Genomic DNA, 57,671 nt, shown 5'->3' on the forward strand with positions numbered 1-57,671 from the left:
AATTACGACCAACTCCAAAACCTATGTCAATTAAAAAGCCACTGTCGCTCACCCATTTCCATCCTATACCAACACCAATAGCAGCCTCTGTATAAGACTCAGTCCTATAGCTTCCAGAGCCAAAAAAATCATTTTCATAGTACCCATCGTCAAAAGTGAAAACTTTTACAAATCCTTCGCCATAGAAGCCTTTAGCACCATAATCTTCTTTTGAAAAGAAGTATTGCCTGTAATATGGCGATAAACTAAATGTTTCTATGTATTCAAAATTATCATCGTTATCAAAAATCCCGATATTAAGATCGACACCTACACCAGAATATCGTCCTAATACGTATTCATATCTAGGATTAATACCTAGTCCACCTATGGCTGCGACGACATCTAGACTGACTTCATGTTTTTTAACAGAATTGAAATTTTCCATTCGTTCTTGTGAATCTGTCAGCTCTTCTTGTTGCCCCATAGCAATGCTCAATGTACAAAGTGCAATCGCTGTTAAAATTATTATTTTCATAGTTTAGTTTGTAGTCACTAGATGTAATTATTGAGATAACGTTGCGTCGATATCTAATTTAAAGTTAATCGTTTAACCGTTAGCGTCCATAGCGACTAACTCTGCTATTTTTACTATAACTTCTGTAGCCTTCATCATACTTTCAACAGGCACATACTCATAAGGGCCATGAAAATTATGACCACCTGCAAATATGTTAGGACATGGTAAACCCATATAACTCAATTGAGAGCCGTCTGTTCCACCACGTATAGGTTTTATTAAAGGTTCTATGCCTAATTCGCGCATAGCTTGTTCGGCTAGATCCACAATATGCATTACTGGCTCAACTTTCTCACGCATATTGAAATACTGATCTTTAATTTCAATGGTTACGGCCTCACGATCGTATTGGGCATTTAAATCTGCAACTAATTTATTCATCACCTCTTTACGAGCTTCAAAATGGCCGCGATCATGATCTCTGATAATATATTGTAGTTCTGTTTTTTCAACCGCACCTTTCATATTGTGCAAATGGAAAAACCCTTGGTAATCTTCAGTATGTTCTGGTGTTTCCATTCTAGGAAGAGATTCTATAAACTCTTGCGCGATATACATAGAGTTAATCATCTTTCCTTTAGCATATCCTGGATGTACAATCTTACCATGAAATGTGACTACAGCACCAGCAGCATTAAAGTTCTCATACTCTAATTCACCTATCTGACTTCCATCCATTGTATAAGCCCAATCTGCTCCAAATTTTTTTACATCAAATTTATGTGCGCCACGACCTATTTCTTCATCAGGTGTAAAACCTATTTTAATAGTACCATGTTTTATAGATGGGTTATCTATCATGACCTTCATGGCAGTCATTATTTCTGTAATACCGGCCTTATCATCTGCAGCGAGTAGGGTTGTACCGTCTGTGGTAATGATTGTTTGTCCCTTATATTGATTTAAAGATTCAAAATAGTCTGGTGTTAAAACTAGGTCGCTGCCTTTAAGTGGTATATCACCACCATCATAATCGTGTATGATTTGAGGTTTGATATCTTTTCCTGTAAAATCTGGTGTGCTATCAAAATGTGAAATAAAACCTATAACCGGAACATCATGGTCAACATTAGATGGAAGTGTGGCCATAACATAAGCATTTTCATCAATAGTTACATCACTCATTCCCATGTCAATTAATTCTTGATGAAGCTTACGTGCTAGATCCCATTGCTTTTCAGTACTAGGTGTTGTCTCGCTATTAGGGTCAGATTCTGTATCGATAGTGATGTAGCTGATAAATCTGTCTGTAATTTCTTGTTTATTGATCATTTAATATCTGTAAATAGGTCTGTATAATTGATTAAAGTAACTCTGTCGTCGCAGTTGTTGAAGCGTGTAGTTTGAATTACTGTAGTACGGATTTTGAATGGTAAGACTCGATGGTCTAGATAAAGTACTTTGTTGTTGTTCCTGTTGTTGCTGTCTTTTACGTTCAAAATGAGCAACTACATAGGGTGTGTATTCTTTCTCTTCTAGATCTTGTTTTTCTCTATAAATAGCCATCATGTCTATTCCTTCACGTCCTGGTGTTACAGAGAAAGCTCTAGGATCGTTGCGCAATATTCTACTGTCAAAACTTAGTTTTACCTCAATTTGTGCTTGTGGCAATACATATAAATTGAATTGTTCTAGGTTGCTGTCGTTGTCTATTTGTGAGTTAGCGTTCCAACTTATCAAATACAATATACTGATATATAAAACATTCCTTTTCATAGGTTAAAGATAGCAATTGTGTTCCGCTTTCGCGAAAGCGATACTCTTAAAGTTCTTCTACTTGTTTAAGGCCTAGTTTTATACCTTTTTCAATCATAAAAGCATAGGCTGCATCATGTTCATTAGGAATATCGCCATCGAGGATGGAGTTTTTAATCGCGCTTTTAATCATACCTATCTCTCGACATGGTTGTAAATTAAACGCTTTCATAATTTCTTCTCCACTAACTGGCGGCTGAAAGTTGCGCACATGATCACGTTCTTCAACTTCTATAATTTTATCTCTTACTTTTTGGAAGTTGTTATGGTACTTCTTAAAGCGATATGGATTTTTTGTAGTGATGTCTGCTTCGCATAAAGTCATTAAATCTTCTATGTGATCACCGGCGTCATGCACCAATCTACGTACGGCGCTATCTGTTGCACTTTCATCAATAACGGCTATAGGCCTAGAGGACATGCGCACCATTAACTGAACAAACTTCATTTTATCGTTAAGTGGCATTTTTAAACGTTTGAAAAGATGATATACCATCTTTGCACCTTTAAACTCGTGTCCGTGGAAAGTCCACCCTACTTTTTTACTAAATCTTTTAGTCGGCGCCTTACCTATATCATGTAATAAAGCAGCCCATCGCAACCATAAATTGTCTGTATTGCGAGAGATGTTATCGACTACTTCTAGTGTGTGGTAAAAGTTATCTTTATGCTTTTGACCTTCTACCTCTTCAATACCTTTAAGGGCTGTAAGTTCTGGTAAAAAGTAGGGCAAGAGGCCTGTCTTTTCTAATAAAATAAAGCCATGTGATGGTTCATCACACATCATAATTTTATTTAATTCTGTGATGATGCGTTCATTAGTGATAATTTTAATGCGGCTTGCATTATTCTTTATACTATGAAATGAATCATCGTTAATCCTAAAGTTTAATTGAGCAGCAAATCTAATGGCTCGCATCATGCGCAATGGGTCATCACTATAGGTGACGTCTGGTTCTAATGGAGTTTTAATAATCTTTTTTTCAAGATCTACCATACCGTTAAAAGGGTCTATTAATTCCCCATAGTTATCTGGGTTTAATGAGAACGCCATAGCGTTAATGGTAAAGTCTCTACGGTTTTGATCATCTTCTAGAGTGCCATCTTCTACAATCGGATTGCGACTATCTCTAGTGTAGCTTTCTTTGCGAGCACCTACAAATTCAAGTTCAAAATCATCGGTCTTTACCATGGCGGTACCGTAGGTTTTAAAAACAGATACCTTAGTGCTTTGCGGTAACAATTCTGCTACTTTTTGAGCTAGTTCAATACCGCTGCCTACTGCGACGATGTCTATATCTTGTTTTGCACCACGTTTGAGAAAATAGTCTCTTACAAATCCACCTATTACATATGCGTCAACTTCTATTGCTGCTGCAGCTTCACTTATGGTTTTAAATACTGGATGTGAGATTGCATCTTTAAATTGCAGTTGCTCCATGATATTACTTTCTCAATATTTTCATTGTTCCATCATTAGAGATTTTAATGATGGATGATGGTGGGACATTAGTTTTGGCAAGTGGTAAATCTAAGATGTGATCTATTCTACTTTTTAATTCTTCACTAATGTCTATAAATCCTACTGGAGTTTTTTCACCACTTAAGTTTGCGCTAGTTGAAACTATAGGTTTTCTTAAACCTCTTATAAGTGCACGACATACTGGATCGTTAGTCACTCTAATGGCAAGTGTATTGTCTGTCGCAATTAGATTCTCTGCAACAGCTTTAGGTCTGTCATAGATTATAGTAAGTGGCTTTTTGTTCAATTTTAAAACTTGCCATGCCATCTCTGGCACTTCTTCAATGTAGCGATCTAGCATGTCAAAACTATCTACTAAGATAATTAGTGATTTTGCAGGATCTCTTTCTTTAATTTTATAAAGTTCTTCTACAGCATCATAGTTAGTGGCATCACAGCCTATACCATAAATAGTGTCTGTAGGATAAAGAATGATTTTTCCTTTCTTTAAAGCAGTAACTGCTTCTCTTACATCTTCCATAGGTAAGTCAACTACTTCTTGCTTTTTCTTGCTAGGAGTGCGTCCTCTTACTTGATCTCTTCTATTTTTATCGCGTTCACTGCGTCGTGGCATAATCTACTGTATTATGAGACTTCTAGGTATTCAAAAGCTCTTTTTGCAAAATTACGATTAAGCTCACGACATTCCTCTAACAATCCGTCCTTTATCGTGGCATTCTTTACTTGATCTATCGCGTTATCAAAATCTGTGAATAGAGGATTATATTTAAAATCGTAAAATTTAGAAGAATTAGGAATGACCGCTACTTTTTTTCCTAATAGCATTGACCAGTACATCGCATGGTAACTATCTGTTATAATGTGCTCACTAGAACCTATAAAATTTATAAGTGCATCAAGGTCAACGGTATTGGAGGTGCTAGGGTATTCTTTAAATTTTGATGTTATACTAGGTTGCTGAATTGTCTTCTTATGAAAAATTACACCTATTTCTTGCGTTGTTTCATAAGAATTATCAAATAGTTGGTGTAAGCAACTCACACATGGTAGCCATTCACCAGGCATATTGTAGTCTCTGGTTCCTGCCATGCCAAATTTAGTTACATCAACGTCATAAGATTTTATTTTACCATAGAGACTAGACTTTTTTTCATTATGACCTACACCCCATAAAACTGTTTTTTTCCATGTAGAGCTAGTTCCTGATAAAATTTCATTTGATTAGTAAAGCTTCCTCTATTTAATAGACCACCACCGCCTATAATCAAAGAGTTATTGACCATGTCGTTTATTAACTTAGTTCTGTCTTTTTTATCTGTACGTTTGTACAAGAAAATATCAGAATATTTGTTTTCTAGCTCTTTAAAATATTGATGTGGAGCACAATATAGGTCGCCTACATTAGATGCGTCATAGCGATGTATATTGATGATACCATCGTTTTTCTGATCCATACCTAGAATCTTTTTAAACGTGGCCTTCTTATAATAACTAGATTTTAATTTTTCTATCATTGACGTTTATTGATGTACAAAAATCGGGATTTACTATTTTATGTAGGTCTAGATGTAAAGATAAATGAAAACAAAGGATGTGTATTTATTAACTTCTCGTAGTTTTGGCACATGAAAAGTGTATATCGAGATTCATATCAATATTTAAGACCTTCTATAGAGGACGCAATAACTCGTTTTAACCAGATAGGAAAATCATTACACGATGGGCGTAACGTGGTTAAAGTGATAGATGTAGAAGGTGAATCTCTTAATTTTAAGAGATTTAAAAAGCCTAATACAATCAATAAAATAGTCTATAAATTTTTCAGAAAATCTAAAGCACAACGCTCCTTTGAGTATGCAACTGTTCTTAAAGAAAAGGGCATAGGCACACCAGATCCTGTCGCTTATCTGGAAGAAGAGTCTTTGTTTAACTTTGGTACTAGTTTTTACATTTCAAAACAATTAAATTGTGATTTTACCTATCGCGAGCTTATCAATGATGACTCGATAGAAGATAAAGAACAGATTTTAAAAGAGTTTACTAGGTTTATCTATCATATGCACGAGGCAGGTGTTTACTTCCTAGATAATTCACCAGGAAACACATTAATCACTAAGGTAGATGATCATTATGAATTTGCTTTGGTCGATTTGAACCGCATGAAGTTTTATAACATTCCATGGGATGATCGTCTCAAAAATTTTGAAAGACTGTCGCCACATAAATGGATGTATGAAGTAATGGGGCTAGAGTATGCTACGCTTTCGCGAAAGCGTCCTGAGGACACCATCTCACAAATGTGGAACTACACACAGAATTTTCAAGACGCCTTTCATCGTAAGAAACGATTGAAAAAAAAGTTGAAATCTTTAATTAACGGAAAGAATTAATTATGAAGTTAAACGAAATACCTAAGTCTTTAATATCGTCATTAAAAATGAGGTTTAAAAGTCTTGAAGATTTAAGGAAAAGAGAAGCTGACCAAATACCCGTAATTATAACTCTAACCACTATACCTAGTAGAATAGGTACCTTACACTTAACCATACGTAGTTTATTACTGCAAGATGCGCAACCTGAGAAAATTGTGTTGTGGCTTAATGACGACTTTAAAAATCGGGTGCCTAAAAATTTAAGTAAACTGGTAGGTGATGTATTTGAAATTAGATTCTCTCCTTATCTATTTTCACATCGCAAATTAATCCATAGTCTAGATGCTTTTCCAGATAAAATACTTGTAACTTCTGACGATGATTTAATCTATCCTAGTGAGACATTAGGTAACTTATATCAATCACATTTAAAGCAACAAGGTCAGGTTGTAGCTCACAATTGCCGTGAAATTACTTATGAGAATGGTGTTGCACTACCATATTTAAAATGGCCTTTTACAAGAAAGCCATTAAGAAATGAGCTGTTGTTAATGCCAGTAGGTGCATTTCTAGTATTATATCCACCAGGTATTTTAAGTAAGGATGCGACAAATATTGAATTATTCACAAAAATATCGCCGCGCAGTGATGATTTATGGTTTAAAACGATGACCATTCTTAATCACAAGAAATCTGTAGCATCAATTATTCCTGCACCAGAGCCTATACCTATTTGGGGAACGCAAAAAGTCGCTTTAAAAAAGACTAATAATAATTTAGATCAAAAACGTGTTCAATGGGAACAGATTGAAGCGTATTATGGCAATGAGTTATTAGATATTATTAATCCAGACCGCGACGATAAAGCCATAACTTTACATAACGCATAAAAATACCATAGCTTCTTAAGTAGGCGATAGAGAACCCTACAAAGCCATCTAAAAACCCTAGTTGTACAAAATAATGTTTTGTAAAACCCCACATGGGCTTAATAACCATATGAAAAGCGGTAATCTTACCTACCTTTTTGTCAAAATCACGGGCTTGTAAACCAGCATATCGCTGCAGCTTATCCACGTGATGATCGATACTGATGTATTTGTAGTGTAATAGTTTATTTTCTAGCCAGCCTACTTTACCATCAGCTTCAATTTCTGAATGTACGTGCTTGTCTACATATTTACATTTAGATTTTTTGAAAAGACGTATAACACGATCATTTTTCCATCCACTATGGCGTATCTGTTTACCCATAAAGAAGTTGCGACGCTTCATCCAGTAGCCTACTTCTTCACGATCATCTATAGTTTCTAGTAGCGTCAGTATTTCTTCTCTTAATGCAGGTGTTACTCGCTCATCTGCATCTACTAATAGAATCCACTCATGCTTTGCCTGTGGTATAGCCCAGTTTTTTTGAGAAGCACTATGCACATACTCTCTAGTCAATAACTTTGTAATATAGGGTTGTGCTAGTTCTATAGTGTTATCAGTGCTATTACTGTCCACTAGAATGACTTCATCACAAAAGTCAACGCTTTTTAAAACTTCAACAATATTATGTGCCTCATTGTATGCAGGTACTATAGCAGATAATGAAACTTTAGACATATGGCAAGTAGATTCTGGGGTTTAATCTGAGCAAAAATAAACTTGTAATTCATATAACCGCTTATGAATCACTAAATTTGTCGAAATTTACAGTATTATTCTTTTTTATGATAGAAAATCCGTCTATATCTGTTGTCATTAGTACATATAACTCAGTAGAATGGTTAGAGAAGACCTTGTGGAGTTATGAGCATCAAATTTTTAGAGAATTTGAAATTGTAATTGCAGATGATGGAAGTGGTCAAGAGACAAAAGACTTTATTGATAATTATAGAACCATTTCTTCAAAACCTATTATACACGTCTGGCACGAGGATAATGGTTTTCAAAAAAGTGAGATTCTTAATAAGGCATTGATGGCCTGTACTTCTTCATATGTAGTTATGACTGATGGCGATTGTATTGCAAGAGAAGATTTTTTACAGATCCATTATGAGCGCCGTTCGCCAGGATATTTTTTATCGGGTGGATATTATAAATTACCATTAGACTTATCGCAATCCATTACTAAAGAAGATATTGCAACACAAAAATGTTTTGATTTGAAATGGTTGAAGAAGCACGGATTACCTTCTTCTTATAAAAATCAAAAGCTCACTTCTGGGTTTGTACAGGCAGGTGTTATGGAACGATTAACGCCTACTAATGCTAGCTGGAATGGTCATAACTCTAGCGGCTGGTTAAAGGATTTAAAAGCTGTTAATGGTTTTGATGAGCGTATGCAATATGGAGGACAAGATCGCGAGCTGGGAGAACGATTATTTAATCATGGTATTAAATCTAAACAGATTAGATATAGTGCTATATGTCTTCATTTAGATCATGCACGTGGTTATAAAAACCAAGAATCAATTGACAAAAATCTAGCAATAAGAAAAGCAACACGTAATGAAAAGAAAGACTTTACACCTTATGGAATTGTAAAAGATTCTTAAATGCTGTAGCTCTTTTAATAATTTTCTTCTACAAACGTTTTTAGTTGATCAGTCATTAATTCTGGTTGAAACTTTTGATATAGCTCTTGCGCGTGTTTTTTAAAAGCGCTCGCTTTTTTTGTACCATAAAGTTCTGGCTTTACTTCTTTAAGATGAACAGTGATATGTTTTTTCCCGTCTTCGCCAGCGTTCCATGAACGTTTGTTGATCCAAGGACTAAATATTGAAAAACTAGATATGTCCAGTGCTTTTCCCATATTGATAGCACCACCTTCATTACCTATAACAGTAGTACAATGGTAAAGAACTTTTATATAATCGCGTAAACTAGGAGTAATAGCCTTTATAAAAATGTGTTTTTGCGTTTCAGGTAGACAGGCATCATATATTTTATACGCTTCATCTTTTTGTGATGGTAGGTAGTTGAAAAGCATTTGACTACTCGTCATTTGTACTAAATGGTCTACTATCTGTGCCATATACGATAATGGTAAAGTCTTATCCTTACTAGAACCTAATGCACTCACCATAGTGATAGGTAAGTTCAAATCAAGTCCGTTTTCTGACAACCATTTTTTGCCATCCAGCTTTTCAGTATCGGTAAGATAGATTTTAGGTAGTAAATTCCATTTTACTTCATTTGTCAATGGTGTTGTAAGTAGCATACGACTACCTAGGGATAATCCTGTTTTATAAATTGCAGGATCAGGACTATTTTTGATAGCAGTTGTATAAGTCCATGGTGCAAACCACTTTTTATATCCTATTCTTTGAACAGCGCCTACTAGTCTAGATAGTAATGCACTGTTATTTTTTCCATAGGCATCAATGGAAATAGAATAGTTGTTTTTTTTGAGCTTCCGCGCAAGCGTGATAATACCTCTCCAGCTATCAAACTCATTGTTATCTACACAGATAAATTTATCAATAGCTGTGTTACCTTCTACAACAGCAAGAGCTGTTTTAGAAATAAGATAATGAATTTGAGCGTCTGGATAAATGATTTTTAACTGCTCTGCGATGATGGTACTGGTCAGTACATCACCTATCATTTTATATTGAATGAGCAGTATATTCACTATACTGCAACATTATACTCACGCAATGCGTCGTTCAAGGAAGTCTTTTTATTAGTACTTTCTTTGCGTTTACCTATGATTAAAGCACATGGTACATTATAAGTTCCAGAAGGAAACTCTTTTGCATAACTACCAGGAATCACTACAGATCTTTCAGGGACACGACCTTTCATTTCGACAGGCTCATCTCCGGTAACATCGATAATCTTTGTACTCATTGTAAGTACAACGTTTGCACCTAGTACGGCTTCTTTTTCTACATGCACTCCTTCTACAACGATGCATCTAGATCCTATAAACGCGCCATCTTCTATAATTACTGGTGCGGCTTGTAAAGGCTCTAAAACACCACCGATACCTACGCCACCACTTAAGTGCACGTTTTTACCTATTTGTGCACAGCTACCTACTGTTGCCCAAGTATCAACCATAGTGCCTTCATCAACATATGCACCTATATTGATATAACTAGGCATCATTATCACACCTTTTGAAATATAAGCACCATGTCTAGCAACGGCATGTGGTACAACACGTATTCCTTTATCTGCATATCCAGTTTTAAGCGGAATTTTATCGTGAAATTCTAATGGGCCACATTCAATAGTCTCCATTTTCTGTATAGGGAAATAAAGGACTACTGCTTTTTTAATCCATTCGTTTACGACCCATCCATCGTCAGTAGGTTCTGCTACTCGCAAGGTACCGCGATCTAGCATTTCTACTACTTCTCTAATAGCAGATTGTGTCACTGCATTTTCTAGCTGGGAACGATCATCCCATGCTGCTTCTATAACGTTTTGTAATTGATCCAAAGCTTATGATTTTTTACAAATATAAATGGAAACATTTATAGGTTTTCATGCCTTGGCTCGATTTTAGTAACTAGTTCACAAATAACCTTATTTTTGCAGTCCTTATGAGTAGAATACTGGCTATAGATTATGGTAAAAAACGAACTGGCATCGCGGTAACAGATCCTATGCAAATTATTGCCTCTGGTCTGACTACTGTTGCCACGCACGAGTTGTTTGCTTTTCTAGAAAGGTATTTAAAATCAGAGGATGTAGAGACCATCGTTATAGGTGAACCTAAACAGATGGATTATACAGATAGTGAGCTGGGCAGTGTTATTCACGCTTTCGCGAAAGCGTTACAAGAAAAATATCCTCATATAATTATTGAAAGAGTGGATGAACGGTTTACTTCAAAAATGGCATTTCAAACCATGATAGATAGTGGATTAAGTAAGTCTAAACGTAGAAATAAGGCGCTAGTAGATGAAATAGCAGCTACTATCATATTGCAAACATTTATGGACAAGAAAAGTCCTTTTAATTAAGAATAAAAATTAATCATTCAGAACACATGATTTATCCTATAGTCGCTTATGGCGATCCAGTATTAAGAAAAGTAGCAAAGGATATCACACCTGACTATCCTAATCTAGATAAGGTTCTAGAAAATATGTGGGAAACCATGTATGGTGCAAGTGGAGTAGGGCTAGCGGCGCCACAGGTAGGGATGCCTATTCGTATTTTTTTAGTAGATACATCACCTTTTGGCGATGATCCAGATCTTACTCCAGAAGAACAAAAGCAGTTAGGTTCTTTTAAAAAGGCTTTTATCAACGCACATATTGTCGAAGAAAATGGCGAAGAATGGGCTTTTAATGAAGGTTGTCTAAGTATTCCTAACGTTAGGGAAGATGTTTTTAGACCAGAAGAGGTGACCATTAGATATTGTGATGAGAATTTTAGGGAAGTGACAGAAACTTATACTGGATTAATGGCTAGAGTGATACAACATGAATATGATCATATTGAAGGGATTTTATTCACGGATAAAATATCTTCTCTAAAAAAGCGATTAATAAAAGGGAAACTTGCTAATATTTCTAAAGGAAAAGTGAGTATCGATTACCGCATGCGATTTCCAGAAGTGAAAGGAAGAAAATAATCACCATTTTAAAGTTGAGGTTTAATATATTTGCCGTCCTCAGAAAAAGAAGAATATGAGTTTAGAAAACATTTTATCAGTTACGGGTAAGCCAGGTTTATATCAATTAAAGACTAAGACACGTAATGGTTTTGTAGTCGAATCATTAATCGATAAAAAAACAGCTATTATAGGAATCAATCATAACGTGAGTGTTCTTAAAGATATCTCTATTTACACTTATGAGACTGAAGTGCCTCTTAAGGAAGTGTTTCAAAAGATTGCCGAAAAAGAAAATCAAGGTCCTTCTATTAACCATAAGGTAAGTAAGAATGAGCTGCAATCATATTTTAGTGAAGTATTACCAAATTATGATGAAGACCGTGTCTATGCTAGTGATATTAAAAAGGTAGTACAGTGGTATAACCTGCTTCAGTCTAATGATCTATTGTCTTCTTTAAGTCAGGAAGAAGAGTAGATTAGTAAAACTACAATAAAACTTAAAAAGCCTTTCTGGAAAGAAAGGCTTTTATATTTGTGATGGATTAAGTATCACTTCTTAAAAAACGGGATGCGATACATAATTCCATAGGTATAACCGACACCTATTTCACCAGTATCATAAGTTTTTCCAAATCCAGGAACGTATAAATTGTCAAAATTTTCAGGCGTTTTTTCTGTGATCATTCTCTTTAATTGCATATTTGCAACCATGTACAGATTAGGTAATACTTCAACTTTAATACCTAATTGAATTTCTAACCAAAGAGCTGTTAACCCTTTAAACTCTCTATTCACAGCATTAGTAAATACAGGGAAATAGCTATTATCTTGAGCATAATCATACCTTAACAAGTTCTGTGAGAAATTTGCCGCGCCCAGTCGCGCACCAAAGTAAATCATGTTATCCATATCTAACCAGTTTTGGTAAAGGTTATAATCGATACCAGCTTTAAAATAAGAACCACTAGTTTTAAAATCTATTCTATCAGAATTGCGATCTAGGTTTTCATTACCTATTTCGCCAGCGATATATAATCTGTCCTTAATTCTATAGTCTCCTAAGATTTGAAATCCATTATATTCTGGATCAATTCCAGTACGTATTAAACTGGCCGCATCTATTCCTACTCGCAATCCATAAGTGCGTTTATATTGTACACTATCAATGGCAGTTGATTCTTGCGTTTGCGATAACGCTATAAAACCTATGAGTAGAAATAATATATTAGTGACGTATCTCAATGTGTATATCATTATTTGATGTTACTTCTGGTGTAACTACTTGTATATTAATAATCCATTCCTCGCCTGCAGGCTCTGGTAGTTTAATAGCGCTTAATTCATTATAAACTACTTTAAAGCCGCATGCTCGATTGATATAAATTTCATCTAGGTTATAATTAAAATCTATGCTGTCTATATTAGTACCGTCATCATCGTCTAAGAAAAATTCATAGCTAGTATTATTACTATCAGTTCTTAAAGGTATGGCTATAGAGTCAACAGCGGTAAGTAATGTTGAGCCTTCACTATTTAAAGGGGCAAACCCTGTAAAACCTATCTCTCGTATTTGTAATTGCTCTACTGTCTTAGATTCGTCTGGATTACCTATGTCTGTAAATTTTATAATCAAACGTGGTGTCACGCTTAAAGAAGGATCACATAAATCATCTTTTTCACAGCTGGATGTACCAGCTATTAAAAGGATAATACTTAGTATAAAAGGATATTTATATTTCTTCATTAATTAGTCCTGTAAGAATCTCTGACGTTTTGGCATAACTAGGTCTGTGGATATAGTCTGATAAAACAATTTCTCCGTTTTTATTTATAATCGTGTAAGTAGGAAAACCTTCTAGATTTATTTGTTTAAAAATAGGTCTAGATTGATCTTCAGTTAAAAAGTAATGTTTACCAGCAATTTTAAATTTAGCTATGGATGGCACATATCCAGCCTCTTTACTTTGATGGCATAAATACACAAATTCAACGTCATCCTTAAATTTTTCATGTAGTTTTGGAGAGGCATTTTTAAACTCACTCTTACATGGTCCACACCATGTTGCCCAATTATCGATATAGATCACTTTACCATTAGCGTTTTCTATAATTTCATCTATGAATTGAGTAGCATCTTCAGATTTAAAAGTTAAAAGCTCTGCATCTGCAGGTATTTCTGGGTTATTAAGTAGTTTTTTTACGTCGTCATATTTCTTTGATACAGTGGTGTAAATAGGAGTGCCATTGAATACCTGATCAATTTTATTTCTATAGTTTTCATAAAAAGTGATTTTGTTATCTTCTAACATATTCATCACTTTACTTTGTAAAATTTTCTTTTTAAGATAATCATTGTTTTCTAGTAATAACAAGTGATTCATAAAAGCTTCTTCTCTTGACTCGGTTGTGTTTTCTAAGGCATCTACTTCCCATACATAACCTAGGTAATTAGCAACCATCGCTGGGTTATTGGTATTAAGGTCATATTCTTTCTTGTACTTAGGTAAGTTGTTAAAGGTAATTGTAAATGTACTATCCTTTAATGCAACAGCTCCTTGCGGACTGTAAAGAGCATAAGCGAGTTTTTTTGCGGGTACTAAAAATGCCTCTTCAGACTTTACATAATCTTGTAAAACTTGCTGATCATGGTTAGCTAGAAAATTCTTATTATAAGATTGTACCTCGGTAAATATACTGTCTAGTAATAAAGCATAATCTTGTGGAGATAAGATTTCTTCTGATTCTAGTAATTTCTCTGTCGGATTGTTGTCTTTATAAGCAGTAAGTGCTGTGTTAACATCGCCACCTTTTCCATTGTAAGTTACATTTTCAAACCTAGCATCTGTTGTAATGAATATAGAATCACCAGGACTAGTCAACAATTGCACTCCATAATCTCCATATATAGATATGCTCATTGTTCTATCCACTGGTAGTGTAGATGTAAAGCTACCATCTGGTGCTACCTCAATATCAATTTTATCATAGTCTGCTTTGGATTCATTATATAAATAAGCAATAAGTTTTTCTGGCACAGCTATAGATTCTACAGCAGTTATCCTACCAGATACTTGAGCTTCCTTAGTAGTAGAATCGTTTATCTGGTTGTCATTACAAGCCATTAAACCCACCATGATAAAAGCGATAAAGAGAATTTTATTCATGTGACTATTATTTGATTTTTTCTAAAAGTACAACACTTTCTACGTGATGCGTTTGTGGGAACATGTCTACTGGCTGATATTTTACAACCTTATACTGTTCTTTTAATAACGCTAGATCTCTAGCTTGTGTTGCGCTATTACAACTTACATAAACAATACGTGGTGCTGCAAGTGCTAGTAATTGTGCTACGACATCTTTATGCATTCCATCGCGTGGTGGATCTGTGATTACTACATCTGGTGAGCCATGTTCTGTAATGAAATCAGCGGTAAAAACATCTCTCATATCACCAGCAAAGAAGGTGGTATTATCAATATTATTATGTGCTGCATTTGCCTTTGCGTCTTCAATTGCGACAGGCACAGACTCAATTCCTACTACATGTTTGGCTTCTTTTGCCACAAACTGTGCAATAGTACCAGTACCGGTATATAAATCATACACTAATTCATCACCAGATAATCCTGCAAAATCGCGAGTGATTTTATACAGCTCATATGCCTGTTGTGAGTTAGTCTGGTAGAAAGATTTTGCATTAATCTTAAACTGTAATCCTTCCATCTCTTCAAATATATGATCACGTCCGTGATAGCATATCACATCTTGATCATAAATGGTATCGTTTGCCTTTTCGTTAATTATATATTGTAACGATTTGATCTGTGGGAAAGTAGTTTTCAAGTGTTCTAACAGACCGATTCTAGCTTTTTCATCTTCTTTAAAGAACTGTATGACAACCATGATTTCTCCTGTCGATGACATACGCAGCATTAAGGTTCTTAAAACTCCAGTTTTCTCTCTAGGGTTAAAGTATTCTATATGTTCCGCTTCCGCGAAAGCGTGAACACTCAATCTAATTTGCTCTCCTATGGCAGGATGTAAATGACATTCATCTAGGTGCAATATTTTATCCCACATTCCAGGTATATGAAAGCCAAGAGCTTTTTTATCCTCTATTTGAATATCACTCTGGATTTCTTCTAAGGTCAACCACCTGCTGGCTGAAAAGCTGAATTCCATTTTATTGCGATAGTAATACTGATTTACAGATCCTGCAATAGGAGTGACCTCGGGCAGGTCTAGATGGCCTATTCTCGTAAGGTTTTCAACAACTTCTTTTTGTTTAAAAAATAGCTGGCTATCATAACTCATGTGTTGCCACTTACAACCACCACAAGTTCCAAAATGTTTGCAAACTGGATTTGTACGTCGATCTGATAAGGTATGAAAAGCAGTGGCTTCTCCTTCATAAAAAGTTTTTCTCTTTTTAAAAGTTTTGATGTCTACAACATCTCCAGGTACTGCGTTTTTTAAAAATATAACGGCGCCATCCTCAGTTTTGGCTACGCTTTTACCTTTTGCTCCAGCGTCTACGACAGGAACATTTTCAAAGGTTTTATTGGCTCGATTTCTTCTTTTTGACATGTGTCCAAATTTAAGAGAATAGACTGAGGTGGAACTCATAATTTCTATAAAATTTAAGCATTAGCCTCATGTCTTGGACAGCTGTTTTTGTAAATTGCGACCTAGATAAAAAATACATTATGAGTACAGCGACTAAAAAAGGAAGTCAACATTATATAGATCTTGAAGATGCGCATGGAGCACACAACTATCATCCACTACCAGTAGTGCTTGAAAGAGGTGATGGTGTATATGTATGGGATGTAGAAGGTAAACGTTATTATGACTTTCTAAGTGCTTACTCTGCAGTAAATCAAGGACATTGTCATCCTTCTATTGTGAATGCTATGAGCCAGCAAGCACAAACACTAACCCTAACATCTCGTGCTTTTCATAACGATAAGCTAGGTGTTTATGAAAAATACATGACTGAGTATTTTGGCTTTGATAAAGTCCTGCCAATGAATACTGGAGCTGAAGCGGTTGAGACTGCTATTAAAATTGCTCGTAAATGGGCTTATGAGAAAAAAGGTGTTGCAGAGCATGAGGCTAAAATTATCGTTGCTGAGAATAATTTCCACGGTCGCACCACTACTATTATATCTTTTTCTAATGATGAAGTAGCTCGCAAAAACTTTGGTCCTTATACACCAGGTTTTATTAAGATTCCTTATGATGATACGGCTGCATTAGAAAAAGCGTTACAAGAAGATAATGTAGCAGGTTTTCTAGTAGAACCTATACAAGGTGAAGCTGGTGTTTACACTCCAGATGATGATTACATGAGAGCATCACAAGAGCTTTGTGAAAAGTATAATGCACTTTTTATTGCAGATGAGATCCAAACGGGTATAGCAAGAACTGGTGCTTTACTAGCTGTGTGTGGTAAATGTGATTGTGCTGGTCATTGTGAAAAGCAACAAGCTACTTATGCTCAACCTGATGTTTTAATTTTGGGTAAAGCGTTGTCTGGTGGAGCTTATCCAGTAAGTGCTGTATTAGCAAATAATGAAATAATGAACGTTATTAAACCTGGACAGCATGGAAGTACTTTTGGTGGTAATCCAGTTGCAGCGGTTGTTGGTATGGCTGCACTTGATGTAGTAAAGGATGAAAAGCTAGCTCAAAATGCTAGAGAACTAGGAAATTATTTTAGAGCTCGTATAAATGAGTATATAGAAACTACTGATACTGTGACATTAGTGAGAGGTCGTGGTTTGCTTAATGCAATTGTAATTAATGATACTGAAGAAGGTGATACGGCATGGAATATCTGTCTAAAATTGCGTGATAATGGTTTGCTGGCAAAACCTACACATGGTAACATTATTAGATTTGCACCACCACTAGTAATGACAAAAGAACAACTTGATGCATGTATTGATATCATCATCAAAACACTGAAGAGTTTTGAATAAAATATATTAGTTAAATAAAAAAGGCTCACAATTGCGAGCCTTTTTTATTTAAAAAGAAATTGGCCATAGTATTATCTACATCCTGCTTCTTCCATAGCATCATATAATGGAGCTAGTTGCTCTTCAGTCACGCCTGGATTATTTAAAGCAAATTCTAGATACCACTCATAAAATTCACACTGGTTGAAATAAAACCAAATGATAAATGCGAGTCCGATAAGTGAAATCACTAGTGATACTATCGCTAATGTTTTTGCTGTTTTCATAGCCTTTCCGTTACTATAAAGTTCAGGATCTGCGTTGTACTTAGCAAGTTCTTTATTTGCTAGAACTAGTGCTATGATAGCTGCAATGGTTCCTATTCCATAGAAACAACAACATAAGAAACCAACAACCGAAAGGATGTAAATGGCAGTGGTGTTTAATTTTTGCATGATTTGAATTTTGGTTAAAGCGTAAAAATAATAAAAAAGGGAACGCATTGCGTTCCCTTATAATATTTATAGAAAGATTGGATTAATATCCTGCATCTTCCATCATTTCTGGGTCCATACCAAATTGCTCTAGCATTTCACGTTGTTGTTGAGCTCTTTCTTCTGGAGTAGTAGAAACATAATTGTAGATACTGTATAGCGCCATAAGTCCAGCGATTACTGTTACTACTAGAGAAACAGTTTTAGCTGTTTTCATAGCTGGCCCATTAGAATATGCTTCTGGATTTGCTTCATATTCTTTAACACCTTTGTTTGCAAGGTAGAATGCTATTCCTGCTGGTATCACTCCGACACCACTGAAGCAACAGCATATAAAACCTACTACAGATAGTATGTAAACTAGGGTTGTGTTTAATTTTTGCATAATGATTGATTGGTTAAAAGATTAATTTAATGATATAGTTAATTAAAATAGTTCCTATGGTAAGTATGGCAAGCGTTAGCTTGATTTTCTCTCCATATTTTATTTTAAAGAACCAGTCAAATGTAAGAAAAACAAAAAGAAAAAACATCGGGTAAATTCCTGGATACATAAAGAATGCATCAACAACTTCGCCTTTCATTAAAAGAGAAATGGACCGCTGGATACCACATCCAGGACAGTCCATTCCAGTCATTTTTTTACTCATGCATGGTAGCATCCAGCTATCATCGGCATTTAGTATATTCATATTAGTTACTGATACTCACTTTTACAGCAGCTTCTCTTTGGTCAGCAGTAATTACTCTTACGATGTAGATTCCAGTGCTAAAGTTACTTGTTTCAAAAGAGTATGCGCTATTAGAAGTGCCTTCTTTACTAGAGATTAACTCTTTTCCAGAAAGGTCAAATAACGAGATGTTGCTTACCTCGATACCATTAGGATTGAAAATTGTTAATTCTTGACGACTATTGTTTTGAACGATATCAAATTCTTTTTCAGCGTTAACAATTTCGTCATTAGAAAGTGTTGTCGGGTCTTGGAAAATAATTTCAAAACGATCATCGATAGTTCCTGCGTTTAAAGATATAGTAGATGTACCATTCTTTAAGTCATATGTTGTGTTGGTATATTTATCATGTAAGATAATATATGGCGTGTCAAAGTTTTGTAACGCTTTGATATTGAATTCAAAAATGCTATTGTTAGCTAAATCAAAACTAAGAGGTACTTTTTTATCTGTTGAAAAAGGTATTGAGTTAATCACAAGGCCTTGATCCTCAACTTCCATATATACATCGTTGACTTGCTTATTATTAGCTATTGGGCCTTCCCATCCATAGTCTAAGTCCATAGTTGTACTTGGTTCAAATTGCAGTACTAGTTCTCTTACATACAGATCGTTAATAGCAACATTGAATCTGATTGCTGGTAGTACGTTTGCAGGCGTTCCATTAATAGGATTGTTATTATTGCTACCTGGTGCCGATGCAAAGAATGATAAATCGCCGTCACTCTCTTTATAAAAAGTACGTTGACTATTATTAAAAGTTATAGTTCCATCACCATCTCCTGCAGAGAAAGTTCCACCAGTTCCAGCAACAGGATTACCTGCGCTATTGTTAGCTAGTGTTGGGTCAGTTGATCTTGTAACCACAAAACCTTGACCTATCGCAGCATATCTTCTTCCACCAGAAGCTCCTGCTGGTGATACAAATCCGCCTGCTCCTCCTGAGATATTACCATTAGAAGGTGTTCCATCAGAATTGTAGCGACTGTATGCTGCAGATGCATAAATACCATCATCAAGATACTCACCATTACCGTCTACAGCAAAACCATTAGGTACATATGTTCCGTATCCACCTATATAGTCAGTAAGCTGATGGCTTGTACTTTTTGATTCCCAAAAGTAAATTACTGGATCAATTTGTGATAAAGAAGATGAAGGATTGGTATTGTCCTCTAAAAACTTTTTCATATCCAATGCGCTAGGATAAGGATTACCTATAATGGCTACATCATCTAATGCGATAGTCATTGAAATGTCACCGTTAAGAGGTCTTCCTCTAAAATCTATTCTCTGACCTAAAAAGCCAGTAACAGCATTTGAAACTAAGTTAGGTCCACCACCGACTTGTTCTACACCTTTCATAGTAAAAGCTATTCCAGGTTCTACATCTGCTGTAATTACTCTAGTCCAGTTACCGTAACTTCCGTTTCCACTTCCTGCTAGATCATATTTGTACAACCATCGACCTGAAATTTCTAAAGGTCTAGTCACCGTTAGTGTAGATAAATCTTGGACATCAGATCTTCCAGTAGGGTTGCCTATCCCAGTTAACGTCGCTTTTTGTGCATCGATAACCAAATTAGTTCTCAAGTCGGTATTCGGAGCAGCAGCGTCAAAACCGGTTTCAGTAAATCCAGCTTGTAATACCGGAAAGTAAATTTGTTCACTTAAGTCAAAATCTTGATTTCCTATACCTGTTGGGTTTCCTACCGGAGAAGACCAATAATTATAGGTATATTCATTTGATGTTCCTTCTTGAAATACAGATAAAATACCAGCTCCTTCATTGTCCACATTATCACTTTGAATTAATTGAGCTTCGTTTCTTAAATATAACTTTCCGTTGGTAGAAAGATTTATTTTCCCTTTTGCATACAGGTTAGTTCCTTTGGAATAAATAAAACCATCACCTACATAAACCTGAGCAGCTCCAACGCTTAAGGTAAGAATTGTAATTAAACTTAAAATAAAATTTTTCATATTAAATACTATTAACTAGCGATTACAAAATAAAAGCTTTTCAGACCTACACAGGAAAAGTTTTACGTAAATATTGATTCCTTACACTTAAATTAGATGTATGGTGTAAATTTGACGATGAATATGATAAATATAAAACAATTTAACGGAATTCTGCTTATCGCAGGTATTCTATTTTTACTGTGTTCTATGTATTTTGAGAATGGTGTTTTGTTCTTTCAAATTGCTGGAATCGTTTTGCTTATGATTGCTGCTTATCAATATAGTCGTGATAAGCAAGAAGATAATATTGATGAAAATGAGGAAATTTAAGGTAGGTGATCGGGTATTGGTATTAGACGATGAGTTTGGTGGTGTAGTCGCTTCCGCGAAAGCGAAATTAATTACCATCATTACAGATGATGATATTGAAATCGATTACCATGAATCAGAGCTTATTTTAGATCAAAGATTTAAAGTTGATCGTGTTGTTGTAAAGCAAGAGGTTGCTATTCAAAAAGGAAAAAAGCGTCAGGTTTCTCGTAAAAAAGCTAAGGAAATTCCAGCTGTAGAAATAGATCTGCACATCCATCAATTAGTAAAAAGTGAACGTGGTATGGATGCTTTTGATAAACTTAATACACAAATGGATACAGCACGATATAAGTTAGAATGGGCTCGTAAGGAACGTATTCCTAAACTTGTTTTTATACATGGTGTAGGTGAAGGTGTCCTTAAAAAAGAGCTAGAATTTCTGTTTGATCGCTATAATGATATTACTTATTATGATGCTGATTTTCAGAAATATGGTAGAGGTGCCACTGAGGTTTATATATATCAGAATCCTAAATAAAAGCTCTAAGGGACAAAATTAGGTGTGATCGTCTTTGTCACTGTTCTTACAAATGTTCCAAACTCGTAAAAAGCGATAATGATTTCTCTACTGTCGCTAGTTGCTGTTAAATTTTCTATACTAATATCTAAACTTGCCGTACTTGAGTACTCATGTGGTCTAAATGTGTCGATGGCTGGACTAGCCATTTCTGTAGAATTGATAAGATAGTAAGGTTGTAAATCTGTTCCTACTAATAGGCGGTCATTTGCAGGGCTTAAATCACGATTAAGGTCTTCTTGTATGGTAGGGATGCCATCACCATCGTCATCATTATCTAGATAATCTGGTATTCCATCACCATCTGTATCCTGACTCAAGGAAAGATCGGTAAGGTTAATCCCTTCATTAATAGTTAATACATTATCACCATCGTCATCTTCATCAATGTAATCTGGTAGACCATCCATATCTGTATCTTGCAAGGTCGCAATTCCTTCGTCAACAGCACTGATTCCGTCATTGTCTTCTTCTTCAATACTGGTTACAATATAGACGTCGCCATCTTCACCTATGAAGGTTTGTAAAGTTGTTGGGCTAGACGGAGGAATATCATTACAATAATAATCACTACCTGCTGCGTCACTAAGTTTACGGTATTCTAAATCATTAGTAGTTAAAGAATATGGACCATGTGTTGCCTCAGAACTCAAAATATCGTCTGTTGTAGACAATTGTAATGATATCGTTTCAGTATCATTAATCATATAGAAAAGATAATCTGACGTGTCCTCATCTTCTAGAATTTCACATGCTTGAACGGTGGCGCCTTCAAAGTCTAAATCATCTAGAATTAGGTCTCCATCATCACAGCCTATTAAAGCTATAGGAATTATTAGGTAAAGCAGTTTTTTCATATCTTCAAAAATAAGGATTACTATTCGAGCTTTAAAGTTAATTTTTAAGGTCATTTCTTTTACTTTTGCCGGCATGAGACAAGTATATTTAGATAGTGCCGCTACCACACAAATGAGAACTGAGGTTATTGATGAGATGACTCGAGTAATGCAAGACGTTTATGGTAATCCTAGCAGCACACATAGTTATGGCCGCAGTGCAAAATCATTAATAGAAAATGCTCGTAAAAACATCGCATCTCAACTAGGTGTCACCGCAGCAGAAATCATTTTCACATCTGGTGGTACTGAAGCAGATAATCTAGCTATTCACAGTTGTGTTCGTGATCTAGGAGTACAACGCATAATTACCACAAAAATTGAGCACCATGCTGTTCTTTATATTGTAGACTACTGTAAAGAGAAATATGGAACTCATGTTGAATATCTAGATTTACAAGATTGTGGAACGCCTAGTTATGATCACCTACAAGAGTTACTTAAAGATGAGTCTCAAAAAACTCTTGTGAGCTTGATGCATATTAATAATGAGATAGGTAACAAATTAGATATCGATCGAGTAGGGAATATGTGTAAAAAATACAATTCACTATTTCATAGTGATTGTGTGCAATCCATAGGTCATTATGAAATGGATTTCTCCACACTACCTGTTGATTTTACCGCGGTAAGCGCGCATAAATTCCATGGTCCTAAAGGTGTTGGGTTTGCTTTTATAAGAAAAGGTACTGGTTTAAAACCATTAATTTTAGGTGGTGCACAAGAACGTGGTTACCGTGCTGGTACAGAAAGTGTGCATAATATTGTAGGTATGGATAAGTCTTTATCTATGGCTTATGAAAACCTAGAAAAAGAACGCGAGTATGTTAAAGGTCTAAAAGATTATTTTAAAGCTCAGCTGTTAGAAAAAATTCCTGGAGTAAAATTTAATGGTAATTGTGGAGATCATAAAAATAGTACGTTTACTTTATTGAATGTCTGTCTTCCTTGTCCTGCAGATAAGGCAGCGATGTTACTTTTTACAATGGATTTAAAAGGTATTGCTTGTTCTAAAGGTAGTGCCTGCCAGAGTGGTTCTCAAAAAGGATCTCACGTATTAACTAATGTGCTAGCAGATGAAGACTTAAATAAACCTAGTCTGCGATTTAGTTTCTCTATCTTTAATACTAAAGAAGAGTTGGATTACGTGGTGGATGTTTTAGTAGAGTATCTAAAGTCTATTTAAAACGCTTTCGCGAAAGCGTCATTTCAAAGCTGAACTTTTATAGTCTAGCTACTAATCTTACATTAAATACTCGTGGCGTTAACTCATTAGGTATAGCAAATTGCTGCTGACTAGAAACATCACGTACCCAAATGTTAGTAATTGAGTTGCTTTCATCAAAGATGTTGTAGATCTCTGCACCTATGGTTACTTCAGTAAAATTGCTGAATAATTTACTAGACTTTTTATCGTCTTTCAATACTAAATTGATACCTATATCTGCTCTACGATAATCTTGTAAACGGAACTGAAAATCATATGGGTCTGCATAATTAGGTGATCCGCCAGGTAGGCCTGTATTATATACTAAGTTTAAATACATTTTTAAATGTGGCATGTTAGGAACATAGTCTTGAAATAAGGCCGCAAATTTTAATCGTTGATCTGTTGGTCTTGCGATATAGCCTCTGCCATTTAAATTCTCTTCAGTCTTTAAATATCCAGCACTGAACCAGCTCTCAGTACCTGGTACAAATTCACCATTAATACGCAAGTCTACACCATAAGCATAAGCAACGGCATCATTATTTGCTCTGTACCTGATGCGTACGTTTTCTAGTGTATAGGTATTTACATCTGTCAAATCTTTGTAATAAACTTCAGTTGTTAATTTAAATGGTCGTTTTTTACCATCGCTAGATATCCAGTTAAAACTCCAGTCGTTTCCTATTACAGCATGAATGGATTTTTGTGCTTTTACAGCAGGATTTACCACACCTTGCTGGTCACGTAACTCTCTATAAAATGGTGGTTGGTAATATAGTCCACCAGAAATGCGGAAGAGCATATCAGTATTATTCCAGGCTGGTTTTATAGCGAGTTGACCACGTGGCGAGACTACAGTTTGCGTTGTGCTTTCAATGCCGTCACCACTTACATTCCAGGTATGGGAACGTATCCCAGCGTTCCAAAAAACCTCTGTGTCTTTGATATAACCACGACTGCTATATTGACCAAATAATTGATAACGTGTCACTTGTACATCATTATCTGCACTAGTAGATTCAAAAGGAACGAGTGGTCCAGTAAAAGGTTCATAAGGTTGATCGTTTGCTAGGTCAGCAAATGGTGGTCTTATATTAAAACCTGCACTGTCGATCACGTTATATTCTCGTACACGATCTCTTATATCTTCTTTAGAGAATTTAATTCCCCAATCGAGGCGATCGTTTTCCTTTTTCTCACTTGGTATTTCCAGAGTTCCACGATGCTCTGCGGTCATAATAAGAGCATCTAGGTCATTACGACCATGTTCTAGCTCAGAACCTACAGATGTAACAAAATCTATTTGCCCTAAATCACTACTTCCTATATCCGTGTTTGGTCTTCCAAGACCATAGTTAGCTAAAATATCATAATGCTCTTGTTCTTGAGTATGATAAACACTAGTAATAAACCTTAGGCTTAAATTTTCGGTAGCATCATAACTAGCTTTAAGGGCTCCAAAATAGGTTTCATACTGGTCATCTTCACGACCTTCATAATTGATTATAATTCCTTGGACATCTTGTAATGTCCCAAAATTGGCTTCTCTAAGTTTCGGTTCAAATTCATAACTGTTAATCGCAATGTTACCTAGAAAGCCCAGTTCTAACTTTGAATTGATTTTATATGTCAAGTAGGTCTGTGCGTCAAAGAATCTTGGTATAGCATTAGCTTCGGTTTCTCTAGAGTTTACTAATAAGCTATTGTCTCTGTAACGCACACCTAGTATTCCTGTAAACGCTTTCGCAAAAGCGTCTCCTTCAACAAACGCGTTAACACCTAGTAAACTAGCGTCTATTCCTGCACCAAAGGCTGTAGGACGACGGTAATCAATGTCCAATACAGAACTCAGTTTATCACCATATTTAGATTGAAAACCACCAGCACTAAAATCTACACTACGCACCATGTCAGAATTTACAAAACTCAATCCTTCTTGCTGACCACTACGTATTAAGAATGGTCTATATACTTCAATCTCATTTATGTAAACCAGGTTTTCATCAAAGTTTCCACCACGAGCACGATATTGTGTGCTTAATTCATTGCTGCCGCTTACACCAGGTAATGATTTTAATATGTTCTCTACACCAGGTTGTGCTCCAGGGATTTTACGTATCACCGTTGCGCTTATAGTTGTAATTCCTTCTAAATCCTCGCGTGTAGTAGTGTTTAAAACTACTGTGTCTATGATCTCTACACTAGAAACCATCACAGGATTTAATTCATAAACCTGACGATTTTTAAGGGTTAATTCCTTTTGTCCACCTTTATAACTTATTGCAGTAAATGTGATGATTACTTTTTGATTTGCAGGCACTTTTAATTGATAGAATCCATTTTCATTAGATGCTGTACCAATTGTAGTACCTTGAATAGATACATTTACATCTTTTACAGGTTCATTAAATTCATCTAAAATTACACCTTGTATAGTGGCTTGTTGAGCCATTGTAATAAGGCTTAAAAGAAATGCAGTGAGGAAAAGATAGGTCTTCAAATGTCTTTTTTAAATCTTGCGGAAAAACGTAGCTTCAAATGTAGTGCTATTTCCTGCATTGTCAGTTACGATTACTTTAAGGTGGTTTTCACTATCAGTAACGACATTATCTGAAAAATCGTGTTTGATGATGCCGGTTTTATAGTCATACTCCATGAGGATGAATTTGCCATTGACTGTGGCGCGATATCCGTCTATGCCACTTTCTTTATCTGCAATAGATAATCTTAATTCTTTATTCTTACTAATCCATTGTTTATTTTTGAAATTAATAGGTTTAATGCTAGGTTTTTTATCATCCTTAGTAATAGCATAAGTACCCATTATTTTACTGTAAGCAATCAGTTTGTTGCCATTGCGTTTTGTGTTAACGTGATATGCTGCGCCCCATGAGGTGATACGAGCAATATAGTACTGGTCTAGATTATCTCCAACTTTTGAGCTTATGTCGTATTCTAAGATAAAGTTTTTATGTAGAGGCACCACATCTCTATGTACAGTGATGGTGTCTAAGTTTTCTTTAATTTCTAGTAGTTGATCCTCATATAAAGCTCCTTTAGGAATTGTGAGGTTAAAGTTTCCCATTTTGCGATTAAAACTTGCAGAATGACTCACGTATTCAAGACCATCATTGTCAGGTGCAAGTAAGTCGGTAGGTGGTTCATCGTTGAAAATGTCTACAACTATTCTACTAGTGTTGCCTTGATAGTCCTTGATTTCAATTTGATAATTACTGTTTGATCCAGGATCATAAAGCGATAGTTTTCCATCGTTAATAGAGTTGCCATAAAGACTTAATGGACTGCCAGATGGTATGAATAACTTTGAGATACGGCTTTTGTTTTCTTTAAAGAATCCATAATCAATCATTTGGTTCAAGTATCTAGTCTCGCTAAAAGCGTATGTGTCAAAACATATTTCAAAATTAGGAGTGCCGTTGAAACTAGTATTGATTTGATATACTCCGTTTTGATTATTTCCGCCATTTTGACGATCGCTGGTATTTACACCTATGCCTATAGTACCATAAGCGTTTAGTTTTTCAGTTTTAAAACCTCCGTTTTTTAAAGGAATAAGTCTTAAAAGGGCAGGCTCATTTTTTCCGTTAATAGTAGCATTTTCATCTAGTGGATAAGCCATAACCTGTTTAACTAGAGGTTTTTTTGTGTCTGGAACTTGAATTCCCATCATCATAGGGTTAATGGGTCTAGCGGCACTATCTCTAATTTCAAAATGTAAGTGTGGTCCACCGCTACCACCACTATTACCGCTATATGCGATGACCTCGCCTTGATCGACTCTTAATTCTAGATCACTAGGGAAAAGTTGGATTTCATAAGTTTCATTTTCATATTGTCTTTTTTTAAGATACTCTTCAATACGAGGTGATAACCTGTCTAAGTGTGCATAAACACTAGTGTATCCATTGGGATGTGTAATGTAGATCGCCTTACCGTATCCATAGCGTTCAATTTTGATACGACTTACATAACCAGATGCGGTAGCATAAACTTTTAAACCAGTGCGCTGGTTAGTTTTAATATCTAAACCACTATGAAAGTGGTTAGAACGCAGTTCTCCAAAAGTTCCAGACAATTTTAATTCAATATCCAATGGATTTTTAAAATAACCTTCGGGAATGTTTTTTTGGATTTGGCTTGCGCCAAAATGAGATGCGACAAGCAAAGAGAAGAAGAAAAATATTTTTTTATGTAACATAGGCTAAATATAATAGGCTTACGCCAACTTGCAAAGAGATTTCTTACTGGTCTTTCAAACTTTGTTCCAATAATGTTTGATAAGTCTCGCGGTAATCCTAATTTTGTAAGAACAGTATAAAATTTGCTCAAGTGCCTACACTTTCTTCCCAAATAGCAACCATAGAGCTTAAAATCAAGGCTTTAATTGAAGAAAATGCGCGATTGAAGACGCAAAATGAACAGCAAATGACAGCGATGTCGTTGCTAGAAAACGATAATAAAGAGCTCGTTGAGGCGTTAAAAGTAAGTGAAGAGAGAATTGTGGCCCTAAAAACCGCAAATGCTATGCTGGGTAGTGACGATTATAAAACAAAAACCAAGCTCAAAATAAACGCACTGATTCGTGAACTCGATCAGTGTATAGATCAAATAGCTTCATAGTGGCAGATAAACTAAAAATAAAGATTTCAATTGCAGATCGTGTTTATCCACTGACCATAGATCCTTCTCGTGAAGAAGGTTTGCGTAAAGCAGCAAAAAATATTGAGGCGATGATTAAACAGCTTGAAAGCAGTTATGCAGTAAGGGATAAGCAAGACGTTCTAGCAATGTGTGCTCTTCAATTTGCTGCAAAAGCTGAACAAATAAATATAGATAGTAGTGAAGATGTAGCCCAGGCACAAGAACAGTTAGAAGTCTTGAACCAGCTATTATCACAACAATTATCTTAGTCGTTCTTTAAACATAAACAGTTACTACCTGCACTTGTTACATTTTTTGGTGAACTCAACACATAATTCTTTAAAAAAGGTGAGTCGTGGTTGTAAAAGCAAGCCGGACATATGGGCCGGATCCTTGATCAACCAGTTAACCTTAAACTTTATTTAAGGAGTTCATTCAAAACACAACTTGTGCAGGTTTTTTTATATATAATAACCAATGGAAACATCAGTAATGACACCAATCATATATGCTATCGTAGCATTAATAGTAGGTCTAGCAATAGGCTACTTCATAGCAAAATCTATCGTTGAAAAAGGCAAAGCCTCTCAACTTATAGCCGATGCACAAAAGGAGGCAAAGTCTTTAATTAAAGAAGCCCAAGTAGAAGGCGAAAAAATTAAAAACGAAAAAACCTTCAAAGCAAAAGAAAAGTTTATTGAACTTAAATCGCAACATGAAAAAGAAATCATGAACCGCGAAAAAAAGATGAGTGATGCTGAAAAGCGTACTAGAGATAAAGAATCTAAAGTGTCTAGTGAACTTGCTAAAACTAAGCAATTAGAACAAAAATTGTCTAGTAAGATTGAAGAGCTAGACTCAAAAAGAGATTCCATATTAAAAAAGCAAGCCGAAGTTGAAAAGATGCACGAGTCACAAGTGAAACAGCTTGAAGTGATCAGTGGGATGTCTGGAGAAGATGCTAAAAAACAATTAGTTGAATCTTTAAAAGATAAGGCAAAGACAGAAGCGATGAGTATTGTACAAAGTACTATCGAAGAAGCAAAACTAACGGCAACGCAAGAGGCTCGCAAAGTAATTATCAATACTATTCAACGTATTGGGACTGAAGAAGCTGTAGAAAATTGTGTGTCTGTTTTTAATCTTGAATCAGATGATGTCAAAGGGCGTATCATAGGACGTGAAGGTCGTAATATTAGAGCCATTGAAGCAGCCACCGGTGTTGAGATTATAGTGGATGACACTCCAGACGCAATTATTCTTTCTTGTTTTGATTCTGTACGTAGAGAGGTGGCGCGTTTATCACTACATAAGTTAGTGACTGATGGACGTATTCACCCAGCAAGAATTGAAGAAGTAGTTGCAAAGACTAGAAAACAAATTGACCAAGAAATTGCTGAGGTTGGAAAGCGCACAGTAATCGATCTAGGGATACATGGTCTGCATCCAGAATTAATTAAGATGGTAGGTAGAATGAAGTATCGTTCTTCTTATGGTCAGAATTTATTACAGCACAGTAGAGAAGTAGCAAAACTATGTGGTACCATGGCAGCAGAATTAGGACTGAATCCTAAACTTGCAAAACGTGCCGGACTGTTGCATGATATAGGTAAGGTGCCAGAAACTGAAGATGAAACTCCTCACGCAATCTTAGGTATGAACCTAGCTGAAAAGCATGGTGAAAAGCCTGAAGTTTGTAATGCAATAGGTGCTCACCATGATGAAATTGAGATGACATCATTACTTTCTCCTATCGTACAGGTATGTGATGCTATAAGCGGTGCGCGTCCAGGAGCTAGACGCCAGGTGCTAGATTCATATATACAACGACTAAAAGATCTTGAAGAAATTGCATTTGGATTTAATGGAGTAGAAAAAGCATATGCTATACAAGCAGGTCGTGAATTACGTGTCATTGTAGAAAGTGAAAAAGTAAGCGATGATAAAGCGGCGCAATTATCTTTTGAAATCTCACAAAAAATACAGACGGATATGACCTATCCTGGTCAGGTTAAAGTTACTGTGATAAGGGAAACTAGAGCTGTTAATATAGCTAAGTAGACTGGTTATGTTTTCTTAAACTAAAAAGAGCGCTGCATCATGCAGCGCTCTTTTATTATAAAGTAAAACTCTAGTCGCCCCTACACGTCTAGAGTTTTCTTATTGATCACCTTTTTACAGGTGCTCATTTGCATAATAATTAGTGATTTGATTTAAAATAAATCTCTCACAGCTTTTTAATTAATGCGTACTTAAAAAGTTTTGCTTAATTACTACGGTATAAAGTTAAGAAAAACTAGCTCAAAAAAATACCCTTTATAGGGTATTTTTTTTGTAACAAGTTTATTTACATTAGTTTAAACATTTGTTTATTCGTCATATATGTTTTTGTAACCTTTCTCTTCAACTTCAAAAAACTTACCGGTTACATACCTATAATGTTCGTCCAGTTGTGCTAGGTCTTTTAAATCGTCCTTATCTAATTGAAGTCTTGCAGCCTCTAGGTTCTCTTTAATTCTACCTGGATTAGTTGATTTAGGTATTACTGCAGTTCCACGTTGTGCAGACCAGTTAATTAGCACTTGCGCTGGCGATACGTTATGTTTACTTGCAATCTTTTGAACGGCTGTTTTTTCAAACATATTAGGTTCATTTTCTTGCTTCATACCATCAGATCTATCTCCACTACCTAATGGTGAATAGCCCGTTAAGTGAATACCTTGTTTGCTACAGTATTCAAATAGATCGTTTTGTTGTAGTAATGGATGCAGTTCCACTTGATTCATTTCTGGTATTTCACCAGTATTTGCAATCAGTTCTTCTAATTTTTGCTTACTAAAGTTAGAAACTCCTATATGTTTTGCTAGACCTTTTTCTTTAAGTTGACTCATCGCTTTCCATGTCTCAGAAATAGGTGCTTCTTGTGGTGTTAAATAATCTTCAGGACCTTCTGGTGATTGTACGTCTGGTTTAAATGCAACTGGCCAGTGTATTAAATATAAATCTAGATAGTCTAGTTGTAGGTCATTAAGGGTTTGTTTCATTGCTGGCTCTACATCTTGTGGTAGATGTGCATTGTTCCACAATTTTGATGTTATCCATACATCTTCTCTTTTAATCTCTCCTTTAGAGAATACTTCATTGAATGCTTCACCTATTTCTTTTTCGTTGCCATAAATAGCAGCGCAGTCTATGTGTTTATAACCAGATTCTAAAGCGCTAATTACAGCATTTTTAACCTCGCCTGGTTTTGATTTCCATGTTCCTAAACCTATAGGGAATAGCTCATCGCCATTTTTAAATTTTAAAGATTTCATAAGTCTTAGTTTTTTTATAAAGTTAGCTTTCGCGTAAGCGAGATAAAAGTAATTCAACTACTTTGACATAACTTTAATAGAATATAACTAAGCTCTAGGATGATGTTTTTCCATGATTTTAGTCAAGTGCGCGCGGTCGACATGCATATATATTTCTGTGGTGGTGATGCTTTCATGTCCTAGCATCATTTGAATAGATCTGAGGTCAGCGCCGTTTTCTAAGAGGTGCGTGGCAAATGAGTGTCTGAAAGTGTGTGGACTAATTTTTTTTGTAATACCGGCCTTAATTTTAAGCTCTTTTATAATGTGAAAAATCATTGCTCTAGTCAGTCCTGCACCACGTCTATTAAGGAAAAGAGTGTCTGTATGTTGTGGTTTAATAGGTATGTGGCAACGTATCTCATCTCTATAAAGATTGATAACGTTTATAGTAAATTCTCCTATAGGTATAAATCGTTGTTTATCTCCTTTACCAGTTACCTTTATAAAGCCTTCTTCAAAAAATAGGTCACTTATCTTCAGTGTAATGAGTTCACTCACGCGTAGTCCACAACCGTACAATGTTTCTAGTATAGCACGATTGCGCTCGCCTTGTGGTGTAGATCGATCTATGGAATTTATTAGTGAGTCGATCTCGCTGGTACTTAAAGTGTCAGGTAGTTTGCGACCTATTTTAGGCGATTCTATTAATTCTAGTGGGTTGTCTTTTCTATAATCTTCAAGAATTAGATAATTAAAAAAAGCTTTTAAACTGCTTAAAGCTCTCGCTTGTGATCGAGCAGATACATTTTTTGCGAGTTCATAAATATAATCTCTTATGGTATCTGTGGTAATGTGAATAGGTGATTGAGATATCTCATGTTCTGTCAACCATGTAATAAGTTTTTCTAGATCGCGTCTATAAGCTTTTATGGTATTATCTGCTAGACTGCGTTCCAATCTAGAGTATGTCAAAAAGTCCTTAATGCTGTGTTCCCATTTCATAATTGTAAAGGTAGAAGTATTACCATTTATAAATTAGGATAATGAGGTTGTGTTAATTAAAAATTAATACATCGGCTTAAAAGGTTGACAGTTAATAATTGGCATTTTTCAATTAACATCCTTTAAGACTCCTTATATTTTTTTTAATACATACCGGTTTAGGACGCAATTATATTTGCATCAAACTAATAAAAAATCAAAATATTATGAAAAAATTGCATTAAGTTTAATTTTAGGAGTATTTGCTTTTGGAGTATCATCAGCGCAAGAAATTGATTTTGGGGTTAAAGGTGGTGTTAACTTTGCAAAACTAACAGGAGATGATGTTGAAGACGCAGATGGAAGAACAGGTTTTCATGTAGGTCTTACTGGAGAGTATATGTTCAATGACACCTTTGGATTACAAGGTGAGGTAGTATATTCTACTCAAGGATTACAGTCAGAAACTACAATAGCTGGTCAAAATTTTGAGCGTGTTATAAAATTAGATTACATCAACGTACCAGTATTGGCTAAATTCTACATAGCTGATTCTGGATTTTCTATTGATGCAGGACCACAAATAGGTTTTTTAGTCAACGATAAAGATGAAATTAATGGAGAAATCGTCAATGAAGAACTTAATGCAGAAACTATCGATCTAAGTGTAGGTGGTGGATTAGCCTATAAATTTAAAGAAGGTACGTCTCTAGAAGGATTTAACGTCAGCGCACGTTATATGATTGGATTAAGTAATGTGTATAAGGATAATGATACCTTTGGTGATGATATTACTAATTCAAATTTACAGATATCATTAGGGTACAAATTCTAAGGAGATTATAAACGACAATTTAAAAAGCAGCCTTATGGCTGCTTTTTTTGTTTCACGCTTTCGCGAAAGCGTAATTACCAATATCTTTAAACCATGAAAATACATATCATTAATGGACCTAATTTAAATCTATTAGGGAAGAGAGAACCAGAAACTTATGGTTCTAAAAGTTTTGAAGAATACTTTAGAGAGTTGCAATTTGCTTTTAAAGAAATTGAGCTTTCATATTACCAGTCAAATGTTGAAGGAGAACTAATTAATGAATTACATGCTGCTCAAGAAAATGGAGTAGATGGTGTGATTTTTAACGCTGGTGGTTACACGCATACATCAGTTGCAATAGGCGATGCTGTTGCTGGTATAAGTGTTCCTGTGATTGAGGTACATATCTCAAATGTGATGGATCGAGAAGAGTTTAGACATGTTTCCTATATTTCAAAAAATGCCGCTGGGATCATTAGTGGTTTTGGACTCAAAGGCTATGAACTAGCCATTAAAAGTTTTAAGTTATAAAAAAAGGCCACTAGTAATAGTGGCCTTTTTAATAATGTCTAGAACTGATCTCTACCAGTTGTCAGAAAGTATTTGAATACCATCAACTAGCCACCATATACCTATACCACCTAAAGTGATAATGAAAAGTACATTCCAGTACCATGGGCTACCTAAGTACCATCTGTGAGCAGCAAATCCTCCTAAAAAGAACCATAAAGCAGCTGCAATCCACATCTCTTCATCTAGTGCCGCAGCAGCTGGAGAAGAAAGAGTAACAGTTGTAGTAGATTCCTCAACAGTTGTTGACGTGTTAACTGTAGTAACAACGTTGCGTTCTACTGGGAAAGAAGCAAAACTTAATGTGCTTACCAGCATGAAAATGCTCATAAGAGCAAGAGTCAGTTTAGTTTTCATATTAGAAAATTTAGTTAGTTATATTTACCAAATATATAATTTATAATGAATAAGAACCTTTTAATTATAGTAATCTTGTTTTCTGTCATATCAAACGCTCAAGAGCATGAGTATTTAGGTTTTTTAAAATTACCAGACAGTACCTTTATATCTTATAAAGTTAATTTTACTGAAAACAATGGGTTAATTAAGGGATACTCTTATACAGATATGAATGGAGATCACGAGACTAAATCCTCTATTGTTGGTCGATTTAATGATCGCAAGAATACCTTAGAGTTCAGAGAAGTTTCTACTATTTATACCAAGTCTGATATTACTGAACTTGATTTTTGTTATGTATACTTTACTGGTAAAACCAGAAAACTTAACGGTAAGGCTGCTGTAGAAGGAACTTTTAAGAGTTATTATGACGATTTAACAAGTTGCATTGATGGTGAGTTAAGTCTTAACGCTGCTGATAAAATTGAAAAGCGAACAGAGCGATTTGAAAGATTGGTTGCAAAGTCTAATAAAATTGCAGATAGTACCAAGCAAAAAATAGACATGAATCAATTCATGAGCCGTTTTGAAGATAACAGGTTGAAAGGTGGCGAAAAGGTAAATATTATATGGAATCAGGATTATTTAAAATTGATGATTTGGGATCCCGGAACTGTAGATGGTGATATTATAAAAGTGACTTTAAACGGGAAAGATGTTTTATCATCATATAGTACGGTAAAGAAGCAAAAGGAAATAGAACTGCAACTTACTAATGATGTTAATACAATCACGGTCACTGCGCTAAACGAAGGTAAAGAAGCTCCTAATACTGCAAAAATCAAATTATCTGATGGAAAAGGAGAGACCATCGATCTATTATCAAGTCTTATAGTAGGTGAAGAGGTTAAACTTGTCTTTTATAAAGAAAAGCCTGAAATCGATAAAAAATAAAAAAAGCCTCAATTTCTTATTGAAATTGAGGCTTTTGATTTATTATCAATCTTACTTTATAAGTGAATCACTTCACCATATGCGTCTGCTACAGCTTCCATTACCGCTTCACTCATTGTCGGGTGTGGATGCACCGCTTTTAAAACTTCGTGACCAGTAGTTTCTAGTTTACGACCTAGAACTGCCTCGGCAATCATGTCAGTAACACCAGCACCTATCATGTGACATCCTAACCATTCACCATACTTAGCATCAAAAATCACTTTTACAAAACCATCTTTTGCTCCAGATGCGCTTGCTTTTCCAGATGCGCTGAATGGAAATTTACCAACCTTTAATTCATAACCAGCTTCTTTAGCTTGTGCTTCTGTCATACCTACACTCGCAATTTCTGGAGTAGAGTATGTGCAACCAGGTATGTTTCCATAATCCAGTGGTTCCACATGCATATCTGCAATTTTCTCTACACATAAAATACCTTCGGCACTTGCCACGTGAGCTAGAGCTGGACCAGCTGTAATATCACCTATGGCATAATATCCAGGTATGTTAGTTTGGTACCAGTCGTTAACTAGTACCTTACCACGATCTGTAGAAATTCCTACTTCTTCTAGACCTATGTTAGATAAGTTAGTCTCAATTCCTACCGCACTTAAAACGATATCAGCTTCAAGAACTTCTTCTCCTTTTTTAGTTTTAACAGTTGCTTTAACGCCATTACCAGATGTATCTACACCAGTAACTTCACTAGAGGTCATAATTTTAATACCTGCTTTTTTAAAGCTACGTTCCATTTGCTTTGAAACGTCAATATCTTCAACTGGTACAATACGATCAACATACTCTACAATAGTAACTTCAGTTCCCATAGAGTTATAGAAATAAGCAAACTCAACACCTATTGCTCCAGATCCTACCACGATCATCTTCTTAGGCTGCTTTTCTAGTGTCATAGCTTCGCGATAACCTATTACTTTTTTACCATCCTGTGGTAAATTAGGAAGCACACGAGACTTTGCTCCAGTTGCAATAATGATATGATTTCCTTCAACAGTCGATGTAGAACCATCTTCAGCTTTCACCTCAATTTTCTTTCCTTTTTTCACGGTACCATAACCCATGATCACGTCTATCTTATTCTTCTTTAATAAGAACTGTACACCTTTACTCATTCCGTCAGCGACATCACGAGAACGTTTTACAACCGCGTTAAAATCTTTATCTACACCAGTAACTTTAAGACCATAATCTTCGGCGTGGTTGAGGTAATTGAAAACATCAGCACTTTTAATTAATGCTTTTGTAGGAATACAACCCCAATTCAAACATACTCCACCTAGAGATTCCTTCTCTACAATAGCAGTTTTCAAACCTAATTGAGACGCGCGTATTGCAGTTACATATCCACCAGGTCCACTACCTAAAACGATTACATCATATTTACTCATATCTGTCAATTTTTAAGAGTCACAAAAATATGGAATAAAGTCTAATGGATTGTAAATTTGCGCAACCTTATTCTTATGTATAAATCTATAGTACGTCCGTTACTTTTTTCCTTTGATCCAGAGGCGGTTCATCATTTTTCTTTTAAAAGTATCAAATTATTGAGCAAAGTACCTGGTTTTAGTGCGCTTTCGCGAAAGCGTTTCAAACCCAACCATCCAGCTCTTAAAAGAGAACTCTTCGGTTTACAATTTGAGAATCCAGTAGGAATGGCAGCAGGATTTGATAAAGATGCTAAAGCATTTAAAGAATTTTCTAATCTTGGTTTTGGATTTATAGAAATAGGAACGCTGACACCAAAGCCGCAAGATGGAAATCCCAGGCAACGATTGTTCAGATTAAAGAAAGACCAAGCGATTGTAAACAGAATGGGATTCAATAACGGTGGAGTAGATGCTGCTGTAGAACGATTGAAAAAAAATCCAAAGCTAGGTCAACCTAATCACGTCTTAATAGGTGGAAATATTGGGAAGAACAAACTTACACCTAATGATGAAGCGGTGAATGATTACATCATTTGTTTTGAAAAATTATTTGATCACGTTGACTATTTTACTGTAAATGTTAGTTCTCCTAACACACCAGGATTGCGCGAACTACAAGATAGAAAGCCTTTAACGTACATACTTCAAACACTTCAAGACTTAAATAATAAGAAGGCTAACAGAAAGCCTATACTTCTTAAAATTGCTCCAGATTTGACAGATGATCAATTAATGGACATCATAGGAATTGTGGCAGATACAAAAATCGATGGTGTCATTGCTTCAAATACAACCATCTCTAGAGAAGGATTGCAGTCTGAAGAATCGTTAGTAAAACAAGCCGGCGGACTAAGCGGTGCACCACTAACAAATCGCGCTACTGAAGTCATTTCTTTTTTACATGATAAAAGCAACGGTGCCTTTCCTATAATTGGAGTAGGCGGTATCATGACCGCACAAGATGCGATTGATAAACTGAATGCAGGAGCAAGTCTGGTACAGTTGTATACCGGTTTTGTTTATGAAGGACCTAAGTTGATAAGAGATATAAATAAAGCTATTATCGCTCAAGGGTTATGATAGAATCACTGGTCTCCTTTGCATTTGCAACGCTGCTTCTTGCACTCAGTCCAGGACCAGATAATATTTTTGTACTCACACAATCTGTAGCAAGAGGTTCTAAATATGGAATCGCAATTGCTAGCGGTTTAATCACAGGCTGCATCGTTCACACTTCCATTGTTGCTTTAGGTTTTGCAGTAATCATTAGAGACAATCAGTGGTTGCTCTATACCATTAAAATAGCTGGTTCCATTTACTTATTGTATCTCGCTTATAAAATCTTTAAGTCAGACGCGAGCATTGAATTTGGCGATTCAAAAGCTTCTTCTCAAAGTCTATGGAAACTATACAAAACAGGAATCACCATGAATTTGTTGAATCCTAAAGTGACATTGTTTTTTCTCGCTTTATTACCACAGTTTGTAATCGCAAACTCTTATCCCGATTGGATTCAAATCTATTTGCTAGGTGGCGTTTTTATGCTTGTTTCTTTACTGACTTTTTACACGATTGCTTTGCTTGCCGGTAAAGCTGCCAGTTTTATCAAATCTTCAAAATGGTTCGCGCCAGTTATGAAATGGACGCAGATCGTTGTTTTTATAGGGATTGCGGTGGCGATACTGATTCCTTAAAAGGAACGCTTTTCTAGGGTTTCATAAGTTTGTGATATTTATGTGATTCTTATCATTCATATTTGAACTCAGATTTGATAGAAAAGAAATTACAATTAAAAATTAAACTTCCCCTTAATTTTTGCTTGAACCTTAAGGTCTCTTAGTTTTTAAGAGGCTTTTTGCGTTAAAAATAAGAAGTTGAAATCGTTTTCGTAAACCTTAAATCCACATTATCTTTACACGCTGATGGAAAAGGTGAAAATCATAGAATGTCCACGTGACGCGATGCAAGGAATAAAAGAATTTATCCCTACAGATTTGAAGGTGCAATATCTTCAGTCCTTATTGCGATGTGGTTTTGATACTATAGACTTTGGTAGTTTTGTTTCTCCCAAAGCTATACCACAACTGGTGGATACGGCTGAGGTTCTTTCAAAACTTGATCTTTCAAAAACTGAATCTAAACTACTTGCTATTATTGCAAACCTACGAGGTGCGCAAGCTGCATGTGAGCATCCAGAGATTCAATATTTGGGTTATCCATTCTCGATTTCAGAGAACTTTCAAATGCGTAATACCCATAAAACGATAGCTCAAAGTGTAGATTTACTGCAAGAGGTTATAGATCTGGCACAAAAGCATGATAAAGAATTAGTAGTTTATATCTCGATGGGCTTTGGTAATCCTTATGGAGATCCTTGGAATGTAGAAATCGTAGGAGAATGGACAGAGAAGTTATATAATATGGGCGTTAAGATTTTATCACTTTCAGATACCATAGGTAGCTCAGATCCTGAAACAATTACCTATTTGTTTTCTAACTTGATTCCTAAATATCCTGAGATCGAATTTGGTGCACATTTGCATACCACACCTACTACATGGCATGAGAAAGTAGATGCTGCTTATAGAGCTGGTTGCCGCCGTTTTGATGGTGCGATTCAAGGTTTTGGTGGTTGTCCTATGGCAAAAGATGATCTTACAGGGAATATGCCTACTGAAAAAATGGTGAGCTATTTTAATACGGTTAAAGCAGATACTAATGTAAACGCGATGTCTTTTGAAAGTAGCTATAATGAGGCAACAAAGATTTTTACTAAATATCATTAGGCTGTAATTATTTTAGTAGTCTAGTTCCATGAGTCATTAGGCTAAACACGTAAATTTCTTCGTGCTTAAAATCTTATCAGAATCTTAACCTAGCACAGGCGTCTAAAGGGCTATTTTTGGTATAAACCACTATACCATGGCACTATTAGGTCCTATAATTAAGACAGCATTAAATCTACACGAGACTATAACCGCAACATCTGATCATGTGGTTGCACAGCGCAAAGTCTTGGAGTATTTATTGAAAACGGCAAAGAAAACCTCTTTTGGTCTTTATTATGACTTCAACAACATTCTAGAAGATGATGATATGGAGCACGCTTTCGCGGAAGCGATACCATTTTATGACTATCACAAAATGGATGAGCAATGGTGGTCTCGCATGAAAGAAGGGAAACCTGATATCACATGGCCAGGTGTGCCAAAATTTCTTGCTAGGTCAAGTGGTACAACTGGAAAAAAATCTAAAACCATACCTGTAACAGATGAAATGATTGCTGCCATTAAAACTGCAGGAACCAGACAGGTAAGCGCGTTGACTAATTTTGATTTGCCTACCGATGTTTTTGAAAGTGAAGTGCTTGCACTAGGTAGTTCGACAGATTTAAGTGAAGAAGATGGTTTTACAATAGGTGAAATTAGTGGTATATCAGCCAGTAATATTCCTGAATTTCTAGATTCATTTTACAGGCCAGGAAAAGAAATATCCTCTATTGATGACTGGGATGAACGTGTTCAAAAAATAGCCGAAGAAGCCAAAAACTGGGATATAGGAATGTTAAGCGGTATCCCATCATGGTTAGAAATGATGCTCAAAAAAGTGATGGATTATCATAAAGTAGATTCTATACATGACATATGGCCTAATCTATCAGTCTATACTTCTGGTGGTGTGGCATTTGAACCTTACCGATCAAGTTTTGAAAAATTATTTTCAAAGCCTGTCCAGATAGTAGATACCTATCTAGCTAGTGAAGGTTTTATCGCATGTCAACAACGTCCAGAATCTAGTTCTATGCAATTGATTACCGATGGCGGTATTTATTTTGAATTTGTACCGTTCCAGCCAGAGTATGTTGAACAAGATGGTAGTATTTCTAATAATGCACCAGTTCTAACCATGGCCGAGGTGCAACCAGAGGTAGATTATGCATTAATTATATCTACCGTTTCTGGTGCGTGGCGCTATCTAATAGGTGATACTATTAAATTTACAGATGTAGAAAAAGCCGAAATTAAAATAACAGGAAGAACTAAGTTTTTCTTAAACGTAGTAGGTAGTCAGTTATCAGTTTTAAAAATGGAAACCGCGATTACAGAATTACAAGAAAAATTTAATACCAGCATCAAAGAATTTACTGTGTCTGTAAAGAAAATCGATGGAGAATTTCAACACGTATGGTATCTAGGTACAGAAACAGAAACCTCAGAAATGGAACTTGCTGAGGCACTAGATTTATCACTTCAAGAAGCTAATAAAAATTATAAAGTTGCCAGAAGTAAAGCTTTAAAAGGTGTGCAAGTTCATAAAGTACAACCAGAAACGTTTGCACAATGGAACGACCATAATAAGAAAAAAGGTGGTCAGGTAAAAATGGAAAAAGTAATGGATGAAGAGAAGTTTAAAGCCTGGGAAGAGTTTGTGAGTAGTCTTTGAGTTTGTGAGTCTCTGAGTCTTTGAGGAACATACTATCAGAACCAACCGATTTTTTTGCCCAGCAAAAAAAACTCACGAACTCACGAACTCACCAACTCAACGACTAACCAACTAATTAGGCGCCAGCTCTTCCTTAGTAGGTTTTTCTCCAGTTTCTCCATAACGGTTAATCAATTCTAAAATCTCCTCAGGAGAAAGATAGAATTTACGCATGTGCTTTTTATATTTCTCAGATAGGCTGGTATGGTTAAGAATAAAATTTTTAGTTTTTAAAATATATTCTCCCATACCGTGGCGCACGGCATAATCGTCTGCCGCGCGTTCTACCTCTTGAATATGAGAATGAGAATATAAATATTTAAGGCCAAAGAAAATCATATCTATGGTAGAACGTGATCTATAGTCCATCACGTGACCTAATTCATGACCTAGCCAGCCAGTAAGAACATCGCTAGGAATTTCTTTAATAGTAAAAATTTCATTTTCTACTTTAAATTCCTTGCTTATTAAAATGATGTAACTGCGGTTCTTACGTGACTTAAATAAGCTTTTCCAGGTAGGTTGTGCCTGCATAAAGTTTTTGCGTACCATGTCATTAAACTTAAATTCTATTTCTGTTTCTTTTAAAGCAGGATAGAAAGACATCGCTTTTTCTGCCTCTTTTAAGATGGAATCTGGAGCTGTAATGTTAGGGTATTGCATATCTCGCAATATAATAGAGCTGTACGTTTTTAGTCGTGAAAATGAAGTTAAAGATTGGGTGTTATTCTAATTCCGTTTTCGCAATAGTAAACTACAATCATCTCATTTTATTAGTTTAAACAGCTAGAAAGTAACATATTTGTTTTCCAAACTAACAAGTGTTAGTTTTGTGTAAACTTAACGACTTAATATCTGTGAACAGCTTTCATAACATAACATTATCTCAAGTCTATAAAGAGACAGATGATACCACGGTAATAGCCTTTGACGTTCCACAAGAACTTAAAGAAGAATTTAATTATCGTCCAGGACAGTTTTTGACTTTGCGCGCTATGATAAATGGTGAAGATGTGCGACGCAGTTATTCTTTATGTAGTAGTCCGCTAGATAATGAGTGGAAGGTTGCAGTTAAGGAAATCTTTGAAGGTAAATTTTCAACTTATGTAAATCGTGAGTTAAAGACTGGTGATGTATTGCAAGTTGCTGCACCTAGCGGTGATTTTGGAATCGAAGAGTCAGAAGAGAATGATGCCAAAAACTACATAGCATTTGCCGCAGGTAGTGGAATCACACCTATGTTGAGTATTATTAAGACGCACCTTGCTAGTGAGCCTAATGCAAAATTCAAGTTATTCTACCTTAATAGAACCGTAAAATCGATTATCTTTAAGGAAGAGATTGAAGCGCTCAAAAACAAGTATTTAAGTCGTTTTGAAGTGTTTTATTTTTTAAGTCGTGAGCATAGAGATATTCCATTGTTTAATGGGCGTTTTGATCAAGAAAAATTACAAACGCTTACTAAAACTTTAATCAACGCACCGCATACAGACCATGCATTTATTTGTGGTCCAGAAGAGATGATTTTCTTGATAAGAGATGAACTCGTGGCGGCAGGAATGAAAAAAGAAAATGTTCATTTTGAACTCTTTGTAAGTGGATTAAGCGATGCAGATAAGGCCAGAGCCGCTGCAGCACTAGAGAAAAAAGTTGATGGAGTGGATGTTACAATTATTGATGGAAGTAAAGAATTTCATTTTGTTCTAGGCGATGATTATGATAATGTCCTAGATGGTGCCATAGGTGCTGGAGCAGATTTGCCATATGCTTGTAAAGGCGGCGTGTGCAGCACTTGTAAATGTAAAGTGGTGGAAGGAACCGTCGAGATGAAAGTTAACTACGCTTTGACTGATGAAGAGGTAGAAAAAGGATTTGTGCTTAGTTGTGTGAGTGTACCAACGAGTAAAAAATTAGTGGTGGATTATGATGTGTAACCAAATTCCTGCGCAGGCAGGAATCTCTAAGCTGAGTTGTCCAAATTTGGTTCTAGTAATTCAGATTAGTAATATGTTATAAAGGTGCTTGCTATCTCGCTTTCGCGAAAGCGGAATTACAGTAAGCAATAATCAGAAGTAAATTAAAGTCGTTTTGTAAAACGGTTTAACAAAGTAAAGTATAAACCAATTGCAGGTGATGAATCCACAGAGATTCCTGCCTGCGCAGGAATTAAAAATAAAAAAGATGAGTGAAGCAGAAATCAAAAATTTAGAAGCGCAATTTGATGCTAAAATTGCGAGAGATGAAAAGATTGAGCCTAAGGACTGGATGCCTGAAAAGTATCGCAAGACACATATCAGACAAATATCCCAGCACGCTCATTCTGAAATTGTAGGGATGTTGCCAGAAGGTAACTGGATTACACGTGCACCATCATTGCGACGCAAAGTAGCGTTACTTGCTAAGGTGCAAGATGAGGCTGGACATGGACTCTATTTATACAGCGCTTGTGAAACTTTAGGTATCACTCGTGAGCAACTTTATGAAGATTTACATTCAGGAAAAGCAAAGTATTCTTCTATTTTTAATTATCCTACCATGACTTGGGCAGATATGGGAGCGATAGGCTGGCTAGTGGATGGTGCTGCGATTATCAATCAGGTACCATTGTGTAGTACTTCTTTTGGACCTTATGCTCGTGCTATGGTACGTGTTTGTAAGGAAGAAAGTTTTCACCAGCGTCAAGGATATGAAATCATGTTATCGCTATGTAACGGTAGTGAAGAACAAAAAGAAATGGCACAAGATGCATTGAATCGCTGGTGGTGGCCGTCATTGATGATGTTAGGTCCTACAGATGCGGCAAGTACGCATACAGAGCAATCCATGAAATGGAAGTTAAAGCGTAAGACAAATGATGAATTACGCCAGCAATTTATAGATCAAACAGTTCCACAAGCAGAACTTCTAGGACTTACTATTCCAGATCCAGATTTAAAATGGAATGATGAAAAGGGAAGCTATGATTTTGGCGAAATCGATTGGGACGAGTTCTGGCAAGTAGTAAAAGGCCACGGACCTATGAACAAGAAACGTCTAGATGACCGTCGCAATGCGTGGGAAAACGGCGCTTGGGTACGGGAAGCAGCTACTGCATATGCGGCTAAACAGAAAACGAGAAAAGAAACTGCACAAGCGGTATAATTATATCCCTACTGTCAAGCTGAACTTGTCGAAGCTGATTGGGTATGAATCACCATCGACAAGCTCAGGCTGGCAAATTAATTACAACTAATTATGAGTCAAGAAATTCCACTTTGGGAAGTTTTTATAAGATCTAAAAACGGATTAGAACACAGGCATTGCGGTAGCTTACATGCCGAAGATGCTGAAATGGCATTAAACAATGCTCGTGACGTGTATACTCGTAGAAATGAAGGTGTAAGTATTTGGGTAGTAGAATCTAAAAATATAACAGCTAGCAGTCCAGAGGACAGCGGCGAATTATTTGAACCTGCTAGCGATAAAGTCTATAGACATCCTACTTTTTATGAGTTACCTGAAGAATTAAAACACATGTAATAAGCACAGCTTTTACATGTGTTTTAATTCTTAAATCTAAACTTAAGTTGAAACTTAAATTTAAAATTAATGGGTAAACCGTATGATCTAGAAGATCGATTAATCAGTTTTGCTGCTGATGTAATTGTAGTTTTTGACAAGCCTGCTAAAACTTACGCTTCTAAATACTATGCTGAGCAACTCATAAGATCTTCTGGTTCTGTCTCTTTAAATTTTAGTGAATTTGCTGGTGCAGGAACTGAAAAAGATAAAATCAATAAATTGAGAATATCGCTTAAAGAGATTAAAGAGTGCAATAACAATTTAAAAATCCAACTCAAAGCTGGTTTAAGCAACAAAGACCAATTGACAAAGCTGCAGGATGAAGCGGAACAAATTATCAGAATTCTAGTAGCTATTATAAATAAACGATAACCCTTTAAATTTAGATTTAAATTTAGATTTAAGTTTAATATCATTAGATATGAAACAACCAATAAAAGAACTAAATCCACAATTCCTAGAGTCCAAGGAAAACAAACAACACCTGATCGACTATCTTCTAGGTGTGGCAGATAATTATTTAATCTTAGGACAGCGTCTAGGCGAACTTTGTGGTCATGGACCTAATCTAGAGCCAGATATAGCATTGACTAATATTTCGCTAGATATGTTAGGGCAAGTGCGTAGTTTTTACCAATATATCGCACAGTTGAAAGGTGATAAAACCACTGAGGATGATATTGCTTTCTTAAGAAAAGAGCGTGAGTATAAGAATGTATTATTGGTGGAACAACCTAATACAGATTTTGGATACGTGATTGTACGTCAGTTTTTCTTTGATGTCTATAACAGAATGTTTTTAGGAGCTTTACAACAAAGTGCTGATGAAACGCTTAGAGCTCTTGCTTTTAAAGGAATCAAAGAAGCAAGTTATCATGAGCGTTTTTCAGGAGATTGGTTAAAACGATTAGGTGATGGTACTGAAGAAAGTCATCAGCGAGTGCAACAAGCAGTAAATGACCTTTGGGTTTATACAGATGAGCTGTTTCACACCACTAAGGCAGATGATGCTATGATAGCTGCTGGTGTAGCGCCAGACATGTTGCAATTAAGAGAATATTACTATGAAAAAGTAGAAGATTTACTTACTACAGCGACATTAAAAATTCCAGAAGTAGAATACTTCCAAAAAGGTGGTAAAGAAGGATTACATAGCGAGCACATGGGTTATATCCTTGCAGATATGCAGTATATGCAGAGGACTTATCCAGATAGTAAGTGGTAATCTTTGAATTTGAATTTGAACTTGAATTCGAACTCGAATTTGAAGTAACTCGAAATTTTAAATTATTAAGATGTCTTATCAAGACTTAGCAGAAAGATTAGAGGATTTTGCGGCGGCAATTATTAAATTGTATATCAAAATGCCTACTTCTTATGCTGGTCAATATCTTGCTCAGCAAATTATTCGTTCTTCATGTTCATCGGCTCTCAATTATGGAGAAGCTCTAGGCGCAGGTACTTCTAAAGATCGAATCAATAAACTACGTATTTCTTTAAAGGAACTACGTGAAAGTTTGAGGAATTTAAACATTCAAAGGAAAGCAGATCTAATCAGCGTGGATGATTGTAAAGATCTGGTAAAAGAAAATGATGAATTAATAAGAATTATAGTAACTCTAATTAAAATTCAAATGAATAATTTATCAAATTTAAATTCGAGTTCAGATTCAAGTTCGAGTTCAACTTCTTCAAGTATGGCAGATCAAATATTCGAATCTTTACCAAAAGAGATTCTTGCCATTCTAGAAGAAGTTGCCGATCCTGAAATACCTGTATTAAACGTCGTAGATCTAGGTGTAATAAGAGAAGTTTTAGTTGAAGGAAAAGAAATCACCATAAAACTCACACCTACTTATAGCGGCTGTCCAGCGATGGATGTTATAGGCGATGATCTAGAGCGAGCATTTGCAGTTCACGGTTACACAACTCACATACAATTAATTATGAGTCCGCCGTGGACAACTGACTGGATTACCGAACGTGGTCGTAAAGCGCTAGAAGAATACGGTATTGCTGCACCACTAGAAGAAACTGCCGATAAAGATGTACTTCTTAACGATAAGAAACTGGTAAAATGTACCAATTGTGGCTCAAAGAATACGAAGCTGGTCAGTCAGTTTGGTTCTACAGCGTGTAAAGCAATGTTTCAATGTGAGGACTGTCTAGAGCCTTTTGATTACTTTAAGTGTTTGAAATAAGAACGCTTTCGCGAAAGCGTAACAACCACTATCTTTAAATAAATTTTTAAAACTAAAATATCAGTCTGAGCTTGTCGAAGACGATATTTAATATACATCATTTAATGTCAGATTCTATCTTGCTACAAGTCAATAACGGCGTTGCAACCATAACTTTAAATAGACCACAAGTATTCAATTCCTTTAACCGCGAGATGGCATTTGCCTTGCAGGACGCACTCGATCAATGTGCTTCAAACGATGAAGTGAGAGCTGTGATGATTATAGGAGAAGGAAAAGCCTTTTGTGCCGGTCAGGACATTCAAGAAATCACAAATCCAGATTTGAATCCAGGTTTTAAAGCGATTCTAGACGATCATTATAATCCTATAGTTTTAAAAATTAGAAACCTTGAAAAACCAGTTGTTGCTGCAGTAAATGGAGTAGCCGCTGGTGCCGGAGCAAATATCGCCTTGTGTTGTGATGTGGTTATTGCTACAGAAGGTGCTGCATTCATTCAGGCATTTTCTAAAATCGGTCTGATTCCAGATAGTGCGGGAACCTTCTTTTTACCTAGACTCATCGGTTTTGGTAAAGCAAGTGCCGCGATGATGCTGGCTGATAAAATTACAGCACCAGAAGCTGACCAAATGGGAATGATCTATAAAGCCATTCCTGACGCAGATTTTATTGAAACAGCTCAAAAGACCGCTCAAAAACTAGCAGCATTACCTACAGTAGCGTTAGCTAATACTAAAAAAGCACTCAATCAATCATTTTACAATACGGTAGAAGAGCAACTAGTTCTAGAGTCAAAACTACAAATAGAAAGCGCATCCACAGAAGATTATGCTGAAGGTGTGTCGAGTTTTATGGAGAAACGTAAACCTGTTTTTAAAGGAAAATAGAACAGTTTTTATAATTTAAAATAATTTTTTAAGTACTCAAAGGCTTCTTCTATAGTTGCAAAAGTCTCAGATTCACTTACTAAATCTGGTATGATATCAATCGATTCTAATTTATCTTTAGGTTGTTCTTGTAAACCGGTAAGAACTACTCTTACACCACGTTTTTCTAAGTCTAGAACAGCATTTTCTAAAGCATACAAACCAGATTGATCTATGTATGGAACTCGATCTAGACGAATTATCAACGCTTTTACTTCTGGAGAAAGAGCTTTAATAGTTTCTTGAAAGTGTGACGTGAAACCGAAGAACAATGGTCCATAGAGGTGCTTTATATAAATTTGATCCTTAAAAGTATCATATAACTCTTGCTCGTCTTTCCAAGGTTGTTCACCGTCAAATCCTGCAAGAGTTCCTACTTCTAGTCCTTTTTCTCCTAGATCGCTTGCGCGTTTCATAAATAGTAAGGATGCCAGTATCACTCCGATTCCTACCGCTTGTATGAGACTACCAAATGTGGTCATCAACAGTACGATAATTAAAACCACTGCATCTGCACGCGGTACCGCAAGTAAATGCTTCAATCCTTTTGTATCTATAATTTTAAAACCGATAGGAATCAAAATTCCGGCAAGAACAGCTAGTGGAATATGCGCTGCAAGACCACTCAAACCTAGTAAAACTGCTGCAAGAAATAATCCATGTAACACACCTGACAAGCGTGTTTTTCCACCAGAATTTATATTTACTACTGTTCCTTTTGTAGCTCCAGCACCTGGAATACCACCAAATATCGCAGCAACCATGTTCCCTATTCCTTGACCTATTAATTCTCTATTGCTATTATGTTTTGTTTTAGTCATATTATCTGCAATGACTGATGTAAGCAAAGAGTCTATAGAACCTAAAACAGCTAGTACTAAGGCATATTCGGCCACAAGTGCATAGGCACTCGAGTCAATATCTAAAATTCCGTTTAATTTCAAAGAAGGTAATCCAGATGGGATATCGCCTATGATAGGCACTTGCCACGGTAAGAAATAAGCAACAACAGAAACAACTATCAACGCCACTAGTGCACTAGGTATTACTTTAGTAATTTTAGGAAATGTATAATAAATGAATACAGTTAACGATCCTAATACTAGTGCTTGCCAATTAAAGCCTTCTATTAATAACGGCATGTCACTTAGAACTTTCAATGTGTTTTTAGGGGATACCATTCCAAAAAGCGGGAATATTTGAAGTAATATAATGATTAAACCTACACCGCTCATAAAACCAGATACCACAGGATAAGGGAAGTATTTAATGTATCCAGCTATGTTGATAAAGCCAAAAAGCATTTGAATAATCCCACCAGTTAAAAACGTAAGTATGATTATAGGCATCGCGGCTTCTACGCTGCCGGTAAGTTCAATAGCTTTTACCACTAAAGCAGCAGATACTACCGTCATAGGTCCAGTAGGTCCACTGGCTTGAGTTGCAGTACCACCAAAGATAGCTGCAAAAATCCCAACTGCGATAGCACCATATAGTCCAGCAATAGCTCCTAAACCAGATTGAACACCAAATGCTAGTGCAAGCGGTAGTGCAACAACACCAGCGACTAGACCACCAGTGAGATCACCTTTTAAATTTTTAGTATCATAAAAAGAAGAAAGCATAGTACAATGTTTTTTAGTCGGCAAGTTATAAAAGTAACGTAATGCCTTGAGCTTATAAACAAATCTAGGTCCTATTGCCCAATAGTTCAAAATAATTTAATTGTAAGGGTAAATAATCAATGTGTTTATATTGTGTATCCGGTCAAGACTTATATTTTTATTAGATGACTTGACTAAGTAACTTATTATATTTGGTAAGTAAAAGAAACTAAGAATAGCCAAAAATTAATGGTGAATTATTAAATCTATGGATATCAATAAAGTAGGAGTCATAGGAGCAGGAACAATGGGAAGTGGAATTGCTCAAGTAGCTGCCACTGCTGGTTGTAAAGTAAAACTGTTTGATGTTAATCAGGCGCAACTAGATAAAGCACAAGCTGCTCTAGAAAAGATAATGAACCGACTTATCGAGAAAGGTAGAATAGATACTGCTGAGAAAAGTCGCATTCAATCTAATATCACTTATGTTAGTACGGTAAAGGATCTAGCTGACTCTGATCTAACTATCGAGGCGATTGTTGAGAATCTAGATATTAAGAAAAAGGTGTTTCAAGAACTAGAATCTCATGTGTCTGACAGCTGTATTATAGCTTCAAACACTTCTAGTCTAAGCATCGCTAGTATTGCAGCATCACTCGATAAACCAGAGCGTTGCATAGGAATTCACTTTTTTAATCCAGCGCCATTAATGAAGCTTGTTGAGGTAATTCCTGCCGTACAAACGGCTCAAAATGTTACAGATACTTGTGTGGCTACTATCGAGAATTGGAAAAAAGTAGTTGCCGTAGCAAAGGATACTCCAGGTTTCATAGTTAATCGTGTGGCGCGACCATTTTACAGTGAATCGTTGCGTATTTATGAAGAAGGAATGGCGAGTTTTGCCACAATAGACTATGCCTTGAAAGGACTTGGTTTTAAAATGGGACCTTTTGAATTGATGGATTATATAGGTCACGATGTGAATTATGTGGTGACCGAAACTGTTTTTGCTGCCTTCTATTTTGATCCTCGTTACAAGCCATCTTTAACTCAAAAACGATTGATGGAAGCTGGCTGGCTAGGTCGTAAATCAGGTAGAGGATTTTATGATTATGTAAATGTGGATAGTGAGCACGCTTTCGCGAAAGCGGACCCAGTAAAATCACCTGAACTCATAAAAGAAATTCAAGATCGTGTACTCGTTATGTTAATCAATGAGGCGGCAGATGCCTTATTTCTAAACATAGCAACGGCACAAGGAATAGATAGCGCGATGACCAAAGGCGTGAATTATCCAAAAGGATTACTCGCCTGGGCAAACGAAAAAGGAATAGAATGGTGTGTAAACGGACTGGACGCGATGTATGATTTGTACCGAGAAGATCGCTACAGATGCTCGCCGATTTTACGTAAAATGAATGCTGCTGGAACTAAATTCTCGCTGTAATGAGATATGTTGCTTTATTGCGTGGTGTTAATGTTAGTGGTAAGAATAAATTACCAATGGCACTTTTAAGAGAAGCTCTTAAAGCAACTCCATTTTGTGACGCGACCACTTATATACAATCTGGTAATATTGTTTTTAATGCCGATTTAGATATAACTACTTGTGAGCAGATTATTGCAGATTTATTGAAAGCAGAATTTGATTTAAATGTTCCTGTAATTGTGCGTGAACAATCTGCGATTAAAGATATACTAAAAGTAAACCCTTTTGAAACGAGAACTATTGAGAATTCTAAATTCATGAGTTTTGGCTTTTTCGATAAGATTCCAGTTACAGAAAAGATTGATGAGGTGATGTCATTCTCCACAGAAATCGAAACCTTTAAAATAGTAGATGATGTGATGTATTTCTATTGCGGAGTAGGTTTTGGCAAGACTAAAATGACTAATGCATGGTTTGAAAAGAAACTAGGTGTGACATCAACAATGCGTAATTATAACACTACAACTAAGTTAGTGAGTCTTTGAGTCTGTTAGTTATAAAGTTAGTTTAATAATGCAATTATGTTTGAAAGTAAGTATCATTTTAAATTTGAAGATCTGATTGTTTATCAAAAGGCTATGGCTTTTGGTGAAAAGATAAATGTTTTATCAGAGAGTTTTCCCAAAAAAGAACTTTATAGATTGTCTTCTCAATATGCAAGAGCAGCTGATTCTATCGCTGCAAATATTTCTGAGGGATATGGAAGTACAGATGCAAATTTTAATAGATATTTAAAAATGGCTTGGGATAGTAGTCACGAGTGTGTAACTTGGAATTCTAAGGCGTTTCTAAGGCAGTATATCACACACGATACTTTTGAAGCTAATAGAAAAGATTTAACCGAAATTGGTAAAATGATATCATCGTTAAGGCGAAGTCTTAAAAATAAGTAAGACATTTACTCACCAACTCACCAACTCACCAACTCACCAACTCACCAACTCACCAACTCACCAACTAAATGACTCAAAAACTTAAAGGAACTGATATTCCAGCAAAAATGCTTTCACTTGATCCATATTCTACATGGTTAGGTATTGAAATCCTTTCTGTAGAAATAGGTTGTGTAAAGTTAGGAATGACCATAAGACCAGAAATGTTGAATAGTATGGGAAAAGCACATGGTGGGATTACTTACTCGCTGGCAGATACTGCTTTTGGTTTTTCATCCAACACGCACGGTAAATTTGCTGTATCCATAGAAACAAGCATCAACCACATAGAAGCATTAGAAGAAGGCGACTACATTACAGCAGAATGTACCCTAGACAAAACCAAAACCAAAGTAGGTTTTAACATCGTTGAGGTAAAAAAAGGCGATGAGTTGGTGGCACTTTTTAAAGGAGTGGTTTATAGGACTAATAAGGATTGGGAATAAAAAAATATAAAAACTAAAAATTAATATTTTGAAAAACACATATATAATCGACGGTGTTCGTACACCCATAGGAAATTACAAAGGAACATTATCTACCATAAGACCAGATGATCTTGCGGCACATGTTATAAAAACTGTAGTAAAGCGTAATCCAAATATCCCAAAAGACGCCTATGCCGATGTGATCATGGGCTGTGCTAACCAGGCAGGAGAAGATAACCGTAATGTAGCACGTATGGCAGCATTACTCGCTGGTTTACCAGTTACAGTTCCAGGAGAAACGGTCAACAGACTGTGTAGTAGTGGATTAAGTGCTATTGTGCATGCACATAGAGCAATACAAACTGGTGATGGAGATGTTTTTATTTCTGGTGGAGTAGAGAATATGACTCGTGGACCATTAGTAATTGCAAAACCTAGTAGCGCCTTTGGTACCGATTCTAAGATGTACGATTCTAGTTTTGGTTGGCGTTTTGTCAATCACAAAATGGCCGAAATGTACGGTGTAGACGGAATGGGAAACACTGCTGAAAACCTTGTAGAGAAATTTACAATCTCTCGAGAAGATCAAGATGCATTTGCAGCGTGGTCCCAACAAAAAGCGACAGCAGCTCAACAATCAGGAAGATTGGCTAAAGAAATAGTAGCTGTAGAAATTCCACAACGTAAAAAAGATCCTATCATCTTTAAAGATGACGAGTTCATCAAACCGACTACAACTAAAGAAGTTCTAGCAAAACTACGTCCAGCCTTTAAAAAAGACGGTGGTTCTGTTACTGCGGGAAATTCCAGCGGTTTAAATGATGGTGCCGCTGCAACGATTATTGCCAGTGAAGATGCTGTAAAGAAATATAACTTAAAGCCTATGGCTAGAGTGGTGAGTAGTGCGGTAGTTGGAGTAGAGCCACGCATTATGGGAATAGGTCCAGTTACAGCGAGTAATAAAGCATTAGAAAAGGCAGGTTTAACGCTAGCTGATATGGATGTGATAGAATTGAATGAAGCATTTGCATCACAAGCACTAGCTTGCACCAGAGCTTGGGGACTTGCAGATGATGATCCAAGACTTAATCCGAATGGTGGATCTATCGCGATAGGGCATCCACTAGGTGTGACTGGAACTAGATTAGCTTATAGTGCTGCATTAGAACTTCAATTAACTAATAAGAAATATGCCTTAATAACTATGTGCGTAGGAGTAGGGCAAGGGTATGCGATGGTGATTGAGAATGTTAGTTAGAACAATCTCCTAAATTAAACTTATAAGTCTCTAAATCTTTATTGGATTTAGAGACTTTTTATTTAGAGCAAAAATATTACTATTTTACTTTAACTAACAACTGTTAGTCTTTCCACTCACTTTTTGTATTTTCGTAGGCATATAAGTGTTACGCTTTCGCGGAAGCGAGATCACAACTATCTATTAAGAAATTATGATTCTAGAAAGTTACATCAATGGCCAGTGGATTGCTGGTGAGGAGAAATCTACACGTAATATGTATGACGCCATTACTGGTGATATCATAGGTCTTACAAGTACAGAAGGTTTAGATATTGCTAGTGCGTTACAATATGGTCGCGACCACGGTAAGGTGTTGAGAGATATGACGTTTCAGCAACGTGGTAATATGATTAAGAAATTAGCACTTTACCTCAATAAAAGAAAAAAAGCATTTTATGACATTAGTTATAAAACTGGTGCCACACGTGCAGATAGTTGGGTAGATATAGAAGGTGGTTTTGGAAATTTATTTGCAAATGCTAGTTTAAGAAAACTCTTTCCAGATCAGTCCTATGCGGTAGAAGGTGACCCTATAGATTTATCGCGTGGTGGTCGTTTTATGGCACATCACATTCTAGTACCTCGCAGAGGTGTCGCCGTACATATCAACGCCTTTAACTTCCCTGTATGGGGAATGTTAGAAAAATGTGCTGTAAACTGGATGGCTGGTATGCCAGCAGTCGTGTTGCCAGCACCACAAACAGCCTTTTTAACGGAAGCTGTAGTGCGTGAAATCATAAATTCAGGTATACTTCCTGAAGGATCTTTACAGCTCCTAAGTGGATTGACCACAAGTATTTTAGATACAGTCAACTCGCAAGACGTAGTAACATTCACAGGTAGTGCAGCAACAGGTAGAAAGCTTAAAGCACATCCAAGACTTTTAGAAGAATCAGTTCCTTTTACCATGGAAGCCGATTCTTTAAACTCTTCTGTTTTAGGACCAGACGCTGTTCCTGGAACGCCAGAATTTGACATATTTGTAAAAGAAGTACGTAAAGAGATGACCTCTAAAGCTGGACAAAAATGTACTGCGATTAGAAGGATTCTTGTCCCAGAAAACTTAATGGAAGATGTACAAATTGCATTAGGGAAACAACTTTCCAAAACAGTGATAGGTGATCCATTATTGAGAGAAACTCGCATGGGTGCTCTTATTAATAACGATCAAAGAGAAACTACTAAATCTCAAATCTCAAAAATTGCTCAAACCGCACAAATGGTTTATGGTAACTTAGATGAGGTGGAGATTTTAGGAGATCGCGCCCAAAAAGGAGCGTTTATGTCACCTATTTTAATGCGAGAAGATCAACCGTTTAAAAATACCGCAGCTCACGAGATAGAATGTTTTGGTCCTGTGAGTACTTTGATGCCTTATAAAAATATAGATGAGGCAATCGAGCTAGCTCACATGGGTAAAGGCTCGTTGGTGAGCAGTGTAGTTACTAGTGATGACGCTTTCGCGAAAGCGTACACCATAAACGCAGCATCGTCTCATGGTAGAATATTGACTTTAAATAGAGATAGCGCACCACAATCCACAGGTCACGGATCGCCGTTACCATTGTTAGTGCATGGTGGACCAGGACGTGCTGGTGGCGGCGAGGAAATGGGCGGACTGCGAGGTATTAAACATTACATGCAGCGTTGTGCCGTTCAAGGAAGTCCAACTTCGTTAACTGAAATCACCGGAATCTATCAACCTAATGGTGCTTATAAAAAAGCAGAGAATCATCCATTCTCATACCATTATGAAGATATCAAGCCAGGAATGAGTCTAGAGACGCATAAAAGAACACTGACTGATAATGATATCCAGAATTTTGCAAACCTTACTTGGGATCATTTCTATGCGCATACAGATATTACCAGTTTAGATGGTAGTATTTTTAAGAAACGTACCGCGCACGGATACTTTATAATCAGTGCCGCAGCAGGACTTTTTGTTTATCCTAATAAAGGTCCGGTAAGTGCAAATTATGGTCTAGAAGATATTCGTTTCTTGAGACCATTATATCACAATGACACGATTTATGTACGTTTGACTTGTAAAGAAAAAAGAGAAAGAGACGTCGCTGGTCGTGAGCACCCATCTGGAATTGTAAAATGGTATGTAGAAGTTTTTGATGCAGAGCCTGTAGATTATGAAAATGGTAAGACTGATGAAGAAGCAACAGCACTGGTAGCTGTGGCAACCATTCTTACCATGGTAGAGAAAAAACAAACGGTATTTCCAGAAATTACAGAAGATTATATCAAGTCTGCTTTAGCAAAATTAGATGCAAATGCAAAACCTCAATGGGGAACGATGACACCACAACATATGGTAGAACATCTAGAGATGAGCTATAGAATTGCTAGTGGAGAGATTCAAGATTTTGAAGTGGCTACACCAGATGAATATCTAGAAAAAGTAGCAGCGACTTTGTGGAATTATGACAAGATGCCACAAAATCACAAAATGCCATTAATGAAACAAGATGGAACACTTGAAGACTTAAAACATGGAGATTTAGAAACGGCAAAACAACAACTATTAGAAGCTAGAAATGAATATCTAGATTTCTATAAAAAGAATCCAAAAGCATCAACAAAGAATGCTGTTTTTGGACCGTTGAGTAAGTATGAATGGACCTTGTTAGAGAGAAAGCATTTGAGTCATCATTTTGAACAGTTTAATCTAGTAGGTTAAACTGTTCAAAACATCCGCGCAGGCGTTACAAAAGCCTTTTAGTAGGTCAAGCCGCTGCAGAGCGGCTTCGCTAAATTCTAATGGAGATGACAGTAATAATTCACAATCCGTGATGAAAACAATGTATACATACATAATGTCTCATGTTGAGAATAAACTATTTTATGTAGGTGTGACTAACAATATTAAACAGCGAGTCTTTGACCATAAGAATGCTACTTTTGAAACTCATGTTGGTAAATTTAATATCAAGCAGTTAGTTTGGTTTGAAAAACATGACAACCCAACAGAAGCTATTAAGCGTGAAAAACTTATTAAAAAATGGAAACGAGAATATAAGATTAATTTGATATAGAGTATAAATCCAGATTGGAATGATCTGGCAGAAGATTGGGATTTCACTGGTTTTATTACCAATAAGGAGAGATTTAAATAAATATTTAGATAAATTAAATAGGGCTTGGTATTTAAAAGCTTTGGAGATAAATTATAACCGAAGCCGCTCTACAGCGGCTTGACATTAAGACATACATTTTGACAAAGGAATACGTAAAAACAACAACAGAAAATCAAATACAAACCATAGAATTCTTTCACCCAGCGCACAATTCGTTGCCAGGTGATATTCTAGCACAACTAGCACAAGCTATTACTGATGCTGGAAATGACGATGCGACCAAAGTAATCATCCTAAAATCTGGTGGAGAACGCACTTTTTGTGCAGGAGCAAGTTTTAAAGAGCTCATCGCAATCGATGATGAAAAAACTGGCGAAGTATTCTTCTCTGGCTTTGCAAACGTGATCAACGCAATGCGCAAATGTCCTAAGTTCATATTAGGCCGTGTGCAAGGAAAAACAGTAGGTGGTGGAGTAGGAGTTGCTGCAGCCACAGACTATTGTTTTGCTACTAAATTTGCTAGTATTAAGTTAAGCGAACTCAACATAGGAATCGGACCATTTGTAGTAGGTCCAGCGGTAGAGCGCAAACTAGGATTAACTGGAATGAGCCAGATCGCCATAAACGCAAACGAATTCTATTCACCACAATGGGCAAAAGACA

General features: G+C 36.1%; 62 protein-coding genes, 1 other RNA gene and 1 pseudogene (2 of these 64 only partly in view). 37 read left to right on the forward strand and 27 right to left on the reverse strand.

The features are described 5' to 3' along the window. The 7 genes from BST92_RS09070 to BST92_RS09100 form a co-directional block, all read right to left on the reverse strand. A protein-coding gene (locus BST92_RS09070; RefSeq protein WP_146105135.1) for a DUF481 domain-containing protein crosses the window boundary here: on the reverse strand, positions 1-517 show its 5' portion. It extends 83 nt beyond the left edge of the window; 517 of the gene's 600 nt are visible here — the first part of the coding sequence; the start codon lies at positions 515-517; the stop codon falls past the left edge of the window. A gap of 72 nt (positions 518-589) precedes the next feature. Next, on the reverse strand, positions 590-1,831 hold the full coding sequence (pepT, locus tag BST92_RS09075; protein ID WP_105071162.1) for a peptidase T: 1,242 nt from the start codon (positions 1,829-1,831) through the stop codon (positions 590-592). Further along, positions 1,832-2,275: a hypothetical protein gene (locus tag BST92_RS09080; RefSeq protein ID WP_146105136.1), complete on the reverse strand. Its 444-nt coding sequence runs from the start codon at positions 2,273-2,275 to the stop codon at positions 1,832-1,834. It lies immediately after the preceding gene. Positions 2,276-2,321: 46 nt separating this feature from the next. Continuing rightward, entirely contained in the window at positions 2,322-3,755 is a 1,434-nt protein-coding gene (locus BST92_RS09085) for a CCA tRNA nucleotidyltransferase (RefSeq protein WP_105071164.1), read from the reverse strand. A 4-nt stretch (positions 3,756-3,759) separates the two neighbouring features. Continuing rightward, a complete protein-coding gene (locus BST92_RS09090; RefSeq protein WP_105071165.1) occupies positions 3,760-4,410 on the reverse strand; it encodes an L-threonylcarbamoyladenylate synthase in 651 nt (216 codons plus the stop codon). Between the two features lie 11 nt (positions 4,411-4,421). After that, entirely contained in the window at positions 4,422-4,886 is a 465-nt protein-coding gene (locus BST92_RS09095) for a polysaccharide pyruvyl transferase family protein (protein WP_105071166.1), read from the reverse strand. Between the two features lie 71 nt (positions 4,887-4,957). Next, entirely contained in the window at positions 4,958-5,311 is a 354-nt protein-coding gene (locus BST92_RS09100; RefSeq protein WP_105071167.1) for a hypothetical protein, read from the reverse strand. Between the two features lie 111 nt (positions 5,312-5,422). On the opposite strand from BST92_RS09100, the gene BST92_RS09105 reads away from it, so the two are divergent. After that, entirely contained in the window at positions 5,423-6,187 is a 765-nt protein-coding gene (locus BST92_RS09105; protein WP_105071168.1) for a lipopolysaccharide kinase InaA family protein, read from the forward strand. A gap of 2 nt (positions 6,188-6,189) precedes the next feature. Beyond that, positions 6,190-7,059, forward strand: coding sequence for a glycosyl transferase (locus BST92_RS09110; protein WP_211292467.1), 870 nt, complete (start codon positions 6,190-6,192; stop codon positions 7,057-7,059). Here the strand turns inward: BST92_RS09110 and BST92_RS09115 are convergent. Then, entirely contained in the window at positions 7,013-7,777 is a 765-nt protein-coding gene (locus BST92_RS09115) for a glycosyltransferase family 2 protein (protein WP_105071169.1), read from the reverse strand. The genes BST92_RS09110 and BST92_RS09115 overlap by 47 nt on opposite strands. 107 nt (positions 7,778-7,884) lie before the next feature. Between BST92_RS09115 and BST92_RS09120 the strand changes: the two genes are divergently transcribed. Beyond that, entirely contained in the window at positions 7,885-8,712 is an 828-nt protein-coding gene (locus tag BST92_RS09120; RefSeq protein ID WP_105071170.1) for a glycosyltransferase family 2 protein, read from the forward strand. Between the two features lie 14 nt (positions 8,713-8,726). Here the strand turns inward: BST92_RS09120 and BST92_RS09125 are convergent, their stop codons facing one another. Both BST92_RS09125 and BST92_RS09130 read right to left on the reverse strand, forming a co-directional pair. Continuing rightward, a complete protein-coding gene (locus BST92_RS09125; protein ID WP_105071171.1) occupies positions 8,727-9,791 on the reverse strand; it encodes a glycosyltransferase family 9 protein in 1,065 nt (354 codons plus the stop codon). Continuing rightward, the gene (locus BST92_RS09130) at positions 9,791-10,606 is read right to left on the reverse strand and encodes a 2,3,4,5-tetrahydropyridine-2,6-dicarboxylate N-succinyltransferase (protein ID WP_042290338.1); all 816 of its coding nucleotides are present in this window, start codon (positions 10,604-10,606) and stop codon (positions 9,791-9,793) included. The genes BST92_RS09125 and BST92_RS09130 overlap by 1 nt, the downstream gene beginning before the upstream one ends. Positions 10,607-10,710: 104 nt before the next feature. On the opposite strand from BST92_RS09130, the gene ruvX reads away from it, so the two are divergent. Genes ruvX through BST92_RS09145 form a run of 3 tightly spaced genes read left to right on the forward strand, consistent with a single transcriptional unit; the run spans position 10,711 to position 12,207 of the window. Then, positions 10,711-11,133 (forward strand): Holliday junction resolvase RuvX, encoded by a 423-nt coding sequence (gene ruvX, locus BST92_RS09135; RefSeq protein WP_105071172.1) that lies wholly within the window; start codon positions 10,711-10,713, stop codon positions 11,131-11,133. Between the two features lie 26 nt (positions 11,134-11,159). After that, the gene (gene def / locus BST92_RS09140) at positions 11,160-11,750 is read left to right on the forward strand and encodes a peptide deformylase (protein WP_105071173.1); all 591 of its coding nucleotides are present in this window, start codon (positions 11,160-11,162) and stop codon (positions 11,748-11,750) included. A 55-nt stretch (positions 11,751-11,805) separates the two neighbouring features. Beyond that, positions 11,806-12,207, forward strand: a complete 402-nt coding sequence (locus tag BST92_RS09145) for a DUF5606 family protein (protein ID WP_105071174.1) — start codon at positions 11,806-11,808, stop codon at positions 12,205-12,207. A 74-nt stretch (positions 12,208-12,281) separates the two neighbouring features. Here BST92_RS09145 and BST92_RS09150 read toward each other — a convergent pair whose 3' ends face one another. From BST92_RS09150 to rlmD, 4 genes are read right to left on the reverse strand one after another with little or no spacing between them, the layout of a single operon-like run. Then, positions 12,282-12,986: a DUF6048 family protein gene (locus BST92_RS09150; RefSeq protein WP_211292468.1), complete on the reverse strand. Its 705-nt coding sequence runs from the start codon at positions 12,984-12,986 to the stop codon at positions 12,282-12,284. Next, positions 12,958-13,476: a DUF6452 family protein gene (locus BST92_RS09155; RefSeq protein WP_105071175.1), complete on the reverse strand. Its 519-nt coding sequence runs from the start codon at positions 13,474-13,476 to the stop codon at positions 12,958-12,960. The genes BST92_RS09150 and BST92_RS09155 overlap by 29 nt, the downstream gene beginning before the upstream one ends. Further along, entirely contained in the window at positions 13,463-14,896 is a 1,434-nt protein-coding gene (locus tag BST92_RS09160; RefSeq protein WP_105071176.1) for a TlpA family protein disulfide reductase, read from the reverse strand. The genes BST92_RS09155 and BST92_RS09160 overlap by 14 nt, the downstream gene beginning before the upstream one ends. Positions 14,897-14,903: 7 nt before the next feature. Continuing rightward, positions 14,904-16,322 (reverse strand): 23S rRNA (uracil(1939)-C(5))-methyltransferase RlmD, encoded by a 1,419-nt coding sequence (gene rlmD / locus BST92_RS09165; RefSeq protein WP_105071177.1) that lies wholly within the window; start codon positions 16,320-16,322, stop codon positions 14,904-14,906. A gap of 119 nt (positions 16,323-16,441) precedes the next feature. On the opposite strand from rlmD, the gene rocD reads away from it, so the two are divergent. Beyond that, the gene (gene rocD / locus BST92_RS09170; RefSeq protein ID WP_105071178.1) at positions 16,442-17,719 is read left to right on the forward strand and encodes an ornithine--oxo-acid transaminase; all 1,278 of its coding nucleotides are present in this window, start codon (positions 16,442-16,444) and stop codon (positions 17,717-17,719) included. A gap of 71 nt (positions 17,720-17,790) precedes the next feature. Here the strand turns inward: rocD and BST92_RS09175 are convergent, their stop codons facing one another. The 4 genes from BST92_RS09175 to BST92_RS09190 all read right to left on the reverse strand — a co-directional run bounded on the left by BST92_RS09175 (position 17,791) and on the right by BST92_RS09190 (position 20,907). Then, positions 17,791-18,153, reverse strand: a complete 363-nt coding sequence (locus BST92_RS09175; RefSeq protein WP_211292469.1) for a CCC motif membrane protein — start codon at positions 18,151-18,153, stop codon at positions 17,791-17,793. A gap of 82 nt (positions 18,154-18,235) precedes the next feature. Further along, entirely contained in the window at positions 18,236-18,577 is a 342-nt protein-coding gene (locus tag BST92_RS09180) for a CCC motif membrane protein (protein ID WP_105071180.1), read from the reverse strand. Positions 18,578-18,590: 13 nt separating this feature from the next. Further along, positions 18,591-18,884 carry a DUF2752 domain-containing protein gene (locus BST92_RS09185; RefSeq protein WP_105071181.1) on the reverse strand — a complete coding sequence of 98 codons (294 nt, stop codon included), beginning with the start codon at positions 18,882-18,884 and terminating at the stop codon, positions 18,591-18,593. A gap of 1 nt (position 18,885) precedes the next feature. Beyond that, positions 18,886-20,907: a T9SS type A sorting domain-containing protein gene (locus BST92_RS09190; RefSeq protein ID WP_105071182.1), complete on the reverse strand. Its 2,022-nt coding sequence runs from the start codon at positions 20,905-20,907 to the stop codon at positions 18,886-18,888. A gap of 117 nt (positions 20,908-21,024) precedes the next feature. Here BST92_RS09190 and BST92_RS09195 point away from each other — a divergent pair, with 117 nt between their 5' ends. Together BST92_RS09195 and BST92_RS09200 are read left to right on the forward strand one after the other, a co-directional pair. Continuing rightward, the gene (locus BST92_RS09195) at positions 21,025-21,219 is read left to right on the forward strand and encodes a hypothetical protein (protein ID WP_146105137.1); all 195 of its coding nucleotides are present in this window, start codon (positions 21,025-21,027) and stop codon (positions 21,217-21,219) included. Beyond that, complete coding sequence (locus BST92_RS09200) at positions 21,206-21,739, forward strand: Smr/MutS family protein (RefSeq protein WP_170061728.1); 534 nt, start codon at positions 21,206-21,208, stop codon at positions 21,737-21,739. Before BST92_RS09195 ends, BST92_RS09200 begins: the two co-directional genes overlap by 14 nt. Positions 21,740-21,744: 5 nt before the next feature. Here the strand turns inward: BST92_RS09200 and BST92_RS09205 are convergent, their stop codons facing one another. Further along, complete coding sequence (locus BST92_RS09205; RefSeq protein ID WP_105071185.1) at positions 21,745-22,710, reverse strand: hypothetical protein; 966 nt, start codon at positions 22,708-22,710, stop codon at positions 21,745-21,747. On the opposite strand from BST92_RS09205, the gene BST92_RS09210 reads away from it, so the two are divergent. Further along, positions 22,709-23,860: a cysteine desulfurase family protein gene (locus BST92_RS09210; RefSeq protein ID WP_105071186.1), complete on the forward strand. Its 1,152-nt coding sequence runs from the start codon at positions 22,709-22,711 to the stop codon at positions 23,858-23,860. The two genes, BST92_RS09205 and BST92_RS09210, sit on opposite strands and share 2 nt — an antisense overlap. Before the next feature lie 37 nt (positions 23,861-23,897). On the opposite strand, the gene BST92_RS09215 is transcribed toward BST92_RS09210, so the two are convergent. Beyond that, positions 23,898-26,336 carry a TonB-dependent receptor gene (locus tag BST92_RS09215; protein ID WP_170061779.1) on the reverse strand — a complete coding sequence of 813 codons (2,439 nt, stop codon included), beginning with the start codon at positions 26,334-26,336 and terminating at the stop codon, positions 23,898-23,900. A 57-nt stretch (positions 26,337-26,393) separates the two neighbouring features. Continuing rightward, the gene (locus BST92_RS09220) at positions 26,394-28,103 is read right to left on the reverse strand and encodes a M23 family metallopeptidase (RefSeq protein WP_105071188.1); all 1,710 of its coding nucleotides are present in this window, start codon (positions 28,101-28,103) and stop codon (positions 26,394-26,396) included. A gap of 131 nt (positions 28,104-28,234) precedes the next feature. Between BST92_RS09220 and BST92_RS09225 the strand changes: the two genes are divergently transcribed. The 4 genes from BST92_RS09225 (at position 28,235) to rny (ending at position 30,607) form a co-directional block, all read left to right on the forward strand. Then, positions 28,235-28,525 carry a hypothetical protein gene (locus BST92_RS09225; protein WP_105071189.1) on the forward strand — a complete coding sequence of 97 codons (291 nt, stop codon included), beginning with the start codon at positions 28,235-28,237 and terminating at the stop codon, positions 28,523-28,525. Then, positions 28,525-28,815, forward strand: coding sequence for a cell division protein ZapA (locus BST92_RS09230; protein ID WP_105071190.1), 291 nt, complete (start codon positions 28,525-28,527; stop codon positions 28,813-28,815). The genes BST92_RS09225 and BST92_RS09230 overlap by 1 nt, the downstream gene beginning before the upstream one ends. Positions 28,816-28,868: 53 nt before the next feature. Continuing rightward, positions 28,869-28,979, forward strand: a non-coding RNA gene (gene ssrS, locus BST92_RS09235) — 6S RNA. A 44-nt stretch (positions 28,980-29,023) separates the two neighbouring features. After that, a complete protein-coding gene (gene rny, locus BST92_RS09240; protein ID WP_425437381.1) occupies positions 29,024-30,607 on the forward strand; it encodes a ribonuclease Y in 1,584 nt (527 codons plus the stop codon). 308 nt (positions 30,608-30,915) lie between these two features. Here rny and BST92_RS09245 read toward each other — a convergent pair whose 3' ends face one another. Together BST92_RS09245 and xerD are read right to left on the reverse strand one after the other, a co-directional pair. Next, complete coding sequence (locus BST92_RS09245) at positions 30,916-31,863, reverse strand: aldo/keto reductase (protein ID WP_105071191.1); 948 nt, start codon at positions 31,861-31,863, stop codon at positions 30,916-30,918. Positions 31,864-31,950: 87 nt separating this feature from the next. Further along, the gene (gene xerD, locus BST92_RS09250) at positions 31,951-32,847 is read right to left on the reverse strand and encodes a site-specific tyrosine recombinase XerD (RefSeq protein ID WP_105071192.1); all 897 of its coding nucleotides are present in this window, start codon (positions 32,845-32,847) and stop codon (positions 31,951-31,953) included. Positions 32,848-33,022: 175 nt separating this feature from the next. On the opposite strand from xerD, the gene BST92_RS09255 reads away from it, so the two are divergent. Together BST92_RS09255 and aroQ are read left to right on the forward strand one after the other, a co-directional pair. Then, a complete protein-coding gene (locus BST92_RS09255; RefSeq protein WP_170061729.1) occupies positions 33,023-33,661 on the forward strand; it encodes a porin family protein in 639 nt (212 codons plus the stop codon). A 93-nt stretch (positions 33,662-33,754) separates the two neighbouring features. After that, on the forward strand, positions 33,755-34,174 hold the full coding sequence (gene aroQ, locus BST92_RS09260) for a type II 3-dehydroquinate dehydratase (protein ID WP_105071194.1): 420 nt from the start codon (positions 33,755-33,757) through the stop codon (positions 34,172-34,174). A 51-nt stretch (positions 34,175-34,225) separates the two neighbouring features. Here aroQ and BST92_RS09265 read toward each other — a convergent pair whose 3' ends face one another. Beyond that, positions 34,226-34,570: a TM2 domain-containing protein gene (locus BST92_RS09265; RefSeq protein ID WP_105071195.1), complete on the reverse strand. Its 345-nt coding sequence runs from the start codon at positions 34,568-34,570 to the stop codon at positions 34,226-34,228. A 45-nt stretch (positions 34,571-34,615) separates the two neighbouring features. On the opposite strand from BST92_RS09265, the gene BST92_RS09270 reads away from it, so the two are divergent. Continuing rightward, positions 34,616-35,506 (forward strand): hypothetical protein, encoded by an 891-nt coding sequence (locus BST92_RS09270; protein ID WP_105071196.1) that lies wholly within the window; start codon positions 34,616-34,618, stop codon positions 35,504-35,506. Between the two features lie 56 nt (positions 35,507-35,562). Here the strand turns inward: BST92_RS09270 and lpdA are convergent, their stop codons facing one another. Then, entirely contained in the window at positions 35,563-36,954 is a 1,392-nt protein-coding gene (gene lpdA / locus BST92_RS09275; protein ID WP_105071197.1) for a dihydrolipoyl dehydrogenase, read from the reverse strand. Positions 36,955-37,029: 75 nt separating this feature from the next. Here lpdA and BST92_RS09280 point away from each other — a divergent pair, with 75 nt between their 5' ends. The 4 genes from BST92_RS09280 to BST92_RS09295 all read left to right on the forward strand — a co-directional run bounded on the left by BST92_RS09280 (position 37,030) and on the right by BST92_RS09295 (position 41,439). Continuing rightward, positions 37,030-38,076, forward strand: coding sequence for a quinone-dependent dihydroorotate dehydrogenase (locus tag BST92_RS09280; protein WP_105071198.1), 1,047 nt, complete (start codon positions 37,030-37,032; stop codon positions 38,074-38,076). Beyond that, positions 38,073-38,690 (forward strand): LysE family translocator, encoded by a 618-nt coding sequence (locus BST92_RS09285; RefSeq protein WP_105071199.1) that lies wholly within the window; start codon positions 38,073-38,075, stop codon positions 38,688-38,690. The genes BST92_RS09280 and BST92_RS09285 overlap by 4 nt, the downstream gene beginning before the upstream one ends. Before the next feature lie 228 nt (positions 38,691-38,918). Then, positions 38,919-39,782: a hydroxymethylglutaryl-CoA lyase gene (locus BST92_RS09290; RefSeq protein WP_105071200.1), complete on the forward strand. Its 864-nt coding sequence runs from the start codon at positions 38,919-38,921 to the stop codon at positions 39,780-39,782. Between the two features lie 136 nt (positions 39,783-39,918). Then, on the forward strand, positions 39,919-41,439 hold the full coding sequence (locus BST92_RS09295; RefSeq protein WP_105071201.1) for a GH3 family acyl-acid amido synthetase: 1,521 nt from the start codon (positions 39,919-39,921) through the stop codon (positions 41,437-41,439). Between the two features lie 111 nt (positions 41,440-41,550). Here the strand turns inward: BST92_RS09295 and BST92_RS09300 are convergent, their stop codons facing one another. After that, positions 41,551-42,141 (reverse strand): hypothetical protein, encoded by a 591-nt coding sequence (locus BST92_RS09300; RefSeq protein WP_105071202.1) that lies wholly within the window; start codon positions 42,139-42,141, stop codon positions 41,551-41,553. A 194-nt stretch (positions 42,142-42,335) separates the two neighbouring features. Between BST92_RS09300 and paaE the strand changes: the two genes are divergently transcribed. The 8 genes and pseudogenes from paaE to BST92_RS09340 all read left to right on the forward strand — a co-directional run bounded on the left by paaE (position 42,336) and on the right by BST92_RS09340 (position 48,127). After that, entirely contained in the window at positions 42,336-43,412 is a 1,077-nt protein-coding gene (paaE, locus tag BST92_RS09305; protein ID WP_105071203.1) for a 1,2-phenylacetyl-CoA epoxidase subunit PaaE, read from the forward strand. Positions 43,413-43,659: 247 nt separating this feature from the next. Further along, positions 43,660-44,619: a 1,2-phenylacetyl-CoA epoxidase subunit PaaA gene (gene paaA / locus BST92_RS09310; RefSeq protein ID WP_105072235.1), complete on the forward strand. Its 960-nt coding sequence runs from the start codon at positions 43,660-43,662 to the stop codon at positions 44,617-44,619. A gap of 93 nt (positions 44,620-44,712) precedes the next feature. Further along, entirely contained in the window at positions 44,713-44,997 is a 285-nt protein-coding gene (gene paaB, locus BST92_RS09315; RefSeq protein ID WP_105071204.1) for a 1,2-phenylacetyl-CoA epoxidase subunit PaaB, read from the forward strand. A gap of 69 nt (positions 44,998-45,066) precedes the next feature. Further along, on the forward strand, positions 45,067-45,411 hold the full coding sequence (locus BST92_RS09320) for a four helix bundle protein (protein WP_105071205.1): 345 nt from the start codon (positions 45,067-45,069) through the stop codon (positions 45,409-45,411). 49 nt (positions 45,412-45,460) lie between these two features. Beyond that, positions 45,461-46,264, forward strand: coding sequence for a 1,2-phenylacetyl-CoA epoxidase subunit PaaC (gene paaC / locus BST92_RS09325; RefSeq protein WP_105071206.1), 804 nt, complete (start codon positions 45,461-45,463; stop codon positions 46,262-46,264). Positions 46,265-46,334: 70 nt separating this feature from the next. Beyond that, positions 46,335-46,655 (forward strand): annotated as a pseudogene (locus tag BST92_RS15350) (four helix bundle protein); the annotation flags it as partial. Positions 46,656-46,736: 81 nt separating this feature from the next. Beyond that, positions 46,737-47,240, forward strand: a complete 504-nt coding sequence (gene paaD, locus BST92_RS09335) for a 1,2-phenylacetyl-CoA epoxidase subunit PaaD (protein WP_105072236.1) — start codon at positions 46,737-46,739, stop codon at positions 47,238-47,240. A 104-nt stretch (positions 47,241-47,344) separates the two neighbouring features. Beyond that, positions 47,345-48,127 (forward strand): enoyl-CoA hydratase-related protein, encoded by a 783-nt coding sequence (locus BST92_RS09340; RefSeq protein ID WP_105071207.1) that lies wholly within the window; start codon positions 47,345-47,347, stop codon positions 48,125-48,127. A gap of 8 nt (positions 48,128-48,135) precedes the next feature. Here BST92_RS09340 and BST92_RS09345 read toward each other — a convergent pair whose 3' ends face one another. Beyond that, complete coding sequence (locus BST92_RS09345; RefSeq protein ID WP_105071208.1) at positions 48,136-49,791, reverse strand: SulP family inorganic anion transporter; 1,656 nt, start codon at positions 49,789-49,791, stop codon at positions 48,136-48,138. 247 nt (positions 49,792-50,038) lie between these two features. Between BST92_RS09345 and BST92_RS09350 the strand changes: the two genes are divergently transcribed. From BST92_RS09350 to BST92_RS09385, 8 genes are all read left to right on the forward strand, one after another. Then, a complete protein-coding gene (locus BST92_RS09350; protein ID WP_105071209.1) occupies positions 50,039-51,217 on the forward strand; it encodes a 3-hydroxyacyl-CoA dehydrogenase NAD-binding domain-containing protein in 1,179 nt (392 codons plus the stop codon). Then, positions 51,217-51,744 (forward strand): DUF1697 domain-containing protein, encoded by a 528-nt coding sequence (locus BST92_RS09355; protein WP_105071210.1) that lies wholly within the window; start codon positions 51,217-51,219, stop codon positions 51,742-51,744. Before BST92_RS09350 ends, BST92_RS09355 begins: the two co-directional genes overlap by 1 nt. Before the next feature lie 36 nt (positions 51,745-51,780). Beyond that, positions 51,781-52,152 (forward strand): four helix bundle protein, encoded by a 372-nt coding sequence (locus BST92_RS09360; RefSeq protein ID WP_105071211.1) that lies wholly within the window; start codon positions 51,781-51,783, stop codon positions 52,150-52,152. Positions 52,153-52,220: 68 nt separating this feature from the next. Continuing rightward, entirely contained in the window at positions 52,221-52,637 is a 417-nt protein-coding gene (locus BST92_RS09365; protein ID WP_105071212.1) for a PaaI family thioesterase, read from the forward strand. Positions 52,638-52,665: 28 nt separating this feature from the next. Continuing rightward, complete coding sequence (locus BST92_RS09370) at positions 52,666-53,877, forward strand: acetyl-CoA C-acyltransferase (RefSeq protein ID WP_105071213.1); 1,212 nt, start codon at positions 52,666-52,668, stop codon at positions 53,875-53,877. 193 nt (positions 53,878-54,070) lie between these two features. Further along, positions 54,071-56,611, forward strand: a complete 2,541-nt coding sequence (gene paaZ / locus BST92_RS09375; protein WP_425437382.1) for a phenylacetic acid degradation bifunctional protein PaaZ — start codon at positions 54,071-54,073, stop codon at positions 56,609-56,611. Between the two features lie 121 nt (positions 56,612-56,732). Next, the gene (locus tag BST92_RS09380; RefSeq protein WP_245910895.1) at positions 56,733-56,966 is read left to right on the forward strand and encodes a GIY-YIG nuclease family protein; all 234 of its coding nucleotides are present in this window, start codon (positions 56,733-56,735) and stop codon (positions 56,964-56,966) included. 179 nt (positions 56,967-57,145) lie between these two features. Further along, positions 57,146-57,671: the 5' portion of an enoyl-CoA hydratase/isomerase family protein gene (locus BST92_RS09385; protein WP_105071216.1), read on the forward strand. Its footprint extends 227 nt past the window's final position; 526 of the gene's 753 nt are visible here — the first part of the coding sequence; the start codon lies at positions 57,146-57,148; the stop codon falls past the right edge of the window.

Source organism: Nonlabens arenilitoris (genome assembly GCF_002954765.1).
GTDB lineage: Bacteria > Bacteroidota > Bacteroidia > Flavobacteriales > Flavobacteriaceae > Nonlabens > Nonlabens arenilitoris.

Bases quoted from the DNA above. Each gene is read 5' to 3' on its own strand.
- BST92_RS09265 (WP_105071195.1), bottom strand. From the start codon at position 34,570: ATGAAAACTAAACTGACTCTTGCTCTTATGAGCATTTTCATGCTGGTA.
- BST92_RS09080 (WP_146105136.1), bottom strand. From the start codon at position 2,275: ATGAAAAGGAATGTTTTATATATCAGTATATTGTATTTGATAAGTTGG.
- ruvX (WP_105071172.1), top strand. From the start codon at position 10,711: ATGAGTAGAATACTGGCTATAGATTATGGTAAAAAACGAACTGGCATC.
- paaB (WP_105071204.1), top strand. From the start codon at position 44,713: ATGAGTCAAGAAATTCCACTTTGGGAAGTTTTTATAAGATCTAAAAAC.
- BST92_RS09100 (WP_105071167.1), bottom strand. From the start codon at position 5,311: ATGATAGAAAAATTAAAATCTAGTTATTATAAGAAGGCCACGTTTAAA.
- BST92_RS09090 (WP_105071165.1), bottom strand. From the start codon at position 4,410: ATGCCACGACGCAGTGAACGCGATAAAAATAGAAGAGATCAAGTAAGA.
- BST92_RS09175 (WP_211292469.1), bottom strand. From the start codon at position 18,153: ATGCAAAAATTAAACACCACTGCCATTTACATCCTTTCGGTTGTTGGT.
- rny (WP_425437381.1), top strand. From the start codon at position 29,024: ATGGAAACATCAGTAATGACACCAATCATATATGCTATCGTAGCATTA.
- BST92_RS09120 (WP_105071170.1), top strand. From the start codon at position 7,885: ATGATAGAAAATCCGTCTATATCTGTTGTCATTAGTACATATAACTCA.
- BST92_RS09290 (WP_105071200.1), top strand. From the start codon at position 38,919: ATGGAAAAGGTGAAAATCATAGAATGTCCACGTGACGCGATGCAAGGA.
- paaC (WP_105071206.1), top strand. From the start codon at position 45,461: ATGAAACAACCAATAAAAGAACTAAATCCACAATTCCTAGAGTCCAAG.
- BST92_RS09110 (WP_211292467.1), top strand. From the start codon at position 6,190: ATGAAGTTAAACGAAATACCTAAGTCTTTAATATCGTCATTAAAAATG.
- pepT (WP_105071162.1), bottom strand. From the start codon at position 1,831: ATGATCAATAAACAAGAAATTACAGACAGATTTATCAGCTACATCACT.
- BST92_RS09350 (WP_105071209.1), top strand. From the start codon at position 50,039: ATGGATATCAATAAAGTAGGAGTCATAGGAGCAGGAACAATGGGAAGT.
- BST92_RS09215 (WP_170061779.1), bottom strand. From the start codon at position 26,336: ATGGCTCAACAAGCCACTATACAAGGTGTAATTTTAGATGAATTTAAT.
- BST92_RS09245 (WP_105071191.1), bottom strand. From the start codon at position 31,863: ATGAAATCTTTAAAATTTAAAAATGGCGATGAGCTATTCCCTATAGGT.
- BST92_RS09220 (WP_105071188.1), bottom strand. From the start codon at position 28,103: ATGTTACATAAAAAAATATTTTTCTTCTTCTCTTTGCTTGTCGCATCT.
- BST92_RS09085 (WP_105071164.1), bottom strand. From the start codon at position 3,755: ATGGAGCAACTGCAATTTAAAGATGCAATCTCACATCCAGTATTTAAA.
- BST92_RS09145 (WP_105071174.1), top strand. From the start codon at position 11,806: ATGAGTTTAGAAAACATTTTATCAGTTACGGGTAAGCCAGGTTTATAT.
- BST92_RS09160 (WP_105071176.1), bottom strand. From the start codon at position 14,896: ATGAATAAAATTCTCTTTATCGCTTTTATCATGGTGGGTTTAATGGCT.
- aroQ (WP_105071194.1), top strand. From the start codon at position 33,755: ATGAAAATACATATCATTAATGGACCTAATTTAAATCTATTAGGGAAG.
- BST92_RS09360 (WP_105071211.1), top strand. From the start codon at position 51,781: ATGTTTGAAAGTAAGTATCATTTTAAATTTGAAGATCTGATTGTTTAT.
- BST92_RS09190 (WP_105071182.1), bottom strand. From the start codon at position 20,907: ATGAAAAATTTTATTTTAAGTTTAATTACAATTCTTACCTTAAGCGTT.
- BST92_RS09270 (WP_105071196.1), top strand. From the start codon at position 34,616: ATGAATAAGAACCTTTTAATTATAGTAATCTTGTTTTCTGTCATATCA.
- paaZ (WP_425437382.1), top strand. From the start codon at position 54,071: ATGATTCTAGAAAGTTACATCAATGGCCAGTGGATTGCTGGTGAGGAG.
- BST92_RS09195 (WP_146105137.1), top strand. From the start codon at position 21,025: ATGAATATGATAAATATAAAACAATTTAACGGAATTCTGCTTATCGCA.
- lpdA (WP_105071197.1), bottom strand. From the start codon at position 36,954: ATGAGTAAATATGATGTAATCGTTTTAGGTAGTGGACCTGGTGGATAT.
- BST92_RS09285 (WP_105071199.1), top strand. From the start codon at position 38,073: ATGATAGAATCACTGGTCTCCTTTGCATTTGCAACGCTGCTTCTTGCA.
- rocD (WP_105071178.1), top strand. From the start codon at position 16,442: ATGAGTACAGCGACTAAAAAAGGAAGTCAACATTATATAGATCTTGAA.
- BST92_RS09105 (WP_105071168.1), top strand. From the start codon at position 5,423: ATGAAAAGTGTATATCGAGATTCATATCAATATTTAAGACCTTCTATA.
- def (WP_105071173.1), top strand. From the start codon at position 11,160: ATGATTTATCCTATAGTCGCTTATGGCGATCCAGTATTAAGAAAAGTA.
- BST92_RS09300 (WP_105071202.1), bottom strand. From the start codon at position 42,141: ATGCAATACCCTAACATTACAGCTCCAGATTCCATCTTAAAAGAGGCA.
- BST92_RS09380 (WP_245910895.1), top strand. From the start codon at position 56,733: ATGTATACATACATAATGTCTCATGTTGAGAATAAACTATTTTATGTA.
- rlmD (WP_105071177.1), bottom strand. From the start codon at position 16,322: ATGTCAAAAAGAAGAAATCGAGCCAATAAAACCTTTGAAAATGTTCCT.
- BST92_RS09095 (WP_105071166.1), bottom strand. From the start codon at position 4,886: ATGGCAGGAACCAGAGACTACAATATGCCTGGTGAATGGCTACCATGT.
- BST92_RS09320 (WP_105071205.1), top strand. From the start codon at position 45,067: ATGGGTAAACCGTATGATCTAGAAGATCGATTAATCAGTTTTGCTGCT.
- BST92_RS09355 (WP_105071210.1), top strand. From the start codon at position 51,217: ATGAGATATGTTGCTTTATTGCGTGGTGTTAATGTTAGTGGTAAGAAT.
- BST92_RS09340 (WP_105071207.1), top strand. From the start codon at position 47,345: ATGTCAGATTCTATCTTGCTACAAGTCAATAACGGCGTTGCAACCATA.
- BST92_RS09295 (WP_105071201.1), top strand. From the start codon at position 39,919: ATGGCACTATTAGGTCCTATAATTAAGACAGCATTAAATCTACACGAG.
- BST92_RS09345 (WP_105071208.1), bottom strand. From the start codon at position 49,791: ATGCTTTCTTCTTTTTATGATACTAAAAATTTAAAAGGTGATCTCACT.
- BST92_RS09205 (WP_105071185.1), bottom strand. From the start codon at position 22,710: ATGCCGGCAAAAGTAAAAGAAATGACCTTAAAAATTAACTTTAAAGCT.
- BST92_RS09115 (WP_105071169.1), bottom strand. From the start codon at position 7,777: ATGTCTAAAGTTTCATTATCTGCTATAGTACCTGCATACAATGAGGCA.
- BST92_RS09365 (WP_105071212.1), top strand. From the start codon at position 52,221: ATGACTCAAAAACTTAAAGGAACTGATATTCCAGCAAAAATGCTTTCA.
- BST92_RS09180 (WP_105071180.1), bottom strand. From the start codon at position 18,577: ATGCAAAAATTAAACACAACCCTAGTTTACATACTATCTGTAGTAGGT.
- paaA (WP_105072235.1), top strand. From the start codon at position 43,660: ATGAGTGAAGCAGAAATCAAAAATTTAGAAGCGCAATTTGATGCTAAA.
- BST92_RS09280 (WP_105071198.1), top strand. From the start codon at position 37,030: ATGTATAAATCTATAGTACGTCCGTTACTTTTTTCCTTTGATCCAGAG.
- BST92_RS09155 (WP_105071175.1), bottom strand. From the start codon at position 13,476: ATGAAGAAATATAAATATCCTTTTATACTAAGTATTATCCTTTTAATA.
- BST92_RS09200 (WP_170061728.1), top strand. From the start codon at position 21,206: ATGAGGAAATTTAAGGTAGGTGATCGGGTATTGGTATTAGACGATGAG.
- BST92_RS09150 (WP_211292468.1), bottom strand. From the start codon at position 12,986: ATGATATACACATTGAGATACGTCACTAATATATTATTTCTACTCATA.
- BST92_RS09185 (WP_105071181.1), bottom strand. From the start codon at position 18,884: ATGAATATACTAAATGCCGATGATAGCTGGATGCTACCATGCATGAGT.
- BST92_RS09210 (WP_105071186.1), top strand. From the start codon at position 22,709: ATGAGACAAGTATATTTAGATAGTGCCGCTACCACACAAATGAGAACT.
- xerD (WP_105071192.1), bottom strand. From the start codon at position 32,847: ATGAAATGGGAACACAGCATTAAGGACTTTTTGACATACTCTAGATTG.
- paaD (WP_105072236.1), top strand. From the start codon at position 46,737: ATGGCAGATCAAATATTCGAATCTTTACCAAAAGAGATTCTTGCCATT.